This window comes from Nocardioides sp. Z30_9 (assembly GCF_058215735.1).
Window position 1 is genome coordinate 894959 of sequence record NZ_JBZAJF010000001.1, and the last position, 55771, is coordinate 950729.

At 70.1% G+C, this 55771-nt stretch carries 53 protein-coding genes and 4 pseudogenes (2 of these 57 cut by a window edge); 31 read left to right on the forward strand and 26 right to left on the reverse strand.

What is annotated here, in order from left to right:
- On the reverse strand, positions 1-1055 hold the 5' portion of the coding sequence (gene hemW, locus AC4BGB_RS04435) for a radical SAM family heme chaperone HemW (RefSeq protein WP_490545085.1). 91 nt of this gene lie to the left of the window's left edge; only the first 1055 of its 1146 coding nucleotides appear in the window; it begins with the start codon at positions 1053-1055; the stop codon falls past the left edge of the window.
- Positions 1056-1154: 99 nt separating this feature from the next.
- Here hemW and AC4BGB_RS04440 point away from each other — a divergent pair, with 99 nt between their 5' ends.
- Positions 1155-2117: an SMP-30/gluconolactonase/LRE family protein gene (locus AC4BGB_RS04440; protein WP_490545087.1), complete on the forward strand. Its 963-nt coding sequence runs from the start codon at positions 1155-1157 to the stop codon at positions 2115-2117.
- Between the two features lie 79 nt (positions 2118-2196).
- Here AC4BGB_RS04440 and AC4BGB_RS04445 read toward each other — a convergent pair whose 3' ends face one another.
- On the reverse strand, positions 2197-4026 hold the full coding sequence (locus AC4BGB_RS04445; protein WP_490545089.1) for an AMP-dependent synthetase/ligase: 1830 nt from the start codon (positions 4024-4026) through the stop codon (positions 2197-2199).
- A gap of 182 nt (positions 4027-4208) precedes the next feature.
- On the opposite strand from AC4BGB_RS04445, the gene AC4BGB_RS04450 reads away from it, so the two are divergent.
- Positions 4209-5105: a glycoside hydrolase family protein gene (locus AC4BGB_RS04450; RefSeq protein ID WP_490545091.1), complete on the forward strand. Its 897-nt coding sequence runs from the start codon at positions 4209-4211 to the stop codon at positions 5103-5105.
- Here the strand turns inward: AC4BGB_RS04450 and AC4BGB_RS04455 are convergent.
- Complete coding sequence (locus AC4BGB_RS04455; protein WP_490545093.1) at positions 5083-6057, reverse strand: sulfotransferase family protein; 975 nt, start codon at positions 6055-6057, stop codon at positions 5083-5085. The two genes, AC4BGB_RS04450 and AC4BGB_RS04455, sit on opposite strands and share 23 nt — an antisense overlap.
- Before the next feature lie 85 nt (positions 6058-6142).
- Between AC4BGB_RS04455 and AC4BGB_RS04460 the strand changes: the two genes are divergently transcribed.
- Together AC4BGB_RS04460 and AC4BGB_RS04465 are read left to right on the forward strand one after the other, a co-directional pair.
- Positions 6143-6598 carry a hypothetical protein gene (locus AC4BGB_RS04460; protein WP_490545095.1) on the forward strand — a complete coding sequence of 152 codons (456 nt, stop codon included), beginning with the start codon at positions 6143-6145 and terminating at the stop codon, positions 6596-6598.
- Positions 6595-6900 (forward strand): winged helix-turn-helix domain-containing protein, encoded by a 306-nt coding sequence (locus AC4BGB_RS04465; protein ID WP_490545097.1) that lies wholly within the window; start codon positions 6595-6597, stop codon positions 6898-6900. The genes AC4BGB_RS04460 and AC4BGB_RS04465 overlap by 4 nt, the downstream gene beginning before the upstream one ends.
- Here the strand turns inward: AC4BGB_RS04465 and AC4BGB_RS04470 are convergent.
- Both AC4BGB_RS04470 and AC4BGB_RS04475 read right to left on the reverse strand, forming a co-directional pair.
- On the reverse strand, positions 6897-7541 hold the full coding sequence (locus AC4BGB_RS04470; protein WP_490545099.1) for an MOSC domain-containing protein: 645 nt from the start codon (positions 7539-7541) through the stop codon (positions 6897-6899). The two genes, AC4BGB_RS04465 and AC4BGB_RS04470, sit on opposite strands and share 4 nt — an antisense overlap.
- 31 nt (positions 7542-7572) lie before the next feature.
- A complete protein-coding gene (locus AC4BGB_RS04475; RefSeq protein WP_490545101.1) occupies positions 7573-8502 on the reverse strand; it encodes an aminoglycoside phosphotransferase family protein in 930 nt (309 codons plus the stop codon).
- 95 nt (positions 8503-8597) lie between these two features.
- Between AC4BGB_RS04475 and AC4BGB_RS04480 the strand changes: the two genes are divergently transcribed.
- Positions 8598-10436 carry an MDR family MFS transporter gene (locus AC4BGB_RS04480; protein WP_490545102.1) on the forward strand — a complete coding sequence of 613 codons (1839 nt, stop codon included), beginning with the start codon at positions 8598-8600 and terminating at the stop codon, positions 10434-10436.
- A gap of 4 nt (positions 10437-10440) precedes the next feature.
- On the opposite strand, the gene lepA is transcribed toward AC4BGB_RS04480, so the two are convergent.
- Entirely contained in the window at positions 10441-12321 is a 1881-nt protein-coding gene (gene lepA / locus AC4BGB_RS04485; RefSeq protein ID WP_490545104.1) for a translation elongation factor 4, read from the reverse strand.
- A gap of 242 nt (positions 12322-12563) precedes the next feature.
- On the opposite strand from lepA, the gene AC4BGB_RS04490 reads away from it, so the two are divergent.
- Together AC4BGB_RS04490 and rpsT are read left to right on the forward strand one after the other, a co-directional pair.
- Positions 12564-13211, forward strand: coding sequence for a Rossmann-fold NAD(P)-binding domain-containing protein (locus tag AC4BGB_RS04490; protein ID WP_490545106.1), 648 nt, complete (start codon positions 12564-12566; stop codon positions 13209-13211).
- A gap of 136 nt (positions 13212-13347) precedes the next feature.
- Positions 13348-13608 (forward strand): 30S ribosomal protein S20, encoded by a 261-nt coding sequence (gene rpsT / locus AC4BGB_RS04495; RefSeq protein WP_490545108.1) that lies wholly within the window; start codon positions 13348-13350, stop codon positions 13606-13608.
- Between the two features lie 120 nt (positions 13609-13728).
- Here rpsT and holA read toward each other — a convergent pair whose 3' ends face one another.
- Complete coding sequence (gene holA / locus AC4BGB_RS04500; protein ID WP_490545109.1) at positions 13729-14712, reverse strand: DNA polymerase III subunit delta; 984 nt, start codon at positions 14710-14712, stop codon at positions 13729-13731.
- A 36-nt stretch (positions 14713-14748) separates the two neighbouring features.
- Entirely contained in the window at positions 14749-15600 is an 852-nt protein-coding gene (locus tag AC4BGB_RS04505; RefSeq protein ID WP_490545111.1) for a PhzF family phenazine biosynthesis protein, read from the reverse strand.
- A gap of 105 nt (positions 15601-15705) precedes the next feature.
- Between AC4BGB_RS04505 and AC4BGB_RS04510 the strand changes: the two genes are divergently transcribed.
- On the forward strand, positions 15706-17175 hold the full coding sequence (locus AC4BGB_RS04510) for a serine/threonine-protein kinase (RefSeq protein WP_490545113.1): 1470 nt from the start codon (positions 15706-15708) through the stop codon (positions 17173-17175).
- Between the two features lie 5 nt (positions 17176-17180).
- Here the strand turns inward: AC4BGB_RS04510 and AC4BGB_RS04515 are convergent, their stop codons facing one another.
- The 3 genes from AC4BGB_RS04515 to AC4BGB_RS04525 all read right to left on the reverse strand — a co-directional run bounded on the left by AC4BGB_RS04515 (position 17181) and on the right by AC4BGB_RS04525 (position 21342).
- A complete protein-coding gene (locus tag AC4BGB_RS04515) occupies positions 17181-19499 on the reverse strand; it encodes a ComEC/Rec2 family competence protein (protein WP_490545114.1) in 2319 nt (772 codons plus the stop codon).
- Entirely contained in the window at positions 19496-20392 is an 897-nt protein-coding gene (locus AC4BGB_RS04520) for a ComEA family DNA-binding protein (protein ID WP_490545116.1), read from the reverse strand. Before AC4BGB_RS04520 ends, AC4BGB_RS04515 begins: the two co-directional genes overlap by 4 nt.
- Positions 20393-20481: 89 nt before the next feature.
- Entirely contained in the window at positions 20482-21342 is an 861-nt protein-coding gene (locus AC4BGB_RS04525) for a DegV family protein (RefSeq protein WP_490545117.1), read from the reverse strand.
- Positions 21343-21495: 153 nt separating this feature from the next.
- Here AC4BGB_RS04525 and AC4BGB_RS04530 point away from each other — a divergent pair, with 153 nt between their 5' ends.
- Both AC4BGB_RS04530 and AC4BGB_RS04535 read left to right on the forward strand, forming a co-directional pair.
- A complete protein-coding gene (locus tag AC4BGB_RS04530) occupies positions 21496-22161 on the forward strand; it encodes an SDR family oxidoreductase (RefSeq protein WP_490545119.1) in 666 nt (221 codons plus the stop codon).
- An 86-nt stretch (positions 22162-22247) separates the two neighbouring features.
- The gene (locus AC4BGB_RS04535) at positions 22248-23531 is read left to right on the forward strand and encodes an ArsB/NhaD family transporter (RefSeq protein ID WP_490545121.1); all 1284 of its coding nucleotides are present in this window, start codon (positions 22248-22250) and stop codon (positions 23529-23531) included.
- 7 nt (positions 23532-23538) lie between these two features.
- Here AC4BGB_RS04535 and AC4BGB_RS04540 read toward each other — a convergent pair whose 3' ends face one another.
- Together AC4BGB_RS04540 and AC4BGB_RS04545 are read right to left on the reverse strand one after the other, a co-directional pair.
- Positions 23539-24192: a response regulator gene (locus AC4BGB_RS04540; RefSeq protein WP_490545123.1), complete on the reverse strand. Its 654-nt coding sequence runs from the start codon at positions 24190-24192 to the stop codon at positions 23539-23541.
- Positions 24189-25190, reverse strand: coding sequence for a sensor histidine kinase (locus AC4BGB_RS04545; RefSeq protein ID WP_490545124.1), 1002 nt, complete (start codon positions 25188-25190; stop codon positions 24189-24191). Before AC4BGB_RS04545 ends, AC4BGB_RS04540 begins: the two co-directional genes overlap by 4 nt.
- A gap of 235 nt (positions 25191-25425) precedes the next feature.
- Here AC4BGB_RS04545 and AC4BGB_RS04550 point away from each other — a divergent pair, with 235 nt between their 5' ends.
- Together AC4BGB_RS04550 and AC4BGB_RS04555 are read left to right on the forward strand one after the other, a co-directional pair.
- Entirely contained in the window at positions 25426-25734 is a 309-nt protein-coding gene (locus AC4BGB_RS04550; protein WP_490545126.1) for a hypothetical protein, read from the forward strand.
- Positions 25735-25736: 2 nt separating this feature from the next.
- Positions 25737-27257 (forward strand): potassium/proton antiporter, encoded by a 1521-nt coding sequence (locus AC4BGB_RS04555; protein ID WP_490545128.1) that lies wholly within the window; start codon positions 25737-25739, stop codon positions 27255-27257.
- A 7-nt stretch (positions 27258-27264) separates the two neighbouring features.
- Here AC4BGB_RS04555 and AC4BGB_RS04560 read toward each other — a convergent pair whose 3' ends face one another.
- The 5 genes from AC4BGB_RS04560 to AC4BGB_RS04580 all read right to left on the reverse strand — a co-directional run bounded on the left by AC4BGB_RS04560 (position 27265) and on the right by AC4BGB_RS04580 (position 36128).
- Complete coding sequence (locus AC4BGB_RS04560) at positions 27265-29439, reverse strand: glutamine synthetase III family protein (RefSeq protein ID WP_490545130.1); 2175 nt, start codon at positions 29437-29439, stop codon at positions 27265-27267.
- Between the two features lie 144 nt (positions 29440-29583).
- Positions 29584-30630, reverse strand: a complete 1047-nt coding sequence (locus tag AC4BGB_RS04565; RefSeq protein WP_490545132.1) for a winged helix DNA-binding domain-containing protein — start codon at positions 30628-30630, stop codon at positions 29584-29586.
- An 818-nt stretch (positions 30631-31448) separates the two neighbouring features.
- Entirely contained in the window at positions 31449-33938 is a 2490-nt protein-coding gene (gene leuS, locus AC4BGB_RS04570) for a leucine--tRNA ligase (protein WP_490545134.1), read from the reverse strand.
- Between the two features lie 187 nt (positions 33939-34125).
- The gene (locus AC4BGB_RS04575) at positions 34126-34416 is read right to left on the reverse strand and encodes a hypothetical protein (RefSeq protein WP_490545135.1); all 291 of its coding nucleotides are present in this window, start codon (positions 34414-34416) and stop codon (positions 34126-34128) included.
- 11 nt (positions 34417-34427) lie between these two features.
- Positions 34428-36128, reverse strand: coding sequence for a sodium:solute symporter family protein (locus AC4BGB_RS04580; RefSeq protein WP_490545137.1), 1701 nt, complete (start codon positions 36126-36128; stop codon positions 34428-34430).
- A 108-nt stretch (positions 36129-36236) separates the two neighbouring features.
- Between AC4BGB_RS04580 and galE the strand changes: the two genes are divergently transcribed.
- The 7 genes from galE (at position 36237) to AC4BGB_RS04615 (ending at position 41958) form a co-directional block, all read left to right on the forward strand.
- Positions 36237-37196 (forward strand): UDP-glucose 4-epimerase GalE, encoded by a 960-nt coding sequence (gene galE / locus AC4BGB_RS04585; RefSeq protein ID WP_490545139.1) that lies wholly within the window; start codon positions 36237-36239, stop codon positions 37194-37196.
- A gap of 69 nt (positions 37197-37265) precedes the next feature.
- Positions 37266-38039: an SDR family NAD(P)-dependent oxidoreductase gene (locus tag AC4BGB_RS04590; RefSeq protein WP_490545141.1), complete on the forward strand. Its 774-nt coding sequence runs from the start codon at positions 37266-37268 to the stop codon at positions 38037-38039.
- Positions 38040-38093: 54 nt separating this feature from the next.
- On the forward strand, positions 38094-38597 hold the full coding sequence (locus tag AC4BGB_RS04595; protein WP_490545143.1) for a YflT domain-containing protein: 504 nt from the start codon (positions 38094-38096) through the stop codon (positions 38595-38597).
- 45 nt (positions 38598-38642) lie between these two features.
- Positions 38643-40088, forward strand: a complete 1446-nt coding sequence (locus AC4BGB_RS04600; RefSeq protein ID WP_490545145.1) for a flavin-containing monooxygenase — start codon at positions 38643-38645, stop codon at positions 40086-40088.
- A 96-nt stretch (positions 40089-40184) separates the two neighbouring features.
- Positions 40185-41162 (forward strand): iron-containing redox enzyme family protein, encoded by a 978-nt coding sequence (locus AC4BGB_RS04605; protein WP_490545147.1) that lies wholly within the window; start codon positions 40185-40187, stop codon positions 41160-41162.
- Complete coding sequence (locus AC4BGB_RS04610; RefSeq protein WP_490545149.1) at positions 41159-41344, forward strand: CDGSH iron-sulfur domain-containing protein; 186 nt, start codon at positions 41159-41161, stop codon at positions 41342-41344. The genes AC4BGB_RS04605 and AC4BGB_RS04610 overlap by 4 nt, the downstream gene beginning before the upstream one ends.
- Complete coding sequence (locus AC4BGB_RS04615; protein WP_490545151.1) at positions 41341-41958, forward strand: methyltransferase; 618 nt, start codon at positions 41341-41343, stop codon at positions 41956-41958. Before AC4BGB_RS04610 ends, AC4BGB_RS04615 begins: the two co-directional genes overlap by 4 nt.
- Before the next feature lie 22 nt (positions 41959-41980).
- Here AC4BGB_RS04615 and AC4BGB_RS04620 read toward each other — a convergent pair whose 3' ends face one another.
- Both AC4BGB_RS04620 and AC4BGB_RS04625 read right to left on the reverse strand, forming a co-directional pair.
- Entirely contained in the window at positions 41981-42448 is a 468-nt protein-coding gene (locus AC4BGB_RS04620) for a CinA family protein (RefSeq protein WP_490545153.1), read from the reverse strand.
- Between the two features lie 119 nt (positions 42449-42567).
- Positions 42568-43512, reverse strand: a complete 945-nt coding sequence (locus AC4BGB_RS04625; protein ID WP_490545155.1) for a LysR family transcriptional regulator — start codon at positions 43510-43512, stop codon at positions 42568-42570.
- Positions 43513-43589: 77 nt separating this feature from the next.
- Here AC4BGB_RS04625 and AC4BGB_RS04630 point away from each other — a divergent pair, with 77 nt between their 5' ends.
- Positions 43590-44603: an EamA family transporter gene (locus tag AC4BGB_RS04630; RefSeq protein ID WP_490546786.1), complete on the forward strand. Its 1014-nt coding sequence runs from the start codon at positions 43590-43592 to the stop codon at positions 44601-44603.
- Here the strand turns inward: AC4BGB_RS04630 and AC4BGB_RS04635 are convergent.
- Positions 44594-44758 (reverse strand): annotated as a pseudogene (locus tag AC4BGB_RS04635) (MerR family transcriptional regulator); the annotation flags it as partial. The gene AC4BGB_RS04630 and the pseudogene AC4BGB_RS04635 sit on opposite strands and share 10 nt — an antisense overlap.
- Before the next feature lie 137 nt (positions 44759-44895).
- Here AC4BGB_RS04635 and AC4BGB_RS04640 point away from each other — a divergent pair.
- Together AC4BGB_RS04640 and AC4BGB_RS04645 are read left to right on the forward strand one after the other, a co-directional pair.
- Positions 44896-45324 carry an Hsp20/alpha crystallin family protein gene (locus AC4BGB_RS04640; RefSeq protein WP_490545156.1) on the forward strand — a complete coding sequence of 143 codons (429 nt, stop codon included), beginning with the start codon at positions 44896-44898 and terminating at the stop codon, positions 45322-45324.
- A gap of 595 nt (positions 45325-45919) precedes the next feature.
- Complete coding sequence (locus AC4BGB_RS04645; protein ID WP_490545158.1) at positions 45920-46084, forward strand: hypothetical protein; 165 nt, start codon at positions 45920-45922, stop codon at positions 46082-46084.
- Between the two features lie 491 nt (positions 46085-46575).
- Here AC4BGB_RS04645 and AC4BGB_RS04650 read toward each other — a convergent pair whose 3' ends face one another.
- On the reverse strand, positions 46576-46824 hold the full coding sequence (locus tag AC4BGB_RS04650; RefSeq protein ID WP_490545160.1) for a cupin domain-containing protein: 249 nt from the start codon (positions 46822-46824) through the stop codon (positions 46576-46578).
- A gap of 757 nt (positions 46825-47581) precedes the next feature.
- On the opposite strand from AC4BGB_RS04650, the gene AC4BGB_RS04655 reads away from it, so the two are divergent.
- Positions 47582-47779 (forward strand): hypothetical protein, encoded by a 198-nt coding sequence (locus AC4BGB_RS04655; RefSeq protein WP_490545162.1) that lies wholly within the window; start codon positions 47582-47584, stop codon positions 47777-47779.
- Between the two features lie 12 nt (positions 47780-47791).
- Here AC4BGB_RS04655 and AC4BGB_RS04660 read toward each other — a convergent pair whose 3' ends face one another.
- Both AC4BGB_RS04660 and AC4BGB_RS04665 read right to left on the reverse strand, forming a co-directional pair.
- The gene (locus AC4BGB_RS04660) at positions 47792-47944 is read right to left on the reverse strand and encodes a hypothetical protein (RefSeq protein WP_490545164.1); all 153 of its coding nucleotides are present in this window, start codon (positions 47942-47944) and stop codon (positions 47792-47794) included.
- Between the two features lie 32 nt (positions 47945-47976).
- The gene (locus AC4BGB_RS04665) at positions 47977-48285 is read right to left on the reverse strand and encodes a hypothetical protein (RefSeq protein WP_490545166.1); all 309 of its coding nucleotides are present in this window, start codon (positions 48283-48285) and stop codon (positions 47977-47979) included.
- 400 nt (positions 48286-48685) lie between these two features.
- On the opposite strand from AC4BGB_RS04665, the gene AC4BGB_RS04670 reads away from it, so the two are divergent.
- The 5 genes and pseudogenes from AC4BGB_RS04670 to AC4BGB_RS04690 all read left to right on the forward strand — a co-directional run.
- Positions 48686-49573 carry an ABC transporter ATP-binding protein gene (locus tag AC4BGB_RS04670; RefSeq protein WP_490545168.1) on the forward strand — a complete coding sequence of 296 codons (888 nt, stop codon included), beginning with the start codon at positions 48686-48688 and terminating at the stop codon, positions 49571-49573.
- A complete protein-coding gene (locus AC4BGB_RS04675) occupies positions 49573-50328 on the forward strand; it encodes an ABC transporter permease (RefSeq protein ID WP_490545169.1) in 756 nt (251 codons plus the stop codon). Before AC4BGB_RS04670 ends, AC4BGB_RS04675 begins: the two co-directional genes overlap by 1 nt.
- Positions 50329-50338: 10 nt before the next feature.
- Positions 50339-51682 carry a sensor histidine kinase gene (locus tag AC4BGB_RS04680; RefSeq protein ID WP_490545170.1) on the forward strand — a complete coding sequence of 448 codons (1344 nt, stop codon included), beginning with the start codon at positions 50339-50341 and terminating at the stop codon, positions 51680-51682.
- Complete coding sequence (locus AC4BGB_RS04685) at positions 51679-52299, forward strand: response regulator (RefSeq protein WP_490545171.1); 621 nt, start codon at positions 51679-51681, stop codon at positions 52297-52299. Before AC4BGB_RS04680 ends, AC4BGB_RS04685 begins: the two co-directional genes overlap by 4 nt.
- A 266-nt stretch (positions 52300-52565) precedes the next feature.
- Positions 52566-53382 (forward strand): annotated as a pseudogene (locus AC4BGB_RS04690) (IS481 family transposase); the annotation flags it as partial.
- Here AC4BGB_RS04690 and AC4BGB_RS04695 read toward each other — a convergent pair.
- Positions 53355-53690, reverse strand: a complete 336-nt coding sequence (locus AC4BGB_RS04695; protein ID WP_490545172.1) for an integrase core domain-containing protein — start codon at positions 53688-53690, stop codon at positions 53355-53357. The pseudogene AC4BGB_RS04690 and the gene AC4BGB_RS04695 overlap by 28 nt on opposite strands.
- Before the next feature lie 41 nt (positions 53691-53731).
- On the opposite strand from AC4BGB_RS04695, the gene AC4BGB_RS04700 reads away from it, so the two are divergent.
- From AC4BGB_RS04700 to AC4BGB_RS04710, 3 genes and pseudogenes are all read left to right on the forward strand, one after another.
- On the forward strand, positions 53732-54355 hold the full coding sequence (locus tag AC4BGB_RS04700; protein WP_490545174.1) for a LysE family translocator: 624 nt from the start codon (positions 53732-53734) through the stop codon (positions 54353-54355).
- A gap of 63 nt (positions 54356-54418) precedes the next feature.
- Positions 54419-55277: pseudogene (locus AC4BGB_RS04705) on the forward strand (IS30 family transposase); the annotation flags it as partial.
- An 18-nt stretch (positions 55278-55295) separates the two neighbouring features.
- Positions 55296-55613, forward strand: a pseudogene (locus AC4BGB_RS04710) (integrase core domain-containing protein); the annotation flags it as partial.
- A 70-nt stretch (positions 55614-55683) separates the two neighbouring features.
- Here the strand turns inward: AC4BGB_RS04710 and AC4BGB_RS04715 are convergent.
- A protein-coding gene (locus tag AC4BGB_RS04715) for a TetR family transcriptional regulator C-terminal domain-containing protein (RefSeq protein ID WP_490546787.1) crosses the window boundary here: on the reverse strand, positions 55684-55771 show its 3' portion. The gene runs 344 nt beyond the window's last position; only the last 88 of its 432 coding nucleotides appear in the window; its start codon lies off the right edge, out of view — the gene reads right to left on this strand; the stop codon is at positions 55684-55686.

Genomic DNA, 55771 nt, shown 5'->3' on the forward strand with positions numbered 1-55771 from the left:
TCCTCCACCACGGTCTCGGCGCGGGAGCGGTCGACGAGATCGAGGGGGAGGCCGTCGCGCAGGCGCACCTCGAGGAGCACCCGCTCCAGGTGACGGGTGTCCTCGTCGAGCAGCTCACCGTCGAGGGCCGGGGACTCCCCCGCGGCGATCCGGGCGGCGTAGGCGCTGGGGTGCTTGACGTTCCACCAGCGCTCGCCGCCGACGTGGGAGTGCGCGCCCGGGCCGATTCCCCACCAGCTCGCGCTGGTCCAGTAGAGCTCGTTGTGCCGGCACCGCGCGGCCTCGCTGCGGGCCCAGTTGGACACCTCGTACCACTCCAGGCCCGCGGCGCCGAACGCCTCGTCGGCCAGGACGTACTTCTGCGCCAGGTCGTCGTCGTCGGGCGAGGGGATCGCGCCGGTGCGCACCTGCCGCGCGAGGCGGGTGCCGTCCTCGACGATCAGGGAGTACGCCGAGACGTGGTCGGGCCCACAGGCCAGCGCAGCGTCCACCGAGCGCTGCCAGTCCGCGACCGACTCCCCCGGCGTGCCGTAGATCAGGTCGAGGCTGACCTGCTCGAACCCCGCCTCGCGCGCCCACGCCACCGCGCGGGCGACGTTGGCCGGGTCGTGGGTGCGCTCGAGCACCCGCAGCACGTGCGGCACCGCCGACTGCATCCCGAAGGAGATCCGGTTGAACCCGCCCGCACGCAGGGCGGCGAGGCTCTCGGGGGTGACGCTGTCGGGGTTCGCCTCGGTGGTCACCTCGGCTCCGGGCACCAGCCCGAAGGTCGCGTCGATCGCGCCCAGGACGGCGACCAGGTCGGCGGCCGGGAGCAGCGTCGGGGTGCCGCCTCCGAAGAACACCGTCTCCACGGGCGGCCGGTCCGGCCCGAGCACGCGCCCGGCGTACTCCACCTCCGCGACCGCGTGCCCGGCGTACGCCGCCTGCGACCCGCCCCCGCCGAGCTCGGTCGCGGTGTATGTGTTGAAGTCGCAGTAGCCGCACCGGACCGCGCAGAACGGCACGTGCACGTAGACACCGAACGGCACGCCGGGTGGAGCTTGGGGAGACACCGCCCCAGTGTCACACCGGCTGCCACCCGGAGAGAAAACGAGCCGTGACGGGGCCGCACCGACGGAGGTAGCGTGACGAAAAGTCGAAGGGATCCCCAGATGACTCTCGGACGCCTAGCCCGCACCCTCACCCCGGCCCTGACCAGCGGCCTGGCGACCGGCCTTGTCGCCACCGGCCTCACGGTCGGGCTCACCGCCGCCCCGGCCCAGGCCGACTCGGCGCGACCGGCACCCACGCGGATCAACCTCCCCGCCGGGTTCCAGCCCGAGGGCATCACCATCCGCGGCGGCCCCACGGCCTACCTCGGCTCCCGCGCCGACGGCAGCATCTACGCCGCGAACCTGCGCACGGGGAAGGGCCGGGTGATCAGCAGGGGCGACGGCACCCCCGCGGTCGGCCTCAAGCTCGACGGCCGCGGCAGGCTCTGGGTCGCCGGCGGCGACGACGGTGACGCCAAGGTGGTCAGCGCCCGCACGGGACGCGTGCTGGCGCAGATCGACCTGGCGAGCGGCGAGTCCTTCGTCAACGACGTCGTGCTGCGCGGGAGGTCCGCCTGGTTCACCGACTCCTCCCGGGCGGTGCTCTACCGGGTGACCCCGCGCAACGGCCAGCCCTCCCAGGCAGCGGTGCGCACCGTCGCGCTGCGCGGCGCCTGGCAGCAGCAGCCCGGGGTGATCAACGCCAACGGGATCAGCACCACCCCCGACGGCCGCGCCCTGCTGGTGGTGCAGTCGCCCACCGGCTACCTGTTCCGCGTGAACCCCCGCACCGGCGTCGCCACCCGGGTGGCCCTGGGGTCGGCCACCCTGACCAACGGCGACGGCATGCTGCGCCGCGGCCGCACCCTGTACGTCGTCCAGAACCGGCTCAACAAGGTCGCGGTGCTCGAGCTCGGCAAGCGCGGGAAGGCCGCCCGGCTGGTCCGGACCCGCACCTCCGGCGACTTCGACGTCCCCACCACCATCGCCCGGTACCGCAACCGGCTCTACCTGCCCAACGCCAGGTTCGGGACGCCGGAGACACCGACGACGCCGTACTGGATCACCCGGCTGGGGCGCTGAGCTCCCCCGGACGCGACCGTGCCCGGCCCCAGCGTCGGCTGGGACCGGGCACAGAGCGATCCGATCGGCGAGCGACTGCTCAGGTGTAGAGCTTGTCGATCTCCGCGGCGTAGTTGCTCTCGACGACGTTGCGCTTGACCTTCATCGAGGGGGTCAGCTCACCGGACTCGACCGAGAGGTCGTGGTCGAGCAGCTGGAACTTCTTGACCGTCTCCCACCGGTTGAGCTGGGAGTTGAGCGTGTCGACGTACCCCTGGACCATCTCGCGGGTCTTCGGGGCGGCGACGATCTCCGCGTAGGACTTCCCGCCGAGGCCGTTCTCCTTGGCCCAGTCGGCCGCGGCGTCGGGGTCGAGGGTGACCAGCGCGACGCAGTAGTTGCGGTCGTTGCCGAACACCATGAACTGGCTGGCGTAGGGGCACACGGCCTTGAACTTCGCCTCGATCGCCGGCGGCGCGATGTACTTGCCGCCGGAGGTCTTGAACAGCTCCTTGATCCGGCCGGTGATCGTCAAGAACCCCTCGGAGTCGAGCGATCCCTTGTCACCGGTGCGCAGCCAGCCGTCCTCGGTGAGCGTCTTCGCGGTCTCGTCGGGGAGGTTGTGGTAGCCGTCCATCACGTTGGGGCCGTTGATCTGGATCTCGTCGCCCTCGCCGAGACGGACCCGGCTGCCGGGGAAGACCGAGCCGACGGTGCCGAACTTGTAGGAGTCGGGGTGGTTGACGAACGCGCCGGCCGAGGTCTCGGTGAGGCCGTAGCCCTCCAGGATCAGGATGCCCGCGGCGTGGAACCACTCAGCGATGTCCTGGTTGAGCGCAGCGGCGCCGGAGATGAAGAACCGGACGCGTCCACCGAAGCGGTCGCGGATCTTGGAGAACACCAGCCGGTCGAAGAGTGCGTGCTGCACCTTCAGCGGCAGCGGGACCGACTTGCCGTCCCGCTTGAGCGCGTCCACCTTGCGACCGACCTCGAACGCCTTGAGGAAGATCTTCTCCTTGGCGCCGCCCTCGGCGGCCTGCATCGTGACGATGCGCGCGTGCGCCTTCTCGAAGATCCGCGGCGCCGCACCCATGAAGGTCGGCTTGACGACCGCGAGGTTCTCGATGATCTTGTCGACGCGGCCGTCCACCGCCGTGGCGAAGCCACAGGCGAGCTGGGTGGAGAGCAGCACCTTGCCGAAGGAGTGCGCCATCGGCAGCCACAGGAACTGCACGTCGCTCTCGTCGAGGATCTGCTGGGCCTGGATCGCCGCACCCTCGTAGGTCCACGAGGAGTGCCGCAGGCGAACGCCCTTGGGCTTGCCGGTCGTGCCGGAGGTGTAGATCAACGTGGCGAGGTGCTCCGGCTCGATGGCCGCCGTCGCGTTCTCCACCGCATCGGCGTTCGCCGCGAGGTGGGCGTCACCCAGCACGCTCAGCTCCTCGAGGCTGATCACCCAGTCACCGTCGCCCTCGCCGTCGATGAGGACGACCTTGGACAGGTGCGGCAGCTCGGACTTGTACTTCGTGAGCTTCTCGACCTGACTGGCGTCCTCGGCGAAGACCACGCGGCACTCGGAGTCGGCGAGGATGTAGGAGACGTCCTCGGCGTGGGTCGTGGGGTACACGGTGGTCGTCGCACCCCCCGCACACATGATCGCGAGGTCGGCGAAGATCCACTCCACCCGGGTGTTGGAGGCGATCCCGACCCGCTGCTGCGGCTCGAGACCCAGTGAGAGCAGGCCTGCGGCGATCCGGTCGACCGCGTCCTGGGTCTCCTTCCAGGTGTACGACGGCCAGGGCTCCCCCTCGGCGCCGGGGCGGCTGTAGGCCACCAGGTCGGGGGTCTTGGCAACGCGTTCACGGAACTGGGCGGCCACGTTCGGCGACCGGTTCTCGATGAACGACGTGTCAGTTGCGACGGGCGACATGGGGTGCTCCTGGGGTGGCTGAACAGGCCCGCCGAGCGGACCACGGGTGGGTGACTTGTGAGTAACCTAGATCACAGGTCAAGTCCGCACCCCCCACAGGCACTCGGTCGCGCCAAAAAACTCCGCCCCGAACCGCGTCCCGGCGACCCCCTTAAATTCGACTCTTTTAGTAGACTAAACCGATGGAACTCGTCGCGGTCCCCCTTCCCACGCTGGACGATCCCCGCGTCGTCGTACCCGCACCGGGATCGGGCCCCGGCAACTGGGCCGGCGCCGCCTCGGCAGTACTGGTTGACGGGGTCACCTATCTCACCTACCGATTGCGGCGCCCCCTGCCCCAGGGCCGCGGGGTCGCCACGGTGGTGGCGCGGTCCACCGACGGGCTCACCTTCGAGCCGGTCTGCGAGGTCTACCGCGACGACTTCGGCGCGGAGTCCTTCGAGCGCCCGGTGGTGCTGCGGCGCCCCGACGGCGGCTGGCGGCTCTACCTCTCCTGCGCGGCCCCGGGCAGCAAGCACTGGTGGATCGAGGCCCTGGACGCGGACCGGCCCGAGGACCTGCCTTCCGGCCGTCGCACGGTGGTGCTGCCCGGGAGTGCGCAGGTGGCGGTCAAGGACCCCGTGATCACCCTGCACGAGGGGAAGTGGGAGATGTGGCTGTGCGAGCACCCGCTCACCGACCCCGGGCACGAGGACCGCATGTCCACGTCGTACCTCACCAGCACCGACGGGCTGGAGTGGACTCGTCACGGCACCGTGCTCGCCCCGCGCCCTGGCGCGTGGGACTCCCGCGGCGCCCGGGTGACCACCGTGCTCAGCCACGACCCGCTCGTGGTGCTGTACGACGGCCGCCCCACCGCCGAGGACAACTGGCACGAGACGACGTCGGTCGCCCGCGCCGACGCCACCGGCCTGCTCCAGGCCGACCCGGAGGCGCCGGTGCTGCGCTCACCGGACTCCGACGGCGCCCTGCGCTACGCCTGCGCCGTGCCCCAGCCCGACGGGAGCACGCGGTTCTACTTCGAGCTCGCCCGCCCCGACGGCGCGCACGACCTGGTCACGACGCTGAGTCCTGCGTGACCGTGCGCCTGGTGTGGAACGAGCCGCCGTCGCGGTAGGTCCGCCACTGCTCGAACGACTCCCCGGTGATCTGCTCGAGGACCGCGATGTCCTCGAGGTGCGGGGCGAGCAGCCGCTCGCGCTGCTCGGGCGTGAGCCGCGGCCGGGACGGGTCGCCGCCCTTGTGCAGCTGGCTGATCAGCGGCTTGCTCACCGTGCGCCAGACCTGCGGCGGCAGGAACTGCCCCACGGCCGCCCCCGCACGGATCACCGGCCCCACGGTGCGGGCCCGGACGCCGTCGCGAACGAAGACCCGCGAGTTGTCCGAGGGGATCGAGTCGACCTCCGCCCCGTCGACGCCGAGGAAGCCGAAGACCCGGTTCAGCGTCTGGTCGGGCTCGTCGACGAGCTCGCGGTAGCGCAGCAGCAGCACCTGTCGCCGTGGGAAGTGGTCGTAGAGGTCCGCCAGCTGACGGCCGTACATCCCCAGCCGGGAGTAGTGCCAGAACGGCGCCCACCCGGCCTCCACACGCTGCGGCTCGCGCGCGACGGCCTCCACCACGTCGGACTCCGGCTCCAGTCCGTCCATCCACAGGTGCATCCAGTTGGAGTACGCGCGGTCCACCGGGTCGCGCAGCACGGCGATCAGCTTCGCGTCCGGACGGTCCGCCGCGATCCGTCGGCGGGCGTCGCGGTTGTAGAGGTAGAACGGCGTGCTCTCCCCGCGCAGCATGCCGGGGGGTGCCGCGTCGAAGAGGTCGAGGTAGCGCTGCCGCTGCCAGATCCACTCCTGGTTGCTGTGCGCGTCGCCCGGACCCTTGTACGCCGGCGGCGGGGAGTCGCCGCACATGTAGTACTTCGGCTCCTTGACCGGACTCATGAACAGGCCCGGGTGCGCCGCCAGGGCCGAGTGCAGCGCGCTCGTCCCTGCCTTGGGGGCACCGATCAGGAAGAAGTCAGGCGGACAACTCATCGCATAAGTCTATCGACATTGTGGCGATTGGGCGATGCCCCAGAAGTACTTGCCACCCTGGAAAGTTCACTGCATACTTTCCATCATGGAAACTCCCCTCGACCCCGCCACCCAGCTGCACGAGCAGGAGCGGGCGGCCGCCCTACCGTGGCTCGAGTACCCACGGACCCCCTGGTTCCCGCTCGCTGGGGGACTGTGGTGGACCGCGATGCTCGCCACCTACCTGTACCTGTGGCGCAACCCGTGGTTCGTCGCGGCGGTGATCGTGCTCGTGGGCCTCGAGGGGGCCTTCTTCGGCTGGTACCGACGCAAGCGGGGCACGTGGCCTTCGCTGCGTCGTGCCCCACGCGAGTTCCGATCCGCCACCACGGCGTACTTCGTGGGTCTCGCCGTGGTCGTCACCGCGGTGGCCCTGTCCGTGGCCACACTCCCGGCAGCGGCAGCCGTGGCGATCTGCTTCGTGCTGGCCACCGGTGGGCTTCAGGCCTACGAGGTCGCCTACCAGCGCGCGGCCACGGCCACGCGGGCCCGGCTGGGATGAGCTTCGCCGACCTGGACCCGGTCATCCACGCGCCCAAGCGGCTGGCGATCATGTCGGTGCTCGCCACCACGACCTCCACCGACTTCGGGTTCCTGCGCGAGCACCTCTCGGTGAGCGACTCCGACCTGTCCAAGCAGATGTCCGCGCTCGAGGCCGCCGGCTACGTCACGGTGACCAAGTCGCGCGGACGCGGTGGCGTGACGTCCTACCGGATCACCCGGCAGGGCAGCGCCGCGTTCCGCAAGCACGTGTCGGCGCTGCGGGCGATCGTCGGCGAGACCGTTCCGGACGAGCGCGGTTAGAACGATTCCACGAAGGCCTCGAGCCTGGACCGGGCCTCTCGGGCGAGGTTGTCGACCTTGCGCAGCTCAGGGAGCAGGAACCGCTCGCTGGTCAGCGCCCGGAACATCATCGAGACGGTCACCCCGTGACCGGGCTGGTGCACGACCTCGAGGTCGTCCCCAGCCTGGATCTCGCCCTCCTGGACCACGCGCAGGTAGGGGCCGGGACGCGCCCGCTGGGCGAACCGCTTCACCCAGGCCCGGCTGTCGTAGCCGCTGAGGTCCTGCCAGCTCTTGAAGTCGTTGCACGGGATCCTCACCATCGCCACCTCGAACGTGGCGGTGCCGATGCGCCAGCGCTCCCCCACCTCGGACTCGTTGACGTCGAGTCCGCGGGTGGTGAGGTTCTCGGCGAACTGGCCGTCGCGGATCTCCTGGCCGAGCTCCTGCTGCCACCAGTCGAGGTCCTCGCGGGCGAAGGCGTAGACCGCCTGGTCCACGCCACCGTGGTACTTGGTGTCACCGACCTGGTCACCCTCCAGCCCGAGCCGGTGCACCGCCACCGGTCCGTGCACCGGCTGCTTGTCCATCGCGGTGCGGCCGATGCCGGCCCAAGCGGCCTCGCGCACCCTGCCGACGTTGACGGAGATCACCTGTGCCATGCGGGCAAGTGTGTCAGTCCGGCGCAGGGGCTCAGTCCTGAACGGCCTTCGCCACCGCGATGCACATCGTCAGGTAGTCCTCGGTGCCGATCTGCCGTTGCGCCTCGGGAGGGTCCTGGAGCCGGTCGCAGGCGTTGGCGAGCATGCGTACGACGACCCAGTCCCGGGCGCGCTGCTCGTCGAGCTCGGCGTGGTCGACCAGGGCGTGGAACCGCATCCTGATCCCGTCCCGCACGGTCCCCACGGCGGTGGGCGCGGAGAGCTCCTCGAACCTGTTCCACAGCATCGGCGCCGGCTCGTAGTGCGGGTCCCCGTTCACCGGCTTGGGGTCGATCGCCAGCCAGGGCTCCCGGTCCGAGGCCATCACGTTCTCGTAGTGCAGGTCCCCGTGCACCATCGTCCCGGTGGTGGCGGGGTCGGAGGCGAAGTCGCGCGACAAGGAAATGGCCTGCTCGACGAGCCGTCGCGGCAGCGGGGCGTTGCGCGGCAGCTGCCCCAGCGAGTCGGCCACCCGGGCGGCGTACGACGTGAGCGTGCGCAGCTGCGGCAGCGCAGGCACGTGCAGCAGGCGGTAGAGACCTGCGACGACCTCGCACGCCTCGAGGTCCCACAGCTGGTCGAGCCGCTCCTGGTGCAGGCGCTCGAGCAGCATCGCGCGCCGGTGCGGGTCAGCGCGCAGCAGCTTCACCGCACCCCGGCCGCCCCAGTGCTGTAGCGCCAGGTGCTCGTGCCGGGTCTCCTCGTCGGCGAAGCTGATCTTGAGGACGGCGGCCCGTCCGCCCGCCGTGCGCACCGGTACGACGAGCGCGACGAAGCCGTGCATCATCAGGCCGTCGGGGGTCAGCTGCCACTCCTCCACCACCGTGGTGAGCAGGCCGGGCAGCCGGTCCACCCAGGCGGCCCACTCCGGTCCCCGCCGGGCCATGCCGAGCACCCCGTCGGGCAGCTGTGACGCCTTCACGGACCGATGATCCCACCACCCGGATCCCACCGCCCGCCCAGACGCTTGTGCGCCACAACCATCTCCGGCAACCGGTTGAGGGAGAGGATGGTCAGGTGACCTCCACCACACCCAACGGGGACGGCTCGGTCGACCCCAGAAGCCAGGCACAGGCCGACGGGCGGGCCCCGGAGTCGGCCCCGGAGCAGGCACGGCAGCAGCCACCGGCAGGACCGCCGGAGGAACCCGGGGCCCGGAAGCCGGGCCAGGGCGGGGAGGCGACCGGGGACGCACCCGGTGAGTTCACCCACGCCCAGATCCTCACCATCCTCTCCGGGCTGCTGCTCGGGATGTTCCTCGCAGCGCTGGACCAGTCGATCGTCGCCACCTCGATCCGCACCATCGCCGACGACCTGAACGACTACTCGGCCCAGGCCTGGGTGACCACGGCCTACCTGATCACCTCGACGATCACCACCCCGATCTACGGAAAGCTCGGCGACATCTACGGGCGCAAGAAGCTGTTCCTGTTCGCGATCAGCGTGTTCGTGCTGGGCTCGGCGGCATGCTCGTTCGCTGATTCGATGTACCAGCTGGCTGCACTGCGTGCCCTGCAGGGCCTCGGTGCCGGCGGCCTGTTCACCCTGGTGCTGGCGATCATTGGCGACATCGTCTCGCCGCGGGAGCGCGCGAAGTACACCGGCTACTTCATGGCCGTCTTCGCCACCTCGAGCGTGCTCGGCCCGGTCCTCGGCGGCCAGTTCGCCGGGCAGGCCTCGATCCTCGGGATCACCGGGTGGCGCTGGGTCTTCCTGGTGAACGTCCCGATCGGCATCGCGGCGCTCTTCGTGGTGACGCGCAACCTGCACCTGAACCAGGTGCGGCGCAAGGCCCGCATCGACTGGTGGGGCGCCGTGTGCCTCGTGGTCGCGCTGGTCCCGCTGCTCACCGTCGCCGAGCAGGGCCGGACCTGGGGATGGGGCTCCCCGCGCTCGATCGGGTGCTACGTCGTGGGCCTGATCGGCGCAGCCGCCTTCGTGGGCGCGGAGCGGCTGATGCACAACGACGCACTGATCCCCCTGCGGATCTTCCGGCTGCGGGCCGCGGCCGTGGTGATCGGCTCCAGCGTGATCGTGGGCGCCGGGATGTTCGGGGCGATCACGGTGCTGCCGCAGTACATGCAGATCGTGCACGGAGCCTCCCCCGAGGAAGCCGGGCTGATGATGCTCCCGATGGTCATCGGGATGATGACCGCCGGCGTGGCCGTCGGCCAGGTGACGTCGCGCACCGGCCGGATCCGGATCTTCCCGATCTTCGGTTCCGCCATCGCCGCCGCGTCGATGATCGCCCTGTCCTTCGTGGGAGCCGACACCAGCCTGGTGTGGGTGATGGCCGGGATGCTCGTGCTCGGGCTCGGGCTCGGCCAGTGCATGCAGCCGCTGACGATCATCGTGCAGAACGCCGTGCCCCCCCGCGAGATCGGGGTCGCGACGAGCTCCGCGACCTTCTTCCGTCAGCTCGGCGGCACCCTGGGCGTCGCGGTCTTCCTCTCCCTGCTGTTCAGCACCCTGGGCACCAACGTGCAGGATGCGTTCAAGTCGGCGGCGCCGGAGATCCAGCGGGCCGCGGCCGCGGGCCAGGTCCCGCACACGCCCCTGAACGACGAGGTGCTGGCCGGCCTGAGCGGCAAGTCCCAGGGCGGCGGCGGCGTGTTCGCCCGGATCCAGAACGACACCTCGATCATCAACGACATGAGCCCGGTGATCGCGCACCCGTTCAAGGTCGGCTTCGCCGACTCGATGGGCACGGTGCTCCTCGGTGGCGGCCTGATGATGGCCGTCGGGTTCCTGATCCTGCTGCTGCTGCCCCCGATCACGCTGCGCAAGACCTCGGCCAGGACCGCGGCAGCCGAGGAGGAAGCGGCGGCAGAAGCCGCTGCCGAGCCCCCGATCTGAGGCGCTACTTCTTGGGCTTGTCCCCGGGCGCACCGCTGGTGGAGAGGGCTGCGATGAAGGCTTCCTGAGGGACCTCGACGCGGCCCACCATCTTCATCCGCTTCTTGCCCTCCTTCTGCTTCTCCAGGAGCTTGCGCTTGCGGGTGATGTCACCGCCGTAGCACTTGGCGAGCACGTCCTTGCGGATCGCGCGGATGGTCTCGCGCGCGATCACCCGAGCCCCGATCGCAGCCTGGATCGGCACCTCGAACTGCTGGCGCGGGATCAGCTCGCGGAGCTTGCCCGCGAGCATCACGCCGTAGCTGTACGCCGCGTCGCGGTGCACGATCGCGCTGAACGCGTCGACGGTCTCGCCCTGGAGCAGGATGTCGACCTTGACCAGGTCGGCGGCCTGCTGCCCGGTGGGTTCGTAGTCCAGGGAGGCGTAGCCCTTGGTCTTCGACTTCAGCTGGTCGAAGAAGTCGAACACGATCTCGCCCATCGGCAGCGTGTAGCGCATCTCGACCCGGTCCTCGGAGAGGTAGTCCATCCCCTCGAGCTGCCCGCGCTTGGACTGGCACAGCTCCATGATCACGCCGATGTAGTCGCTCGGGCTCAGGATCGTGGCCTTGACCACCGGCTCGAGGACCTTCTCGATCTTGCCGGCGTTGGGGTACTCGCTCGGGTTGGTCACCAGCTGCTCGCTGCCGTCCTCCATCACCACGGTGTAGACGACGTTCGGCGCGGTGGAGATCAGGTCGAGGTTGAACTCACGCTCGAGCCGCTCGCGCACGATCTCCATGTGCAGCAGCCCCAGGAACCCGCAGCGGAAGCCGAAGCCCAGCGCACCGGAGGTCTCCGGCTCGTAGGCGAGCGCGGCGTCGTTGAGCTGCAGCCGCTCCAGCGCGTCACGCAGCGTCGGGTAGTCGTCGCCGTCGATCGGGTAGAGCCCGGAGTACACCATCGGGTTCGGGTGGCTGTAGCCGCCGAGGGGCGTCTCGGCGCCGTGGTGCTGGCTGGTGACGGTGTCACCGACCCGGGACTGGCGCACGTCCTTCACGCCGGTGATCAGGTAGCCGACCTCGCCCACACCGAGGTCGCCGGCCTTCACCGGCTCGGGGCTGATCACCCCGACCTCGAGCATCTCGTGGACCACGCCGTTGGACATCATCTTGATCCGGTCGCGGTGGGTCAGCTTGCCGTCGACCACGCGCACGTAGGTGACCACGCCGCGGTAGGTGTCGTAGACGGAGTCGAAGATCAGCGCGCGCGGCGGGGCGTCGGGGTCCCCCACCGGGGCGGGGGTCTGGGCGACGATCTCGTTGAGCAGGTGCTCCACACCCATCCCGGTCTTCGCCGAGACGTGCAGCACGTCGGAGGGCTCGCAGCCGATGATGCCGGCCAGCTCCGTGGCGTACTTCTCCGGCTGGGCGTTGGGCAGGTCGATCTTGTTGAGCACCGGGATCACGTGCAGGTCCGCAGCCAGGGCGAGGTAGAGGTTGGCCAGCGTCTGCGCCTCGATGCCCTGGGCGGCGTCGACGAGCAGCACGGCCGCCTCGCACGCCTCCAGGGACCGCGAGACCTCGTAGGTGAAGTCGACGTGGCCGGGGGTGTCGATCATGTTCAGCACGTAGGTGCCCGGCTCGGCCAGCGCGTCGTTGTCCGGGGCCACGGTCCAGGGCATCCGGACCGCCTGGCTCTTGATCGTGATGCCGCGCTCGCGCTCGATGTCCATCCGGTCGAGGTACTGCGCGCGCGCAGCCCGCTCACTGACCACGCCGGTCAGCTGCAGCATCCGGTCGGCCAGCGTGGACTTGCCGTGGTCGATGTGCGCGATGATGCAGAAGTTGCGGATGATCGCGGGGTCGGTCTTGCCCGGGACGGGCGCAGCGCTGTTCGGGGGCACTAGGGCACAGACGACTCTCGTTGGTGAGCAGGGGACGCCCTCATTCTCCCATATCGGCGGAGCCCGACCGCGCCCCGCCGACCCCGGTCCGGTTTCCCAGGTGATGAACCCGAACTGCCTCTTCACACACCCCACGCCGTGTGTGAAGAGGCAGTCTGCTGTGTGGAGTCCGGGGCGTGGAGTACGACGGCCAGCGGCCGCCTCCGCGAGCCCGCCGCCTCGCCCGCCCCTAGGCTGACCGCGTGGACGCACAGGGACGAGTCGCGGTACTGGCAGGCGGGACCGGACTGGTCGGAGGCCACCTGCTGCGACAGCTCCTCGAGCACCCGCGCTGGGATCGCGTCGTCAGCATCGGCCGGCGCGAGATCGACCTGCGCCACGACAAGCTCGAGCAGCGCATCACCGCCCTGCCCGACGTCGGGGAGCTGCCGGTGTGCGACGACGTCTTCTGTGCACTGGGCACCACCATCAAGAAGGCAGGCAGCCAGGCGGCGTTCCGGTCCATCGACCACGACGCTGTGGTCGCGCTCGCTCGCGCAGCCGCAAAGGGTGAGGCATCCAGCTTCCTGCACGTGACCTCGATGGGCGCCGACGCCGGCTCACGCGTGTTCTACAGCCGGGTCAAGGGCGAGACCGAGCGCGACGTCGCCGCGGCCGGGATCACCACGACCGTGGCATTCCGGCCCTCGATCATCGACGGCGAGCGAGGCGAGTCGCGTCCCGCCGAGCAGGTCGGACTGGTCGTGATGCGGGCGCTCGCCCCCGTCCTCGGCCGGTTCCGGCCCACACGCGCCGAGGACATCGCCACGGCGATGATCCGTGAGGCGGAGCGACTGGATCCCGGCGTACGCACCGTGTCCGCCGCCCAGATCCCCCGCCTGGCACACTGAGAGTCGATCCGGCACGAATCAGGTGGGCCCGCCGATTTGGGCACGCCCGCTGCGCGCTGATATCGTTTCTCTTCGTGTGTGGACACTTGGCCAGACACCCCCCGAACCTATTCTCAGCAAACGAGGCGAGCCTGTAGTGGCGAACATCAAGTCCCAGATCAAGCGCAACAAGCAGACCGAGAAGGCGCACGAGCGCAACAAGGCTGTGAAGTCCGCACTGAAGACCTCCGTGCGCAAGTTCCGCGAGGCGGCTGCCGCTGGCAACGCCGACGAGGCCAAGACGGCTGCCCTCGAGGCCGCCAAGCGCCTCGACAAGGCCGCCTCCAAGGGCGTCATCCACAAGAACCAGGCCGCGAACCGCAAGTCGGCCATCCACAAGCAGGTCTCCTCGCTCTGAGGTCCACCACCTCCAGCGAGTCCAGGGGCTGACCAGCCCCTCGCAACAGGCGTCGCCTCCCCTCGGGGGGTCGGCGCCTCTTGCTGTCCCCCTGCGGCCCCCAGAGCAGACCGGGCCTGGCTACCTGCTGGGGCGCGCGCGGACGATGTCGAGCACCATCTTCTCCAGCGCGTACGCCGGGTCGCTGGCGCGTCCCTTGATGTCGGCATCGGCACGGGCCACCACGCGGATCGCTCGGCCGACCCCGTCCTCGTCCCAGCCGTGCGACTGACGCCGCAGGGCGTCGAGCTTCCACGCGGGGACGCCGACCTCGCGCATCAGGTCGTTGTTCCGCATCCCCCTGGGCGCCGCCATGAACTTCGCCAGGCTGCGCAGCCCGCCGGCCATCGCGCTGGTGACCAGCACCGCAGCGGTGCCGCGGTCCAGGGCCCAGCGCAGCTCCTCCAGCGCCCGTGCGGTCTGTCCGTAGAGGGTGTGGTCGGCGACGGCGAACGACTTCGCCTCCGCCCGGCCACCGAAGTACTGCTTGACCATCTCCACGGTGATCGGCTTGCCCTCGAAGTCGTCGGCGAGCTGACCGGCCGCGCCGGCCAGTGACCGCAGGTCCTGCCCGACCGCCTGGATCAGGAAGTCGGCGGCGTCGGGGTCGATCCGCACCTTGCGCGCCCGCAGCTGGTTGACCACGAAGCCGGGGAACTCCCGGTTGGTCAGGGGCGCGGACTTGACCTCCGTGACCGCCGGCAGCTTGCGCAGCTTGGTGAGCAGGCCGCTCCCCTTCTGGCCGCCGCTGTGGGCGAGCACGAGGGCCACGTCCTCGGCCGGGGCCGCCGCGTAGTCGAGGAGACCGGCCGCGGACTCCTCGGGCAGGTCCTCGAGGCGGCGTACGACGACGCAGCGGGTCGTCGAGAACAGCGAGGGCGCGGCCAGCTCGCCGAGGGTGGCCATGGTCAGCGAGCCCGCGGAGGTCTCGGAGAACTCGGCCTCGACGTCGTGGCGGCGTACGGCGGAGCGGACGTCGGCCACCGCTCGCTCGCCGAGGAACTCCTCGGGCCCGGTCACCAGGGTGACCTTGCCGAGCACGTCCTGCGGCTGCGGGTTGACCATGAGCGCAGCCTCTCACGCGGCGGTGACACCGCTGGGTCAGAGGGTCAGCGTCCCGCTCACCACGGTCCGGCACGACCCGCCGACCCACACCTGGCCGGCGTCGTCGGTGCTCACCTGCACCCGCCCGTCGCGGTCGATGGCCGTGCCCTGCCGGACGACGTACGCCGGCGGCAGGTGCCCCTCCCCGGTCAGCCACAGGGCCAGCCCGGCGTTCAGGCTCCCGGTGACCGGGTCCTCGGGCACCGAGTACCCGGGGCAGAACGCACGCACCTCGTGGTCGGCCCCGACCGCCTCGCGCTGCTGCTCGTCCAGGGCCCCGATCACCCCGAGCTTCAGCTCTCCCATGACAGCGAAGTCGGGCCTCAGGCCGAGGACGTCGTCGGCGCTGCGCAGCTGCAGGCCGATCCAGCCGGGCCCGTTGTCCACCCAGGCGGCACTCAGCACCCGCTCCCGGGCGATTCCGAGGGACGCGACGGCCTGGGCCAGGTCCCCCTCCCCGACGCTCCCGCTGCGCAGCAGCCCGGGCGCGCGGAAGGCCATCGCCTGGTCCTCGGCGCGCAGCTCGACGAGACCGACACCGCACTCCTGGACGAGGCGTCCGGGGGCTGTCGGCACTCCCCCGGCGGCCAGCCAGGCGTGCGCGCTGCCGAGCGTCGGGTGGCCGGCGAAGGGCAGCTCCCCGCCGGGAGTGAAGATCCTCAGCCGGTAGTCAGCGGCAGGATCGGTCGCGGGCAGCAGGAACGTGGTCTCGGAGAGGTTGGTCCAGCGTGCGAACGCCGCCATGGTCGCGTCGTCGAGCCCGGTCGCGTCGTGCACCACCGCCACCGGGTTGCCTGCCAGCGGGCGGGGCGCGAACACGTCGACCTGGGTGAAGGCATACGAAGGCACCGGCCCACCCTGCCACCACCTGTGGCCCGCGACACGCGTAGGGGCGCGTGCGGCGGGTATGCCTAGAGGGTGGGAAGCAACCGAGACCACCCGTGAGAGGAACCCATGCAGCCGGAGCTGATCGGCGGCCGCTACCGCGTGCAGCACGCCATCGGCCAGGGAGGCATGGGGACCGTCTGGCTGTGTCGCGACGAGACCCTGCACCGCGAGGTTGCGGTCAAGCAGGTCGGGCTGCTGCCGGGTGAGTCGGTCACCGACTCGACCCGCGCGTTCCGGGAGGCCAGGTCGTCGGCGGGCCTGAACCACCGCAACGTGGTGACGATCTTCGACGTCGTCGAGGAGTCCGGCCACATCTGGCTGGTGATGGAGCACGTGCCCGGACGCTCGCTCTCCCAGATCATCAAGCAGGACGGCCCGCTGCCTCCGGAGGTCGTGGCCGACATCGGCGCGCAGGTCGCCGACGGACTGGCGGCACTGCACGCAGCCGGCACCGTCCACCGCGACGTGAAGCCCGGCAACGTGCTCGTCCGCGAGGACGGCGTCGCCAAGATCAGCGACTTCGGCATCTCGCGGACGGCAGGCGACCCATCCCTGACCCAGTCGGGCTTCCTGACCGGCACTCCCAGCTACTTCTCCCCCGCGCTGGCACGCGGCGCCGAGCCGGGCACCGCCGACGACGTCTGGGCGCTCGGCGCGACGCTGTACGCCGCGGTCGAGGGCCGGGCGCCGTACGAGAAGCAGAGCAACCCGGTCGCGGTGCTGCACGACATCGCCTCGAACCAGCCCTCGGCACCGGAGCGGGCGGAGTTCCTCAGCCCGGCGCTGCTGCGGATGATGGACCGCGACCCCGCTTCCCGGTGGTCGATGCTCGACGCAGGCCACGTCCTGCGCCAGCTCTCCGACTCCCACCGGTCCGACTCGACCCTGGAGGCCACGCTGCGCCAGGTGGAGCCGGCCCCCTCCCCGGCGCCCGCCCACGTGCCCGACCCGGACCCGGAGCCGACCTCGGTCGGCACCCCGACACCTGCTCCGCCGAGGCCCCCCAGGCGCGGCCGAACCGCCGCTCGCAAGCCCGCTCGCAGCTCGGGTGGCAGGGCCGGCCGCGTCCTGCTCGCCCTGGTGGTGCTGCTCCTGGTCGTCGGCGGCGCGGTACTCCTGGTCAACCGTCCCGACGGCGGCAACGAGGCGGGCAGCTCGGAGAGCTCGAAGCCGGCGAACCCGGACAAGGGCAGCACCGACGACGCCAGCGGCTCCGGCAACGAGAGCTCCGCCGAGGAGGCCAAGGAGCAGTTCGTCCGCGACTACTACGAAGCGGCGCCCGGTGGCAGCGACGAGGCGTGGGAGATGCTCGGGCCCGGGCTCAAGGAGCAGGGCCGCGCTCCCTACGACGGCTTCTGGAGCACGATCGAGTCGGTCGAGGTCCGGGAGGCCGAGGCCCTTCCCGAGGAGGACACGGTCGAGGTCACCCTCGTCTACCGCAACACCAAGGGCGCGACCAGCACCGAGCGCAAGATCGAGACCCTGACCCCGACCGACGACGGCTACCTGCTGGAGTCCGACGAGCCGGCGAGCTGACCCGGTCAGGGAGCTCGGCCCCGTCCGCGTACTCCCAGCCGTCCCTCGGTCGAGGTGACCGCGACGTCGCCCTCCTGGTCGGTGCGCACGACCCGCATCCGCGCGTCGCGCAGCAGCGCCAGCAGTGACGGCGCCGGGTGGCCGTAGTCGTTCTCGGCGCCCACGCTGATCACCGCCAACCGCGCCCCCAGTCCCCGGAGCAGGGCAGGGTCCTGACGGGCACTGCCGTGGTGGGCCACCTTCACGACGTCGACGCGCAGCGCCTGGCCCGTGTCCCGGCGCAGCTGCGCCTGGGAGGCGTCCTCCTGGTCGCCCATCAGCAGCACCCTCGTCCCGGCCACCTCCACGAGCAGGACCAGGCTGGCGTCGTTGGCCGGGGACTCCGACCCGGCCGGGGGCGGGCGCAAGGGGGCCAGCACCTGCCAGCGCAGCGGGCCCACCCGCCTGCTCACGCCGTACGCCGCCCGCTGCACCGGCACCCCGGCACGTGCCGCCACCGCCTCCACCAGGCGCACGCCGGAGAGCGGATCGGCCAGCGTGGTCACCTCGACCGCACCCACCTGCCGCCCGGTGAGCACACCGGCCAGGCCGTCCACGTGGTCGGCGTGGAAGTGCGTGAGCACCACCAGCGGGACACGGTCGATGCCGAGCCGGTCCAGGCACCGGTCCATCGCGGTGGGGTCCGGGCCGGCGTCCACCACCACCGCGCTGCCCGCACCCGCGTTCAGCACGAGCCCGTCACCCTGCTCGACGTCGCACGCGACCAGCACCCACCCCCGTGGCGGCCAGCCCGGGGTCGGCAGCGGCACCAGCAGGGCACCCACCATCACCACGCCGAGGCACAGGGTCGCGCCCCGCCTGGCCAGCAGGGAGCCCAGCAGCAGCGCGAGCCCGCCGCACACCAGGGTCAGGGTGGCGATGCCGAGCAGACCGGCGGACCACCCGACCGCGGCCACGGGCAGCTCGGCGCTGCGCTCGGCCACGGCGATGATCCACCGCGCGCACCAGGCCGCGGGCGTTGCGGTCACCCGCCCGAGCGGCTCGGAGAGCAGGCCCAGCACCCCGCCGGCGAGCCCGAGTACGGTAGCCGGCCCGACCGCCGGGGCCGCCAGGAGGTTGGCCACCACCGCGACCAGGCTGACCTGCCCGGAGAGGGCCGCGACGAGCGGGGTGCACGCGAGCTGCGCGGCCAGCGGGACCGAGATCACCTCGGCGAGCCAGCGCGGCATCCACCTCATCAGCCGGTCCCGCCACCCCGGGGCCAGCCACAGGATCCCCGCGGTGGCCAGGGCGGAGAGTGCGAACCCCAGCGACAGCGCCAGCCACGGGTCGAGCAGGAGCAGCAGGAGCACCGCGGCCCCGAGGGCACGCGTGCCGCGGCGGCGGCCGTGCTGGCCCATGCCGAGGAGCCCGACGGTGCCCATCGCGGCTGCCCGGACGACGCTGGGCTCGGTGCGGGCCAGCAGCACGAAGCCGACCACGCCGAGGGCACCGACCACCATCAGCCCACGTGCGCGTACGCCCGCCCACCGGGCCAGGAGCAGCAGGCAGCCCACGACCAGGGTGAGATTGGTGCCGGAGACGGCCAGCAGGTGGGTGAGCCCCGCGGTCCGGAAGTCCTCGGTGAGCTCCTCGGGCATGCCGCCGTCGTCGCCGTCGACCAAGGCGGGCACGAGCACCCGTGGCCCGGTCGGCTGGTGCGAGACCGCTTCCCGGATGGAGGAGCGCAACCCGTCGGCGGCACGCATCCACGGCGCCGGCCGCGAGACGAGGACCGGTGGCCCGCGGGTGCTCAGCACCCCGGCGAGCTCGCGGGTGCTCGCCACCTGCAGTCCCCCGGACGCCTCCACCCGCGAGCCGGGTGTCAGCCCGGACCAGCGCCGGTCGGCGAGGACCAGCACCGGCGCCCGAACCCGGTGCCGGATTCCTCGCCCGGTCACGGACTCGGTCCGGGCCCGCAGCACGACGTAGTCGCCGAAGCGCCCCTCGCGGACCACCGGGTCGGAGGTCACCACCAGCCGGGTCAGCACCGACGCGTGCTCCCGGGCCAGCCCCTGCACAGCGTTGTCCTGGACGGCGTCGGCGCGCAGCAGCGCGGACACGGCGACACCGCAGGCGGCGACCACCCAGGCCACGTGGCTGAGCACCTCGCGGCCGCGGCGGCGTCGCTGCGCCAGGTGCAGGAGCGCCAGCGAGAGCGCCGTACCGACCACCCAGGCAGGGGCCAGCAGCGCGGTCAGCGCGGACGCCCAGGCGACCGCGGCCAGCACCGGTGCGCGCAGGTCGATCCGGGCGCGATCCGCGGATGGAGCGGGTGCGGTCACAGGGTGACGTGTGGCGCCAGCTCGGCCAGCGTCTTCTCCCCGATCCCGTCCACCTCGAGCAGCTCGTCGACCGAGGAGAAAGCCCCGTGGGCACCGCGCCAGTCCAGGATCTTCTGGGCCGTGACCGGGCCGACGCCGGGGAGGGTGTCGAGCTGCTCGGAGGTGGCGGTGTTCAGGTTGACCAGGGCTCCGGTCGCGTCCGGCGCGGCCGTGCTGGCGCTCGCGGCGATCCCCCCGGGCTGGACGGCGCGCCCGACCAGGATCTGCTCACCGTCGACCAGGACGCGCGCGAGGTTGAGCGCACTGAGGTCGACCCGTCCCCGGGGCCCTCCGGCCCGTCGCAGCGCGTCGACGACCCGGGAACCGGCCGGCAGCGTGGTCACCCCGGGCCGGCGCACCTTGCCCGCGACGTCGACCGTCACGCTGCCGGTGCCTGCCGTGCCACCCGCGCCAGCAGCCGCCGAGGTCGCCCCGCCGGGCGTGGGCACCGGCACCAGCGGCGACGCCGACCCCGAGGGAGCACCGAGGGCCGTGGGCCGCGTGACCGGCTCCGCGTCTCCGCCGGTGCGCCACACCACCACGGCCGCAGCGACCACCGCGACAGCGGCCAGCGCTGCGACCAGGAGCACCGACCCCGACTCCAGCCCGACGCGCCCGCGCAGCGTGTCCGGCACCTGCTCGCCGAGCCATCCCCGCAGCCGGCGGACCACCCCGGGCCGGCCAGGTCTCAGGTGCCGTCCGGCGGGCGCCACCGCGGATGCGGGCGGAAGCTCCGGCTGCTCCTCGGGGTCCTCCTCGAGCCGTCGCAGCCCCGCGCGGTCGAGCTCCTGGCCCAGCAGGTCGAGGCGGCGACGCGCCGCGGCCGAGACCTCCTCCTGTGACTGCCTGTGCATGCCCCGACGCTAGGAACCGCAGCCACCCCGGCGGAAGGCCGTTCGGGCGACCTGTGGACAACTGCCGTCCGGCAGCAGGCTGTGCGGGCTCAGGTACGCCGGGACATCGCGACCGCGACCATCCCGGGGCCCACGTGGGCGCCGAGGACCGCCCCGATCTCACCCAGCGACACCTCACGGTCCCCCAGGCCGTCGGCCAGCCGGTTGCCGAGCCGCTCGGCCAGGGCCGCGGCCCGGTCGGGGCTGGCGAGGTGGGCCACCGCGACGTCGACCTCCGCGTCGCCGGCCGCCTCCACGATCAGCTCCTCCAGGCGCGAGAGGGCCTTGCCTGCGGTGCGGACCCTCTCGAAGGGACCGATCCGGCCGTCGTCGACCTTGAGGATCGGCTTGACCGCCAGGGCGGAGCCGAGCAGCGCCGCAGCAGCGCCCATCCGGCCGCCGCGACGCAGGTACTCCAGGGTGTCGACGTAGAACAGCGAGGTGGTCTCGGCTGCCCGGTGCCGCGCTGCGGCGCCAGCGGTCTCGGCGTCGACTCCGGCGGCGATCGCCTCCGCGGCGGCCAGCACGGCGTACCCGGTGCCCATGCCCACCTGCCGGGAGTCGACCAGCGTCACCGGCACCGGTGACCGCTTCGCAGCGAGCTGCGCGGACTCGAACGTCCCGCTCAGCTCGGCCGAGATGTGCACCGAGACGATCGAGTCGAACCCGTCGGCCGCCAGCTTCTCGTAGGTCTCCAGGATCACCTCGGGGTTGGGTCGCGAGGTGCTCACCGGGGTCCACGCCTTGAGTGCCTCGGCGAGCATCTGCGGGGTGACGGAGCCGTCCTCCCCGGACTCGTCGTAGGACGTGGCACCGATGATGACCTGCAGCGGGACCACGGTGACGCCGTGCGCAGCGGCCGTCTCGGCCGAGAGCGAGGCGGTCGAGTCGGTGACCAGGGCGACAGGCATGGGCAGAGGCTATCGCCGCGACCTCGCGAGGCCCCACCCCAGCGTGCCGGGCCGCCCCTGGCGGCGTGGAGTTCGGCTGGGGTGGGTACACATGACGCAGGAGCCGTGGCCTGGTCCACGGCACAGACTGAGCAGAACCAGGACAGGAGACCCATGCGCATCGTGATCGCAGGCGGCCACGGGCAGATCGCCCGGCAGTTCGGGAAGCTGGTCGCCGCCGCCGGCCATCACCCGGTCGGGATGATCCGCAAGGCCGAACAGGTCGGTGACCTGGAGAAGTACGGGATCGAGCCGGCGATGATCGACCTGGAGGACACCGACGTCGTCGCGATGTCCGACATCGTGCGCGGCGCCGACGCCGTCGTCTTCGCCGCGGGTGGCGGCCCCGACGGCAACGCCCAGCGCAAGGAGACCGTGGACAAGGGCGCCGCGATCATGCTCGCCGACGCCGCCGAGCTGACCGGCGTACGCCGCTACCTGATGGTGTCCGCGATGGGGACCGAGCAGGCCGCTCCCCCGCCCGCCGACGGCTCGGAGGAGGACGTGATGCAGGTCTACCTGCGGGCCAAGCAGGAGGCGGACGACTACGTGCGGGGCCGGAGCCTGGACTGGACGATCGTGCGTCCGGGGGCCCTGACCAACGACGTCCCGACCGGGCGGGTCGAGGTCGGCCGGCTCGACTACGGCTCGGTCACCCGGGGGGACGTGGCGCACGTGCTGGCCGTGACCCTCGAGCGCGAGCACACCATCGGGATGACCTTCGACGTGATCAACGGCGACAAGTCGGTGGACGACGCGATCGCCTCGCTGCGCCCCTGACGCTTCCCTGAGGGCCTCACTGGCGCCTCCAGGATGGGGAGCAGACCCAATGGCGGGGTCTGCCCCCGACCGCCAACCTCTCCCGGGTGGATGTCTTCCTGGCCTGCGCCATCTTCCTCGTCACCTATGCACTGATCGCCACGGAACGCATCCACCGGGTGACCGCCGCGATCGGCGGCGTGGCGCTGATGATGTTCGTCGGGGTGACCGACACGGAGACGGCCTTCGGCTCCCCCGAGAGCGGTGTCGACTGGAACGTCATCTTCCTGCTGTTCGCGATGATGCTCATCGTCGGCGTGCTGGAGATGACCGGCCTCTTCGAGTTCCTCGCCATCTGGGCCGCGCAGAAGTCGCGGGGCCGACCGTTCCGCCTGATGGTGCTGCTCATCGTGCTGACCGCGGCGGCGAGCGCGCTGCTCGACAACGTCACCACGGTGCTGCTGATGGCACCGGTCACCCTGACCACCTGCCGGCGCCTGGGGCTGCGGAGCGCGCCGTACCTGATGACGCTGGCGTTCGCCTCCAACATCGGCGGCACGGCGACCCTGATCGGTGACCCGCCCAACATCATCATCGCGAGCCGGGCCGGGCTCAGCTTCAACGACTTCCTGATCCACCTGGCACCGCTCGTGGTCGTGCTCGTGGGGGTCCTGGTCCTGCTGTGCCGGGTGATGTTCCGCAAGCACCTCGTCGGCGATCCTGCGCGGGCTGCGGAGGTGATGGGGCTGCGGCCACGCGACGCGATCACCGACCCGGTGCTGCTGCGGCGCAGCCTCGCCGTCGTCGCCCTGGTCACGGTCGGCTTCGGCCTGCACAGTGCCCTGCACATCGAGCCCTCCCAGGTCGCGCTGCTGGGGGCGTGGGTGCTGATCCTGATCTCCAGGGCCACCCCGCAGAAGTTCCTGGCCTCGGTGGAGTGGCCGACGCTGGTGTTCTTCATGGCGCTGTTCGTCCTCGTCGGCGGACTGGTCGAGGTCGGCGTGATCGGCTGGCTCGGCGAGCGCGCCATCGAGGCCACCGGTGAGAACTGGCTCGGCGCCGCCACCGCGCTGCTCTTCGGCTCGGCCGTGCTCGGCGCGTTCGTCGACAACATCCCCTACACCGCCGCGATGGTGCCGATCGTCCAGGACCTGGTGGCCGCCGCCCCGGGGAGCCAGGGACAGGGGTTGTGGTGGGCCTTCGCCCTCGGTGCCGACCTCGGCGGCAACACCACTGCCGTCGCGGCGGGCGCGAACGTGGTCATCCTCGGGATCGCCGCGACGAAGGGCGAGCCGATCAGCTTCTGGACCTTCACCAAGTACGGCCTGATCGTCACCAGCACCACGCTCGTCGTCGCGTGGCCCTACGTCTGGCTGCGCTACTACGCCTAGGACCGGCTCACGGCTCGATCAGGCCGACGCGGATCGCGTAGCGGGTCAGCTCGGTGCGGTCGCGCATCCCGAGCTTCTGCAGGATGTTCTCCCGGTGCCGTTCCACGGTCTTGACGCTGATGGTCAGCTCCTTGGCGATCTCGCGCGAGGACCAGCCCTCCGCGATCAGCTTGACCACCTCGTCCTCGCGTGGGGTGAGCACCGCCCGTGGGAGCCGTTCCCCGCGCCGCATCCGCTCGAGGTAGTCCTTCACCAGCGCGCTCTCCGCCCCCGGGTAGAGGAACGACGCCCCGCGCAGCGCGGCCCTGCAGGCGTTCACGAGGTCGCGGTCGGCCACCGACTTCAGCACGTAGCCGGAGGCCCCGACGCGCAGCGACTCGAAGAAGTACTGCTCGTTGTCGTGCATGGAGAGCATCAGGATCTTGGGCGGGTTCGGCAGCCGTGAGATCTCCCGGGCCGCCTGGAGCCCGGTGAGCCGCGGCATGGCGACGTCCAGGATCGCGAGGTCCACCTCGGTCTCCCGGACCAGCTGGACGGCCTCCATGCCGTCCTCGGCCTCGGCGACGACCTCGAGGTCCGGCTGCGTCTCCAGGATCATCCGTACGCCGCGGCGTACCAGCCCGTGGTCGTCGGCCAGCAGGATCCGGGCGGGCGCGCTCACCGGCTTGCCTCGGGCAGCGGCACGCGCAACCGCACCACGGTGCCACCGCCGTCGCGGCGCCGGACCTCCAGCGTGCCGCCGACGAGCAGCGCCCGCTCGCGCATGCCGCGCAGGCCGGTGCCGTCGGCCCGGTGACCGATGCCCACGCCGTCGTCGCTGACCACAAGCTCCACCTCGTTGCCCACCACGCCCAGGGTCAGCTCCACGGTACGGGCCTGCGCATGGCGAGCGACGTTGGTCATCGCCTCCTGGGCGACCCGGAACACGACCAGCTCGACGGCGTCGTCCAGCGGCGGGAGGCCGGGGTTGATGCCGCGGCGTACGTGGGTGTCGACGTGGGTGAACAGGTCGGTGGTGAGTGCGGCGAGCGCGCTGCGCAGCCCGAGGTCCTCGAGCACGTGCGGCCGTAGTCGCCGGGCGACCTCGCGGACCTCGTCGAGGCTGGACCGGGTGCCCTCGCGCAGCCGCTCCAGCGCCTCCCTGGTCGGCTGGGTCTCCACGAGCATCCCGGTCTCGAGCAGGAGCGCGGTCAGTGACTGGCCGACGCCGTCGTGCAGCTCCTGGGCGATGCGCGAGCGCTCGGCCTCCTGGGCGGCGAGCGCGGCGATGTTGCTCTGCCGCCGGCCTGCCTCGATCCGGTCGAGCAGGTCGTTGACCGACGTGGCCAGCCGGGCCGCGATCCCCGAGGACGGCACCGGGAGGCGCTCGATGGGCTCGGTGCTGCGGGCCAGGTCGAGCTGCCTGACCAGCCGGTCGAGCGGGCGCAGGGCGGCCGCGACCAGGAGGGCGTTCGCCGCGATCATCACGCCCAGCCCCACCACCAGCACCGCGACCTCGGACAGCAGCGGCTCGGAGGAGACGGTCGCCGGCGAGAACGCCAGCAGCGCCGTCCCGAGGGCGAACAGCAGCCCGTTGGTCAGCACCACTCGCGTGGTCAGCGAGAGATCGGGCATGGACATCATCTGGTCACCCTTGCCGACGGCGTACGCCGTGTCCACGCGGCCCACCTCACGCCCGCGGAAGTGGGGACAAGGCCCCATGTGATCCGGTGTCCCCCTCGACAACACTGACGGTGCGGGGCCCGAACCACATACCTGGGGGGCGGGTCACCGCACCAGCCTTGAGGAGGTCGAGATGTCGTTCCTGCGACGTGCACTCCACCGGCTCCTCGCGCCGGGACAACGTTCCCGTCGTTCGCGCGCACCACTGCACCTGTGGGCGACGGTGACGGCAATGACCGCGGACGGAGTCACCGCCCACCTCCAGACGGAGTTCACGATGCGGCCGCTCGGGGGGACGGCCGGGGACTCTGCAGTCTCCGTGGACCTCGCGGACCTCGCCATGGACGCAGTCGAGCGCGTGCTCCGGCGAGAGATCGGGAGCCGGACCGCCACCGAGCTGCCGTCCGTGGGGTCCGCGGTGGACTGGGTCCCGGTGGACCTGGTGCCCGGAGCAGTGATCGAGGCAGTGCACGTCCTGGGGTCCGACATCGAGGTCACCCCTGAGCTGCAGCGACTCCTCGCAGGTTCCCTGACCACCTGAGGATGGACCTCAACCTCGCGATCCTGCTCGGTGCGCTGGTGCTCCTGGTCGGTGTCGCTGCCGTCCGCGTCTCGGCGCGCGCCGGCCTGCCCAGCCTGCTGCTGTACCTCACGATCGGGCTGGCGCTGGGAGAGTCCGGTCTCGGCCTCGGCTTCGAGGACGTCGACCTGACGATGGTCCTCGGCACCCTCGCGCTCGCGGTCATCCTCGCCGAGGGCGGGCTGAGCACCAAGGCCGAGGTGATCCGGCCCGTGGCGTCGCTGGCCGGGCTGCTCGCGACGCTCGGGGTGGCGGTCAGCGTGGCGATCACGGCGGGCATCACCTACGCGGTGCTCGACGTGGACCTGCGGACCGCGTTGCTGCTCGGCGCGGTGGTGGGCTCCACGGACGCCGCGGCCACCTTCTCCATCATGCGCCGGCTGCCGATCAACGCCCGGGTGCGCGCCACCCTGGAGGCCGAGTCGGGGTTCAACGACCCCCCGGTGATCATCCTGGTGACCCTGGTCGCCAGCGACGCGTGGTCGTCGGCCGACCCGCTGCAGATCGGCGGCCTGCTCGTCTACCAGCTGCTCGGCGGCCTGCTGATCGGGTTGGCGGTCGCGCGCGCCGGACAGTGGCTGCTGCAGCGCAGCGCGTTGCCGGCGGCGGGGCTCTACCCCCTGGCCACGATGGCGATCCTGTTCCTGGCCTTCGCCCTGGCGGGCACGGCGCAGGCCAGCGGCCTGATGGCGATCTACGTGGCCGGGATGTGGCTGGGCAACGCCCGGCTCCCCCACCGGCAGGCGACCGCGGGCTTCGCCGACGGGTTGGCCTGGCTCGCCCAGATCGGGCTGTTCGTGATGCTGGGGCTGCTCGCCTCGCCGAGCCGGCTGCCCGAGGCGCTGGTGCCCGCCCTGATCGTGGGGGTGGCCCTCACCTTCGTCGCCCGGCCGGCCTCGGTGGCCCTGTGCGCCCGGTGGTTCCGGGTGCCGTGGCGGCACCAGCTCTTCATGTCGTGGGCCGGTCTGCGGGGCGCCGTACCGATCGTGCTGGCGACCATCCCGATCGGGCGCGGCCTGCCCTCGGCCGACCGGATCTTCGACGTGGTGTTCCTGCTGGTGGTCGGCTTCACGCTGGTGCAGGCACCGACGCTGCCCTGGCTCGCGCGACGTACCGGGGTCGCCCTCGAGGGCACCCCGAACGAGCTGACCGTCGAGTCGGCGCCGTTGGAGGAGATCCACGCCAGCCTGCTGCAGCTGCAGATCCCACCGGGCTCCCGGCTGGCCGGCCTCTACGTCATCGACCTGCGGCTGCCCCGCAACGCAGCGCTCGCCCTGGTGCACCGCGAGGGCCAGATCTTCGTGCCCGACGAGCACACGTCCCTGCGGGTGGGCGACCATCTCCTGCTCGCCGTCTCCGACTCCGCACGGGCCGAGACCGAGCACCGGTTGCGGGCGATCGGTGCCTCCGGGCGGCTCGGCGTCTGGTACGGCGAAGCGGGCTCACCGGACGCCGAGCCCGTCAGGCTGCGCAGCAGCACCTGACCCGGTCTCAGAGGATGTAGAGCATCTCCTGGTAGGTGGGCAGCGGCCAGAGGTCGTCGGCCACGACGCCCTCGATCAGGTCACCGGCGGCTCGCACCGCCGCCATCGCGGGCAGCAGCGCGTCCCTCGCGTGCTCCGCCTCCGCGACGGGAGTGCTCGCCGACTCGTCCGCGAGCGCCTCGCCCAGGGTGGCGAGGGCCGCGCGCAGGTCGGCCAGCGGCGCGGAGATCGCGTCCAGGGCCGAGGTGTCCGGCTCCACGCCGGCAGCCTTGAGCGCACCGAGGTTGAGCGCCACCTCGGTCTGGTAACGCATCGCCGCCGGGAGGACGGCGGTCGTGCCGATCTCGAGGGTGGACCGCGCCTCCACACCGACGCTCAGGGTGTAGTGCTCCAGCCCGATCTCGTAGCGGCTGTGCATCTCGCGGTGGTTGAAGACCTTGTAGTGCTCGAAGAGCTCCATCGCCTCCTCGGTGATCAGCTCGGGCAACGCGTCGAGCGTCGTACGCAGGTTCGGCAACCCACGCGCCTCGGCTTCGGCCTCCCACTCCTCGGAGTACCCGTCGCCGTTGAACACGGCCGCGCCGTGGTTGGCGATGATCTCGGCGAGGACGTTCTGCACCGAGGTGTTGAAGTCGGTGCCCTCGGCCTGGGCCGCCTCCAGGTTGGTGGCGATGTGGTCCAGGGCCTCGGCCATGATCGTGTTCAGCGTGACCATCGGGCCGGCGACCGTCTGCATTGATCCCGGTGCGCGGAACTCGAAGCGGTTGCCGGTGAAGGCGAACGGGCTGGTCCGGTTGCGGTCACCCGGGTCGGTCGGGAGGACGGGGATCGTGTCCACCCCCACCATCAGGGTGCCGTTGTCCTTCGAGGAGGTGGCGCCCCCCTTCGCGATCTGGTCGAAGACGTCGGCGAGCTGAGCACCGAGGAAGATCGAGATGATGGCGGGAGGCGCCTCGTTCGCCCCGAGCCGGTGGTCGTTGGAGGCCGAGGCCACCGACGCGCGCAGCAACCCACCGAACTTGTGCACCGCTCGGATCACCGCGGCGCAGAACACGAGGAACTGCGCGTTGTCGTGCGGGTTGTCACCCGGCAGCAGCAGGTTGCCCTCGGTGGCGTTGCCCAGCGAGAAGTTGACGTGCTTGCCGGAGCCGTTGACGCCCTCGAAGGGCTTCTCGTGGAACAGGCACTCCATCCCGTGCTTCTTCGCGACGGTCTTGAACGTCGTCATCAGCAGCTGCTGGTGGTCGGCCGCGACGTTCGCACGCTCGAACATCGGGGCGATCTCGAACTGCCCGGGAGCGACCTCGTTGTGCCTGGTCTTGGCCGGGATACCGAGCTTGAACAGCTCCCGCTCGGTGTCCATCATGAAGCCCAGCACGCGCTCGGGGATGGCGCCGAAGTAGTGGTCGTCGAACTCCTGGCCCTTGGGCGGCTTGGTGCCGAACAGGGTGCGCCCGGAGTTCAGCAGGTCCGGGCGGGCCAGGAAGAAGTGCCGGTCGACGAGGAAGTACTCCTGCTCGGCGCCGCAGTAGGAGACCACGCGGTCCGGCTCGTGCCCGAAAAGCCGCAGGATGCGCTTGGCGTGGTCGGCCATCGCCTGCTGCGAGCGCAGCAGCGGCGTCTTGTGGTCGAGGGCCTCACCGGTCATCGACACGAACACCGTCGGGATGCACAGGGTGTTGCCGTGCGGGTTCTCCAGGACGTACGCCGGGCTGGTGGCGTCCCAGCCGGTGTACCCACGGGCCTCGAAGGTGTTGCGCAGCCCGCCGTGCGGGAAGCTGGAGGCGTCGGGCTCGCCCTGGACCAGGGTCTTGCCGGAGAACTCCGCGAGGGCGGAGCCGTCACCGGCCGGCTCGAGGAAGCTGTCGTGCTTCTCCGCGGTGAACCCGGTCAACGGGTAGAACACGTGGGCGTAGTGGGTCGCCCCCTTCTCCATCGCCCAGTCCTTCATCGCCGACGCGACGGCGTCGGCCATGGTCGGGTCGAGAGGAGCGGCGTGCTCGATCGTGGCGAGGACGGACTTGAAGACCGACTTGGGCAGCCGCTTCTGCATCACGGTCTTGCTGAAGACGTTCTCACCGAAGATCTCGCCGGGAGTCTCGGTGAGCGCGAACGTGGTTGCGGGAGGAACATGGGCCTCGACGGCCTTGATCCCTTCGAGGCGAACGTTGTTTCCACTCACTGATGACATCCCTTGACGAGTCCGCTGGGCGGCGACGGAGAAGCTGACTCATCCAACCTATGAGCGCTTCTGCACTGCACGAGTCGGCGGTGTTTCGGTCTCGTGAACCAATGCCACGTCTCGCCCATGCAGGCTCCAGAGGGCTCAGCGGGACAGGAGCTCGGTGACCCGCTGGACCTCGTCGTCGAGCTCGGCCGCCTGGCTCCGGGTCGGCTTCACGAACAGGTCCGTGACCACGCGGCCGTCGCGGAACCACCACAGCCCGGCCATGAAGCCGTCCACGAAGATCGTGTGCCCGACTCCCCCGTTCGTCCCCGCCCAGCGCGGGCGAACCTCCGCCGGGACGATGTGGTCACGGCTCGCCGTGGAGAGCCAGACGTTGTCGTAGGTGCCCAGCAGCCTGACCGGGGCCGGGGTGTCCCCGTCGGCGTACGGCGCGTCCGGGACGTCGTAGCGCCGTCGCCCGTCCTCGCACTCGACGGCGACCAGCTCGTCCTGCATGGACGCGAACACCGGCCCGAGCCTGGTCACCCGTGACCACGCCGTCATGTCGGCGGCGGTGCCGGGACCGAACGCCCGCAGGTAGCGGCGCACCAGCTCCTCGAGGTCGACCTGCTTCGTGGGGCTGCCCAGGTAGTTCTCCACGGTGTCGTAGACGACCCCGCCGGAGCGCTTCCAGAGTCCCCGCGGGGGCAGCTGCACCAGGGGCACCCGCTCCCGCGCCACGTGGGCGAGCGCGCCGGACGGCACCCCGGTGAAGGTCTCGGCCAGGCGCTCCCCCAGCTGCTTGACCGGGAGCGGGCCCGCGGTGGCGAGCACCCGTCGTACCTCGGCGACGACGTCCTCGACCGGTACGCCGCGGGCAGCCCGGTTCATCTGGTTCGAGGAGCTCTGCTGGTCCAGCATCCGCTGCACCCACGGCCGCAGCGCCAGCGCGTCGTCGGGCAGCAGCACGTGGATGGTCCCGCGCATGGTCAGCAGCCGCACGGCCTCCCGGCTCTCCAGCGCTGCGGAGAGCTCCAGCGGATCGAACCCCTCGATCCGCGCCGCCAGCGACAGGTACGGCGGCAGGTTGTCCTGCGCCTGCAGCCCGATCAGGTGCTCCACCATCCCCAGCACCGGCATCTCCACCCGCTCCAGCAGGTGCTGCCGCAGTAGCAGCGTGCGGTTCAGGTCACGAAGGCTCAGCACCCCGGCAGCCTAGATCGCCGAGCCCCAACGGCCCTCCCAAGGTGGTCGAGCAGCGAGCGCCAGCGAACGCCGGCGCGGCTCCGACCCAAGGGTGCGTAGCCGGGCGCGCGCGACCACAAGGTGGTCGAGCAGCGAGCGAAGCGAGCGGATAGTCGAGACCACGCAGGTGAGCCGGGAGCCAGACGTACGACGGCACGAGGGCCCCACTCGGACGTACGACGGGACAGCCCACCCAAGGTGGTCGAGCAGCGAACGCAGTGAGCGGACAGTCGAGACCACTCAGGTGAGCCCGCAGTCAGACCCATCCCACGCAGAGAGGGCTGATCAACACAAGTGCGGCGGCGCGTCCGGCCGCGGCGGCGGCCGATCCGCGGTGACATCAACCGTCCCGTGGTGATCCCGCAGGAACTGGAGCCCGTGCGGGCTGGTCCAGTTTCCGGCGAGAATCCCCTTGTTTCACTGGGGATCGGGATAATAGTTGGAGAGATTTTCGAGCCTCCTGCCCCTGGGCCGGCCGGGTCCTTTGCGTGCCTCGGGTCTGCTTTTCGCCTCACCCAGCGTGGTCTCGACTATCCGCTCGTCTCGGCTGTCCGCTCGCTGGCGCTCGCTGCTCGACGCAAGGCTCCGCTCGCTGCTCGACCACCTTGTGGTCGCGCGCCCCGTCGTACGTCTGCGGGCACGGAGCCTCTGCCGTCGTACGTCTGGCTCTCGCCTCACCCAGCGTGGTCTCGACTGACCGCTCGCGGCTCGACCACCTTGTGGGCGGCTTGCCGCGCCGTACGTCTCACACCCACCTCGCCCGGCGTGGGGCGCGGCCGTCAGCTGACTACGAGGTTGACCAGCTTGGGGGCGCGGACGATGACCTTGCGGACCGTCTTGCCCTCGATGGCTCGCTGGACCGACGGGTCGGCCAGGGCTGCGGCCTCGAGGTCGGCCTCGGTTATGTCGGGCGAGACCTCCAGGCGGGCGCGGAGCTTGCCCTGGACCTGGACCACGGCCGTGACCGACTCCTCGACCAGCAGGGCCTCGTCGACCACCGGCCAGCCGGCCTTCGCGACCGTGGGCTGGTGGCCGAGGCGCTCCCACATCTCCTCCGCGGTGTACGGCGCCACGAGGGACAGCAGGATCGCCACCGCCTCCGTGGCCTCGCGCACGGCGGGGTCCTCGGGGCCGCAGCCGGAGTCGATCGCCTTGCGGGTGGCGTTCACCAGCTCCATCATCCGGGCGACCATCACGTTGAACCGGTGCGACTCGATCAGCTCGGCGGCGTCGTGCAGCGTCCGGTGGGTCACCCGGCGCAGGGCGACGTCGCCTGCGTCCGGCGAGGTCCCCGCAGGGCTGGTCACGTCACCGGACAGTCGCCAGGCGCGCTGCAGGAACCGCAGCGACCCGGCAGGCGACATGTCGGCCCAGTCGATGTTGTCCTCCGGCGGACCTGCGAAGACCAGCGTCAGCCGGACGGCGTCGACGCCGAACTCCTCGAGCTGGGCACCGAGGTCGACGCCGTTGCCCAGCGACTTGCTCATCTTCTTGCCCTGGTTGATCACCACGCCCTGGTTGAGCAGCGCGGTGAACGGCTCCTCGAAGTCCACCAGGTCCATGTCGAAGAGCACCTTGGTGAAGAACCGGCTGTAGAGCAGGTGCAGCACCGCGTGCTCGACACCGCCGACGTACTGGTTGACCGGCAGCCACTGCTTGACCAGGTCGGGGTCGAAGGCCTGGGTGTCGTCGTTGGGCGAGGCGTAGCGCAGGAAGTACCAGCTCGAGTCGACGAAGGTGTCCATCGTGTCGGAGTCGCGCTTGGCGGGTCCCCCGCACTTCGGGCAGTCGACGTTGACCCAGTCCTCGGCCGCGGCCAGCGGCGAGACGCCCTTGGGCTTGAGGTCGGCGCCCTTCAGCTCCGGCAGCCTCACCGGCAGCTGGTCCTCGGGTACGTCGACCTCACCGCAGTCCGGGCAGTGCACCACCGGGATCGGGCAGCCCCAGAAGCGCTGGCGCGAGAGCAGCCAGTCGCGCAGCCGGAAGTTCACCGCGCCGCGCCCGGTGCCGCGCTCCTCCAGGTAGCCGATGATGGTGCGCTTGGCCTCGTCGACGTCCATGCCGTCCAGCGACACGGACTCGTTCGAGGAGTTGATCGCGGGACCGTTGCCGGTGAACGCCTCCCCCTCCCAACCCTCCGGGGGCTGGACCGTGCGCACGATCGGCAGGCCGAACTTCGTCGCGAACGCCCAGTCACGCTGGTCCTGCGCGGGCACGGCCATGATCGCGCCGGTGCCGTAGTCGGCCAGCACGTAGTCCGAGGCCCACACCGGCACCCGCTCGCCGTTGACCGGGTTGAGCGCGTAGGCGCCCAGGAACACCCCGGTCTTGGGGCGGTCGGTGGCCATCCGGTCGATGTCGGAGGCCTTGCGGGTCTCCGCGAGATAGTCGTCGTACGCCGCCCGCTGCTCCGGCGCGACGATCTCCTCGGCCAGCTTCGCGTCGGCGGCGACCACCATGAACGTGGCACCGAAGAGCGTGTCCGGACGGGTGGTGTAGACGCTGACCGTTCGGGTCGCACCGGTGCCCTCGGTGGTGACCTCGAAGTCGACGTGCGCGCCCTCGGAGCGACCGATCCAGTTGCGCTGCAGCGTCAGGACGCGGTCGGGCCAGTCCAGGGTCTCCATGTCGTCGAGCAGCCGCTGGGCGTAGTCGGTGACCTTGAAGTACCACTGGGTCAGCTCACGCTTGGTGACCTCGGCACCGCAGCGCTCGCAGGCGCCGTCCACGACCTGCTCGTTGGCCAGCACGGTCTGGTCGTTGGGGCACCAGTTCACCGGGCTGGACTTGCGGTAGGCCAGCCCGCGCTTGCGCAGCTGCAGGAACAGCCACTGGGTCCAGCGGTAGTACTCCGGGTCGGAGGTGTGCAGCCGCCGCGACCAGTCGAAGCTGATGCCGTAGCGGCGGAACGACGCCGCCTGGGTCTCGATGTTGGCGTAGGTGTACGTCGCAGGGTGCTCGTTGCGCTTGATCGCGGCGTTCTCGGCCGGCAGGCCGAAGGAGTCCCAGCCGATCGGGTTCATCACCTCGTAGCCGCGCTGCCACCAGTAGCGGGCGATCACGTCGTGCAGGGCGGTGACCTCGGCGTGCCCCATGTGCAGGTCGCCGCTCGGGTAGGGGAACATCGTCAGCGCGTAGCGCTTCTCACGCGGGCTGTCGTCGTCGGCCCGGAACGGGTCCAGCTCGTCCCACACCGGAAGCCACTTGGCCTCGGTGGCGTGGACGTCGTAGCCCTCGATCGGGGCTCGGGTCTGGTCCTGCTCGCTCATCGTTTCTGACAACTTCCTGGTTCGTCGTGCTTGGGAAGGGCGCCTGCAGCGGGCACAAAAATGCCCCTCGGGAAGAGGGGCAGCCGCCTCGGAGGTACGACGCGGCTAGTCGAGGAGCGGGGCGCGCTTCATGGGACCATCCTAGCCCCGCCGTTCACGGGCGCCCACGGCCCTCGGTCCCGGCTCCTCAGTGCGCCGGCCCATCGGCCTGAGGGGCCTCCTGGGACGCCTCCCCCTCGGGCTCGGGAGGCACCACGATCGGCCGCAGCCTCGCCCAGGTGCCGAAGACGATCCCGGCGACGAGCATGCCGATACCGGCCCACAGGTTGATGTTCAGGTCGTCGGCCTTGGCCATCTGGGAGTCGCTGGTGAACAGGCCGGCCACGATGAGGATCAGGCCGTAGATCCCGATCAGCGACCCGATGATGACGCGGATGTCGAACAGTCCGGCGCGGTGCGGTGCTTCGTTCTCAGCCATGTGGGCGCTCCTTACCAGAACACGATGTTGAGGATGATGACCATGACGAGGCCGACGCCCGCGAGCTTGGTCGGCTGCTGGTACCACGCGAGCACACCTTCGTTCTCGTCGTGGAAGTCCGACCTCGGCGTGAGCGAGTAGACCAGCCCTCTAAGCTCGGACTCCGGCTTCGGCCGGGTCATCAAGGTGACCACGACGCTGACCACGATGTCGGTCACGAACGCCGCACCGGCCGCCACGAAGCTTGCGCCCTGGCCGCTGAGCGAGATCAGGTTCAGCGACATCGGCCCGAGCACGTCGGTGCCGATCACGCCGACCACGATGGCGGCGAGCGTGCCGCTGACCAGCCCCACCCAGGCAGCGGTCGGCGACATCCGCTTCCAGAACATGCCGAGGATGAAGGTGGCGAACAGCGGGGCGTTGAAGAACCCGAACAGCGTCTGCAGGTAGTCCATGATGTTCTGGTAGTTCCTGGCGATCAGCGCGGTCCCGATCGCGACCACCGTGGCTCCGACCGTGGCCACCCGCCCGATGCGCAGGTAGTAGTCGTCGTCGCGGTCCTTGACCACGTAGGTCTGCCACAGGTCGTAGGAGAAGACCGTGTTGAACGCCGAGATGTTGGCCGCCATACCGGCCATGAACGAGGCCAGCAGACCCGCGATCGCGATGCCCAGCATCCCGTTGGGCAGCAGGTCGCGGATCAGGTAGAGCAGCGAGTTGTTGTAGTCAAAGTTCGGGTCCCCCGACGCCTTGGCGTTGGCCACCTCGGAGGCGACGACCGCGGCGATCATGCCCGGGAAGATCACGATGAACGGGATGAACATCTTCGGGAAGGCGCCGATGATCGGCGCGCGCTGGGCCGCGGAGATCGAGCTCGAGGCCATCGCGCGCTGGACCTCGACGAAGTTGGTCGTCCAGTAGCCGAACGAGAGCACGAACCCGAGACCGAAGACGAGACCGATCACCGACAGCAGCGGGCTGTCGATGCCGGTGAGGTTCGTCCCCGGCCAGGAGGACAGCTGCGCGGTCCCGTCGCCGGCGGCGATGATCTTCTCCTTCAGCCCGCCGTACCAGCCCACCTTGTGCAGCCCCACCAGGGTGAGCGGCAGCAGCGCCGCGACGATCACGAAGAACTGCAGCACCTCGTTGTAGATCGCCGCGGAGAGGCCACCGAGGGTGATGTAGGACAGGACGACGATCGCTGCGACGACCAGTGAGAGGTAGAGGTTCCAGCCGAGCAGGATGTTCACGATCTTCGCCAGCAGGAACAGGTTGATGCCCGCGATGAGCAGCTGCGCGGTCGCGAAGCTCAGCGCGTTCACCAGGTGCGCCCCGGTGCCGAACCGCTTGCGCATGTACTCCGGGACCGAGCGCACCTTCGAGCCGTAGTAGAACGGCATCATCACGACGCCGAGGAACAGCATCGCCGGGACGGCACCGATCCAGAAGTAGTGCACCGTCGGGATGCCGAACTGGGCCCCGTTCGCGGACATGCCCATGATCTCGACCGCGCCGAGGTTGGCGGAGATGAACGCCAGCCCTGTGACCCAGGCGGGCAGCGAGCGGCCCGAGAGGAAGAAGTCGATGCTCGAGGAGACCGAGCGCTTCGCCATGACGCCGATGCCGATCACGAACGCGAAGTAGAGCGCGACGATCAGGTAGTCGATCCAGTTCGCGTCCAGCCGGAGCTGTGCGTCTGCTGCCAGTACCATCGAGCCTCCCGGAGATCGGACGTCGGATCCAACCCGACTACAGCACGTTACCTTCCCGATCGCCGTGGGCTCGCCCGCCATGAAGCACTTCTCGTCCTGGAGGAAAACATGTCCTGGTTGGTGACCGGAGGTGCCGGCTACATCGGCGCGCACGTGGTGCGGTCGTTCCAGGAAGTCGGCATCGACGTCGTCGTCGTCGACGACCTCTCCAGCGGCCACCGTGAGTTCGTCGCCCCCGACGTGCCCTTCGTCGACGGCAGCATCGTGGACACCGCGCTGATGGAGCAGACCATGCGCGAGCACGCCGTCGAGGGCGTGGTCCACCTCGCCGGGTTCAAGTACGCCGGCGTCTCGGTCGATCGGCCGCTGCACACCTACACCCAGAACGTGACCGGCACCGTGAACCTGCTCGAGGCCATGGAGCGCACCGGGGTGCAGTCGATGGTGTTCTCCTCCAGCGCCGCCACCTTCGGGACCCCCGACACCGACCTGGTCACCGAGCAGACGCCCACGCACCCGGAGTCGCCGTACGGCGAGACCAAGCTCATCGGCGAGTGGGTGATCCGCGACCAGGCCCGCGCCACCGGCCTGCGGCACACCTCCCTGCGCTACTTCAACGTGGTCGGCTCGGGCAGCGACGACCTCTACGACACCAGCCCGCACAACCTGTTCCCGATCGTCTTCGACATGCTGCTCGCGGGGAAGACGCCGCGGATCAACGGCGACGACTACGACACCCCCGACGGGACCTGCGTGCGTGACTACGTCCACGTCAGCGACCTCGCCGCAGCCCACGTGGTGGCCGCGCGGCGACTGGCGGCCGGGGACGACCTCGACCCGGTCTACAACCTCGGCAGCGGGACGGGCTCCTCGGTGCGCGAGATCATGGACGCGATCGCCGCGGTGACCGGGATCGACTTCACGCCCGAGATCGGCCCCCGCCGACCCGGGGACCCCGACCGGATCGTGGCCACCGGCGAGGCGGCGGCACGCGACCTGGACTGGGCCAACCGGCACCCGCTGGAGGAGATGGTCCGCAGCGCCTGGAGGGCCCGCAGCTCGCACTGAGCGGCGACCTCCGGCACGACGGGCGCGCGACCAGCGCATGAGCGGGTCCGGAACGGGCATGATCTGCCCATGACTTCCCACAGCCCGATCACCGACCTGTTCTCACTCGACGGCAAGGTCGCCGTCGTCACCGGGGCCTCCTCCGGCCTCGGAGTGGCCTTCGCCCAGGCCTTCGCGGAGGCCGGCGCCAACGTCGCGCTCGGCGCCCGGCGGGTGGACCGGCTCGGAGCGACCGCCGACCTCGTCGAGGCGGCCGGCCGTAGCGCCGTCAGCGTCGCGACCGACGTCTCCTCCCCCGAGTCGTGTGCCGCGCTGGTCGAGGCGGCGATGCAGGAGTTCGGCCGCGTCGACGTACTGATCAACAACGCCGGCATCGGCACCGCGGTCCCGGCCACCCGGGAGACGCCCGAGGAGTTCCGGCAGGTGATCGACGTCAACCTCAACGGCTGCTACTGGATGGCGCAGTCGTGCGGACGGGTGATGGAGCCCGGCTCCTCGATCATCAACATCTCCTCGGTCCTCGGCATCACCACCGCCGGGCTCCCCCAGGCGGCGTACGCCGCGTCCAAGGCCGGCCTGATCGGGCTGACCCGCGACCTCGCCCAGCAGTGGACCGGCCGCAAGGGGATCCGGGTCAACGCCATCGCACCGGGCTTCTTCACCTCGGAGATGACCGACTCCTACCCCGAGGGCTACCTCGAGAGCCAGCAGTCCCGCATCCCGGTGGGGCGCAAGGGCGACCCGCGCGAGCTCGCGGCCACCGCGGTGTTCCTCGCCTCGGACGCGGCGGGCTACATCACCGGCCAGACGCTGGCGGTCGACGGGGGCATGACGATCACCTGACCTGCGCCTTTGCGTCCCAGTGGCGCTCACCACTGCGGTGGAAGACTCTGAAACATGAGCCAGCAGCGAAGCGCCAGGTTTCCCACGTCGGCACTCAGCCTGGAGTTCCCGATGTCCCTCGGGGTCTACGAGCACTACGCGAAGGCCCAGGAGGCGGTCGACTTCCTCGCCGACCACGAGTTCCCCGTGGAGAACTGCATGATCGTCGGCACCGACCTCAAGCAGGTCGAACGCGTCACCGGGCGGCTCACCACCGGCAAGGTGGCCCTGGGTGGCCTCGCCTCGGGCATCTGGATGGGCCTGTTCGTGGGCCTGGTGGTCTCGCTGTTCAGCACGGCCAGCACCGCGCTGGCGATCATCTTGTCCACGGTGCTCTTCGGTGCGCTGTTCGGGCTCGTCTTCGCCCTGGTGGGGTACGCCGTGAGCCGCGGTGCCCGCGACTTCACCTCCGTGTCCCAGGTCGTCGCGACCCGCTACGAGGTCCTCGTCGAGCACAAGTTCGCCGACCAGGGACGCCAGCTGCTCGCCACCATGCCGGGCGCGACGCAGCAGGCCTGAACGACTCCTGACAGGGCTTCCTGTCAGATCCCCTAGGGTGCTGCCATGCAGCAGCCCTCAATCACGATCATCGGCGCCGGTTTCGGCGGTCTCGGCGCGGCCGTCGAGCTCACCCGAGCCGGCTACACCGACGTCACCATCCTCGAGAAGGCCGCCGGTGTGGGCGGCGTGTGGCGGGAGAACAGCTACCCCAACGCCGCGTGCGACGTCCCGTCCTCGCTCTACTCCTGGTCGTTCGCCCCGAACCCGCGCTGGCCGCACCGGTACTCCCGGCAGGACGAGATCCTCGCCTACATCGAGCGCACCGCCGCCGAGCTGGGAGTCCTCGAGCTCGTGCGCACCGGCGTGGAGGTCACCGCCGCGGCGTACGACGAGTCCACCACCTCCTGGCACCTCACCACCGCCGCCGGCGAGCACCTGGAGACCGACGTGCTGGTCACCGCGACCGGGCAGCTGTCCCGGCCCGCGATCCCGCCGCTGCCCGGCATCGACACCTTCACCGGTCCCTCGTTCCACTCCGCCGAGTGGCGCCACGAAGTCGACCTGCGCGACCAGCGCATCGCGGTGCTCGGCACCGGCGCCAGCGCGATCCAGTTCGTCCCCGGCATCCAGCCCGACGCCGGGCACGTCACCGTCTTCCAGCGGTCGGCCCCCTACGTGGTGCCGAAGCTGGACCGGGAGTACACCTCGCTGCATCGCTGGCTGTTCAAGAGGTTCCCGCGCACGCAGGCGTTCGGCCGCCAGCTGACCTGGGTGATCACGGAGCGGTTCAACAAGGCGCTCCTCGAGGACGACTGGCTGAAGAAGGCCGTGAAGCTGTACTGGCGGGCACAACTACACCTCCAGGTCCGCGACCCCGAGCTGCGCGCCAAGCTGGTGCCCGACTACGAGTTCGGCTGCAAGCGGGTGCTGTTCTCCAACGCGTGGTACCCCGCGCTCGCGGCCCCCAACGTCGACGTCGTCAACGAGCCTGTCCTCGAGGTCCTCCCCGAGGGCGTGCGCAGCGCCGACGGCCAGGTGCACGAGGTCGACGTGATCATCTACGGCACCGGCTTCGCGGCCACCGACTTCCTCGCCCCGATCACGGTCACCGGCCTCGACGGCGCGGACCTGCACGAACGGTGGGCGAAGGGCGCGCACGCCTACCTCGGGATGTGCGTGCCGGACTTCCCGAACCTGTTCGTGGTCTACGGCCCGAACACGAACCTCGGCGGCAGCTCGATCATCAACATGCTCGAGGCCGCCTCGGGGGCCATCGTCAGGCTGCTGCAGCACACGGAGGCGAAGGGGGCCAGCTCGATCGTCGTACGCCGCGAGGCCGAGGACCGGTTCGACGAGGAGATCCAGCAGCGCCTGGGCGACAGCGTCTGGGCCAGCTGCGACAACTGGTACCGGGACGGCGGCCGGATCAGCACGAACTGGCCGGGCCTCGTGGTGGAGTACCAGCGTCGCTGCGCGGAGATCGATGTGGATGACTTTGTGACGACCTGAGATGGTGGGTGGTCCGGGAGATCTGCATCACCTAGGTGTGACGCAAGCGGTCCACGGGGTAATGGACCAGCACTCACCATCATGGAGGTACGACGCATGCGCCTTCCCCAGGAACGGGGACCCATCAGCCGGCACGTCATCGAGACGCTGACGATCGCGCGCGAGCAGACCACGCTTGCGCTCGGCCCCGGCCCGATCATGACCGACGAGGACGCCCAGCTCGCGCTGTGGATCATCTACGAGCTCCACTACCGGGGCTTCGAGGGTGTCGCCGACGACCGCGAGTGGGACCTCGGGCTGCTCTCGCTGCGCCTCGACCTCGAGCGGCGCTTCGAGCGCGAGCTGCGCGAGGCGACCCGCGAGACGGTGCAGGCCGTGCCCACCGACGGTGACCTCGGGGCGCTGCTGCTGGCCCTCGTGGCCGCCGACGACGGTCCCGCCGCCGCCGCGTACATGCAGCGCAAGGCCACCCGCGAGCAGCTGGTGGACTACCTGCGCGAGCGCAGCGTGCAGCAGCTCAAGGAGTCCGACGCCCAGTCCTTCGTCCTCCCCCGGCTGGCCGGCGCCGCCAAGGCCGCGCTGGCCGAGCTCCAGTACGACGAGTACGGCGGTGGCCGCGCCGAGCGGCTGCACGCGACGCTGTACGCCGACGCGCTCGAGGCAGCCGGTCTCGACCGGACCTACGGCGCCTACATCAACGACATCTCGGCGCTGAGCCTCGCCTGCACGAACCTGATGACGATGTTCGGGCTCAACCGTCGCCTGCGGGGCGCGGCGATGGGGCACCTGGCCGCGTTCGAGGCGTCGAGCTCGGTGCCGTGCCGCAAGATCGCCGGCGGGCTCGAACGCGTCGAGCTGCCGGACGCCGTGGCGGTGTACTTCCACGAGCACGTCGAGGCGGACGCGGTGCACGAGCACGTGGCCGCGCACGACATCTGCGGCTCGATGGTGGCCGAGGACCCCACGCTGCGCGAGGACATCCTGTTCGGCGCCGCAGCGTGCCTCTACGTCGACGGTGCGGCCGCCGGCGAGCTGCTCGACCGCTGGACCGCCGAAGTAGGGGTGCCGGCATGAACGGCGACGTCTCCGTGCGGCTGTGCCCGGGCGGGCCGCTGCTGGTCCGCGGCGCCGACACGGTGAGCGACGACGACGGTGTCGAGCACGAGGTCACCCGTCCTGTCGTGGCCGTGTGCGCCTGCGGCAAGTCGAACCGCAAGCCGTGGTGCGACAGCACGCACAAGTCCATCCCGGCATGACCGAGACGATGGACTTCGGCGGTCTCACGATCGCGTTCGACGACCGCGTCCTGCGTCCCCGGACCTGGACCGCTCAGCAGTCGCTGTGGGCCGCAGAGCTGCTGCCGGACCTGCCGGCAGGCGATGTCCTCGAGCTGTGCTCGGGGGCCGGGCAGATCGGGCTCCTGGCCGTGGCGGAGTCACGCCGGCGACTGGTGTGCGTGGACGTGAACCCGGTCGCGGCCGAGCTCACCGTGGCCAACGCGAAGGCCGCAGGGATCAGCGAGCGCCTGGAGATGCGTCATGGACCCATCGAGGAGGTGCTCTCCCCCGGCGAGAGCTTCCCGCTGATCATCGCCGACCCACCGTGGGTGCCCCGGGCCGAGACGCAGCGCTTCCCCGAGGACCCACTGCTGGCCATCGACGGCGGGGACGACGGGCTCAGCGTGGTCCGGGTGTGCCTCGCGGCGATCGTGGAGCACCTCGCCCCCGGAGGCGTCGCGCTGCTCCAGCTCGGACCGCGCGAGCAGGCCGCCGCGGTCGCCCAGCACCTCGAGGGCACCCGTCTGGTGGCGGGCGAGGTGCGCGAGTTCGGCGAGCGCGGCGTACTGCTGCGCCTCGACCCCCGGGACTGAGCGGCGCTCGGCACCGGACAGCTCAGTCGGCGCCGAGCACCTCCTCGAGGAGGCTCAGGCACTGCGAGGTGGTCTGCTCGAGCACCTCGTCGGGCTTCCCCTCGAGGGAGAGCTCACGCACGTCCACCCCGTCGACGGTGGCCACCGCGACGATCACGGTGCCGGCCGGCTTGCCCTCGCTCGGGTCGGGACCGCCGACGCCGGTGCAGGAGACCGCGACATCGGCCATGAGCAGCTCTCGCGCACCACGGGCCATCTGCTCGGCGCACTCGCGAGTGACCACCGGACCCTCCGGGACACCGAGGACATCGAACTTGATCGGCTCCTGGTAGGCCACGATGCCGCCCCCGAACCACTCGGCCGCGTTCGGGCCCGCCCCCAGCGTCGCCGCGACATTGCCGCTCGTCAGCGACTCCGAGGTCACCACGCGCACCTTCCTCGCTGCTGCGAGATCGGCGATGCGCTCGATGCGGTCAGGGTCGATGCTCATGGGGCACGCTCCACTCGGTTGGGGGTCAGGGAAGAGAGGGGTCGGGACTCCGACGCCGTCAGACCTTCTACCCATTGCGGCGACGACCCTCACACCCCGAGCTCCGTGCGTGGTGTGACTCACTGTGCCGATTCACCCGTTGGGGCTGGTTCTCCGGGCCACCGACCCGCCCGCCCAGTCCTGGCGCCTTCCGCTACGGCGTCGGCGACGTCGCGGAAGGCCGCCAGGACGCGGCGGACTGCGAGGCGTTCGGCGCGGTCGGGGCGCATCAGGGCGTAGATGTGGCGGGCGGCGAGGACGCCGACAAGGGGGCGGAGGACGACGGGACCGGAGGGAGTCGTGAACCGCGGGAGTACGGCGACCCGGCGGCTGTCCGCGACCAGCGCCTCGATCAACCGGTTGTCGCGCAGCCGCAGGCCCACCGCGACGGGGCGGCCGACCGACTCCTCGACCGCGAGCCGGACCGCGTCGAAGGGGAACCCGATCGGCACCCCGATCCACTCCTCGTCGGCGAGGTCCGCGGCGGTGAGCACGTCCCGGGCGGCCAGCGGATGGCCCGCGGCGAGCGCGACGTCCAGCGGCTCGCGGACCAGCAGCGATGCGCCGGTCGGCAGGGCCCGCGAGGTGCTGTGCCCCACGACGAGGTCGTGGTCGGCTGCGAGGGCCGGGTAGGCGTCCTCGGAGAGGTCCACGTCGCGGCAGTCCAGCTCGATCGGCAGCCCCGCGAGAGCTCGGTAGACCCCCGGCAGGAGGAAGGTTGCCGCGCTCGGCAGGGCGGCCACGCTCACCGTCCCCGCGGGCTGGCCGTGGAACTCGTCCCAGCGGGCCTGCACGCGTTCCAGGGCCGCGGAGACCTCGCCGCCACCCGCGGCCAGGAGCCGCCCGGCATCGGTCAGCCGGATCCCCCGACCTGCCGGCTCGACCAGCGGCGTGCCCAGCTGCCGCTCGGCGGTCTTCAGCTGCTGCGAGACCGCCGAGGGGGTGCGGTGCGTGGCTCGTGCCACGGCGGTGATCGACCCGCGCTCCGCCAACTCTCGCAGCAGCGTGAGGTGACGAACGTCCATGTAGGCAACCTACAAGATCTTGGTAGCAGTATTCGCTGGTGCTTAATGCTCAGACGCACCACGATGGGACTGTGCCCGTGACCCATCGCCTGCTCGCAGCCTCGGTCGCCGTGATGTGGGGACTCAACTTCCTGGCCATCGACGCGTCGCTGCAGCAGTTCCCACCGATCTTCCTGGTCGCCCTCAGGTTCGGGCTGATCGCCATCCCCACCCTCCTCCTGGTCCCGCGGCCCGACGTGCCGCTGCGCTGGCTGGTCGGGTACGGCGTCGGCTTCGGGATCCTGCAGTTCCTCTTCCTCTACCTCGGCATGGATGCCGGGATGCCGCCCGGCCTGGCGTCACTGGTCCTGCAGTCCTCGGCCCCGTTCACGGTGCTGCTGGGGGCCACCGTGTTCCGCGACCGGGTCACCGGACGGCAGCTCGCCGGGCTGCTGCTCGCGTGCGGGGGCATGACGGTCGTGGGGTGGGCCCAGACCGGGACCGCCACCCTGGTGCCGTTCCTGCTCGTGGTGGCCGGCGGGTTCGGGTGGGCGATCGGCAACGTCTGCGCCGCCCGAGCCAAGGCCGCCAAGCCGCTGCACCTGGTGCTGTGGATGTCGGTGGTGCCGCCCGCCCCGATGCTCGCGGTCGCCCTGGCGATCGAAGGGCCAGAGCGGGTGGGCCGGTCCCTGACCGGCTGGAACGACTCGACCGCCCTGCTGGCCCTGGTGGGACTCGCCTACACGATCCTGGTCGGCACCCTGCTGGGCTCCGGGATCTGGAGCTGGCTGATGGCGCGCCACCCGGCCGGGATGGTCGCACCGTTCTCGATGCTGGTGCCGGTCGTGGGGATGAGCACCGCGTGGCTGCTGCTCGGCGAAGCCAGAAGCCTCCCGGAGATCGCCGGCGCCGTCGCCGTGGTGGGCGGGGTCGCGCTGGGCAGCACCCGGTTCGGCTCCCGGGGCGGGTCGCCTCAGCCCCTGGCCGCACCTCGCCGCAGCCTCGCGTTGGCCCGCTCGAGGCGGCGCACCTCCTCCTCCAGCGCCAGCACGCGCGAGATGCCGGCCAGGTTGAGCCCCTCGGCCAGGAGGTCCCGGATCCGGGCCAGCTGATCGAGGTCCTCGTTGCTGTAGAGCCGGGTCCCTCCCGGCGTACGTTCCGGTTCAACCAGGCCGTGGCGTTCGTAGACCCGCAGGTTCTGCACCTGCATGGAGAGCATCTGTGCCGCGACCGAGATGGCATAGACGCCCGTCGTGCGATCCGCCATCGGCTCCTCCAAAAAAGTTCGTAGGTGGGGCTTGACCGTAGCCGTGCTGCTGAGTATATAAAACCTATAACTCTCAATACAGATTCCGGGTTCCGGCCACCAGCCGTCGAGCCCGACGAGATGACCAGGAGGACACCATGCTGCTGCGCAACACCGACCCGTTCCGTGACTTCGACCGGCTCACCCAGCAGCTGCTGGGGACCACGAACCGGCCCATGGTGATGCCGATGGACGCCTGGCGCGAGGGCGATCGCTTCGTGATCGAGTTCGACCTCCCCGGCGTCCGCCCCGAGAGCATCGACCTCGACGTCGAGCGCAACGTGCTCACGGTGAGCGCCGAGCGCGTGGCCCGCAACGGGGACTGGGAGATGCTCGCCTCGGAGCGTCCGCGAGGCCGGTTCAGCCGCCAGCTCGTGCTCGGGGACAACCTCGACCTCGACCACATCGAGGCCGGCTACAAGGACGGCGTCGTACGCCTCGTGGTGCCGGTCGCGGAGAAGGCCAAGCCCCGCAAGATCCACATCCAGCAGGCACCCGAGCAGGAGACGACCGCGATCAACTCCTGACCGGATCCTCACAGGGCCACCGCGCCGGTGGTGGCCCCGGTGGAAGGTGATCCCACCGATCGGTGACCAACCTGGCCACGGAAAGCAGCAAGGCTCCTCTCGCGTTCGGCGAGAGGAGCCTTGTTTCTTGATACAGGGTGGAGCTGAGGGGATTCGAACCCCTGACCCCTTGAACCAGTTGGGCCAGGGTCCGTGACTTCGAAATCCCTCGACTCTTCGCCGAGAAAACACGCTGACCTGGGCAGATGCCGTGAGTCGCTTGCTGTACTTGCTCCACCGTACCCCTGGAATTGGATCCGTCTGGGGCTGTCTCGGCGTTCTTCGCGACCGCAAAGTGTCCAATTGATGTCCAGTGCCAAACGCGAGCACCCCCCGCTGCCACTCGGCAGAACCCTGTCCACCTCCACCGCTTGCATGTGCCCCAGCAGCCTGCCCGGGAAACCAGACCAACGCCCTTCAGGCCACATCACGTAACCCGTACCGCACCTCCATTTGCGATGCCCTGTCCCCACCAGCCGTTAGGTTGCAGCAAAGGACGACCGATTGCTCTCGCGGGGCAAGAAAGAACGCTCCGAAGCACGAGGGAGGAGGCCGCATGAACGGGACCGGCACAGATCCGGATGAAGGTGTCGATGCACTGCCCGACGGAGGCCCACGACGTGACCTGTTCCGCTACGTCACTTCGGAGAACGCCGCGGAGTACCTCGCGCTCAGGCGCCTGTTCACCGGCACCCTGCTCGCCGACCTGTCCGATCTTTGACGCGACCATCGGCCACCCAGCCTTGTACGAGGCTCTCGACAGCTACTCGATGGATCTCACCCGAGTCGCGGACGCGCTGGTGGTGGCCCAGCAGCGGTGAGCTGGAGGAGCCCGTCGAGGAGCGCCTTGAACTAGTCGGCGGACATCTTCTGGTGATGAACGAGGTCCGACTCGATGAGGAGTGGAGGGGATTTGGTCTCGGCGCTCTGCTCGCCGGCGAAGCGCTGGTCGCCTTGAGCCGTGGCCCCAGCTCGCAGCCACGGTGCCCGGGGCACTACCGGATCCCCCGGGCCATGACGGTCCTCCGAAGACGGCGCTCGAGGTGCGCCAGGCCTTTTCCGCTCAAGGCGCCGAGTGGTCCCGACGAACCGCATACTCTGCGGCTGTCTCCGCGCTCCAAGGCGGCACCGACGACGACGCCTCCATCCTGAATGCTGACGGCTCTGAGGTTCGAGTCGTCGCAGCCGAACCGGGCGCCAACTAGAGCCACTTCAGTTGGGCGTCACCGGCAGGAGCGATGATCGCCCGGTGTGCTGTTGAGCCGCTGCGAAAGGTGCGTTCATGCCTACCTCTGGTCTGGAGCTCCTCGGAACGTCATGTTCGCCAGGTCGCCCGAAGATGCTGAGGATCTCAGCAGGCTCAGCGCCGGTGCTGCCGAACAAGTGCGGGACCGTGGTCTCGAAGGCAGCGACCTCACCGGGGCCGAGCACCACGTCTTGGTCGCCGAGGATGAACCGCATGTGACCAGACAGGACGAAGATCCACTCCGTGGCCGTCGTGCGCGCGGGGCTCAGGGGTGGCCTTGCCGGTCGGAATGACTATCTTCCACGCCTGCATGCCGTCGGGCTGCCGGGTCAGCGGGATGACCGTCCGACCCTTCACGAGCCCGGGTTTCAGCCGCAGCCGAGGGTCGCCTTCCTCTGGCTATGCGGCTCGCTGCCTCGCCGACGCTCAGGCGGGAGGACTTCGCCATCTCCACCAGAGTCCTGTAGGCAGCTGTGGCAGCACATCGGCGCTCCTTGCAGATCATCTCGACCGCCACGCTGATCTCGCTCCTCGGAGAAGCGCGCGTGGGGCGCTGTGCGGTGGTGTTGGTGGGCTGCATTGGCTTCTCGGCCATGGCGATCTCCCTCGGGACTGTCGCCTCGTCACTAGGACCGCGATCTGTAGCCAGGCCCGGTCCCTGGTGCTCCCCAGGGATCGACTGCTTGGTCCAGTCGGGGAGGTTCTCCTGAACGTAACCCCGACCCCCGGTACTGGCGAGGGACGCCAGGTGACAATCGAATAACTGCCCGGTCCGGTCTGCCGGGGCATGTCGCCAGTACGACCATATGTCGGACTGGGTACTGGTGCCCAACACATGTGGGGGACAGGATCGCGATCGTCTCCCGGGCGGACCCGAGACTGCACGGGGACGGGTTGCCCGCCGTCGAGCCATGGCGGCGGGCAGTCACCCTACCTGGCAATTGGCCCATGACCGCCGGGGACACTGGACGTGTGCCCGAGCCCCGCATCTACTCCCCCGCCGAGCGCCCCGACGTCGAGGTCCTCGTTGACGACCACTGGTACGCCGGCGAGCTCCACGCCTGGTGGCCCACCGTGACCGGCGACTGGGAAGCCACCTGCAGCTGGAACACCGGCCCTGGCCAGCAGTACCGCGGCCGACTCCCCGCCGACCGTGTTCGGGCTGCCTAGCGTTTTAGGAGCTCAGCCGCTTGGCTGCATTGCTGCGAGCTTGCGGTCGCTGTTCTCCAGTGCCCGGCCTGCCTTGGCCCAGCCGGCCTGGGCCTCGTCGTTGGATGCACCCTCACTGAAGTCGCAGTTGTAGTCGTCGATGCAGTCCCCCCACGCGTTCAGCACCTTGTTGTAGGAGTTGAGCGCGTTCTCCAGCGCTACGGCAACGTTGATGCACCCCGCGCCGGCGCCGTCGAGCTTCGGGACCCAGCGTCATAGGCGACCTGGACATCGCCCAGCCGGTCTCCGTAGTCGGCGTAGCTCAAGCCGACGTCGAGGCGGGAATCGATCTGTGCCAGGGAGTCACGGAGGGGCTTGGTCACGGCGACGCACTTGTTGTAGACCGCGAGCTTGGCCGCCTTGTCGGCCGCGGCCTTCTTGGCGTCAGCAGCCTTCTGGGCTGCGGCCGCTTGGCGGTCCTTCTCCGCCTGCCGCTCGGCCTCGCTGGGGCCCCCGGCAGCCCGCAAGCAGTGTTACCGCGAGGGCAGCGGCGGGGATGCAGGCGAGTCTCATGCTTCGGGAGCGTAGGGACTGCCTTGGCTCGCGGCCAGAGGGCTGCTCATCCCCTGGGCAAGCCGGCCCTTCGGTCCGAGCGCCCTGCCCAACGCAACCGGTCGTCGGCGTGCTGTACACCGCCCCAGGTCGGACACATGGATGCTCCGAGACTCACGCGCTCACCTGCCGCCAGGGTACGACCGACGTGCGCGTACGGCCCGGTTGTGCAGTGGCCCATCCACCGATCGGTGGAGGGGCGAATCAACCTCGATCCAGCCGCCGCGGTCGATGTGACTGGCTGCCGCGCGCCCCTAACGTCGCTGCATGCTCGCATTGGATGTACGGAACCTGCACAAACGCTATGGGTCGCACGTGGCTGTCGATGACGTTTCCTTCACCGTTGAGGAGGGGGAGATCTTCGGGATCATCGGCCCTAACGGAGCCGGCAAGACGACGACGGTCGAGAGCATCGCGGGCCTGCGAACGCCGGACTCGGGCTCGATCTCCGTGCTGGGACTCGATCCGATCAAGGACCGGGCACAGGTGCGTGAGCTGCTCGGCGTGCAGCTGCAGGAGAGCAGCTTCCCCGACGCGATCAAGGTCGCCGAGGCGCTCGAGCTCTACAGCTCCTTCTACCGGGACCCCGCCGATTGGCGCGAGCTCATGGAGCTGCTGGGTCTCACCACGAAGCGCAGCACGCAGTACAAGGCTCTCTCCGGCGGACAGAAGCAGCGGCTCTCGATCGCTCTCGCCCTGGTCGGCAACCCGAGGGTCGCGATTCTCGACGAGCTCACAACGGGACTGGACCCGCAGGCGAGACGCGAGACCTGGAGCCTCATCGAGCGCGTACGTGACACGGGCGTCACGATCCTCCTGGTCACGCACTTCATGGATGAAGCCGAGCGACTCAGCGACCGGATCGCCGTCATCGACGGGGGCCGGGTCGCTGCCGTGAACACGCCGGCCGAGCTGATCGCGCAGGCGAGCACAGCGCAGCAGGTCCGCTTCCGCCTAAGTCAGCCGCTGGACAGACGAGTCCTGACCGCGCTGTCCGACGTGACCGACGTCGAGATCACCGACGGGCGCTGGCTGGTCACCGGGACGGGACAGGTTCTTAGCAGCGTCGTCGGGGCACTGGCCCGGAAGCACGTCGTGGCGCAGGATCTCCGCGTCGACCAGCGCAGCCTCGATGACGCCTTCGTGGCCCTGACGGGACGCACCCCGGAATCTCCGGCACCGCACGAGGGGAGCGTAGGCTGATGCGTGCTCTTCTGAAGATCGAGTCGAAGCTCTTCCTCCGTGACTCCGCCACCGTCGTCTTCGGGGTGCTGTTCCCCTCCGCGCTCCTGCTCGGACTGGGTGCCGTCCCGGCGCTCAGGGAGACGTCCCCGGATACCGGCGGGCTCCGGTCCATCGACATTTGGGCACCGACTGCCCTGGTCTTCGGGATGGTGATGGTCGCCGTGCAGCACGTCCCGGCAGTGGTCGCGACCTATCGTGAGCGCGGCATCCTGCGCAGGCTGTCGACCACGCCCACACATCCGCGCAGCGTGCTGCTCGCGCAGATGATCGTCGCGTTCGCCTCCGTGGTCGTCTCCGCGGCACTGATGATCTTCCTCGCGTGGGCCGTGCTCGACATCGCGCCGCCCGAGCGGCCCCTGAGGTTCGTCGTCGCCTTCGTCGTGGGCTATGCGGCCCTGCTCGCACTCGGCCTGATCGCCGCGGCCGTGGTCCGCACGGCCAGCGCCGCGAACCAGGTCGGCACTCTGCTGTTCGTGGCACTGATGTTCTTCGGAGGCGCCTTCCTTCCCCGGGCCGTGATGCCTGACGTGCTTCGGCAGGTCGGCGAGTTCATCCCGCCGGGACTCCAGGCCCTCACCGCGGCGTGGTCCGCCGAAGCGGGTCAGATCACGGCGACCTCCGACGGGCAGCCCTTCTGGCTGCAGATCGCCATAATGGCCGCTATCGCGGCGACCGCGAGCGCGATCGCTGCGAAGCTGTTCCGCTGGGAGTAGGGGGTCGATGATGCGAGAAGTTGGGGCCGGAGAGCGCGACAGCGCTCGGCCGCACGACTCCTCGCTCGTGGAGGAGGTGGCGAACGCCCATCGCTCCCGGCTGGCCTGGAAGAAGGACCAGCTGCGGATCTGGGACCATCTGCAGCTCGTCACCCCGTGGCTGCTGCTGACGATCTCGACGGCGATCTACTTCTCCTGGATGCTGCCGGCCTCCGGGGAGCGGTTCTGGACCGCGGGCGCGTCCGTGCTCGGGCTGGTGGGGGTCTCGGTGCTGTGGATCCTGTTCGGGCACACCCTGCCCCTCCGCAGGAGGACGCTGCGGCCGGTGCCAGCGGGGGTCTACTTCGTGGGACTCCTGGCACTGTGCGCCATCCTCATGACGTACTCGGAGATCTTCCTCGTCTTCGCCGTCGCGGGCTTCTTCCACGCCTACCTGCTCACTCCGTGGCCGTTGGGGGTGCTCGGAGTCCTGGCGACATCTGTTGCTCTGAACGGCTCAGCGATGCGCGTGTGGGACCACCCGACGCCGGCGCTGTTCGCGGAGTTCATCCTGATCGTCACCGTGCAGACCGCGGCGATCGGGGTGGGTATTCTGCTGACGGCGCGCAGCGAGCCGGAGGAGCGCAAGCGGGAGGAGCTCGTCGAGCGACTCGAGGCGGCACTTCACGAGAACGCCGGGCTCCATGCCCACCTGGTCTCCCAAGCCCGTGAGTCCGGGGTGCAGGACGAGCGGCAACGACTGGCCCGCGAGATCCACGACACGCTTGCCCAGGGTCTCGCCGGCATCATCACGCAGCTCCAGGCAGCCGAACGCTCCGCGCGCCTGGATGGCGTGACGGAGGAGCACGTGGCGCGTGCCCTTCGGCTCGCGCGGAGCAGTCTCGCCGAGGCCAGGCGGTCCGTACAGGCACTCGCTCCCCAGGAGCTCGGGCGAGCGCACCTCCCCGATGCCTTGCGCACGCTGACCCAGCGCTGGGCGGATGAACACGCGATCGATGCTCAGGTGGAGGTGACTGGCACCAGAGAGCCCATGAGCCCGGCTATCGAGGTATCCCTCTTCCGGGTCGTGCAGGAGTCGCTGACCAACGTGGCGAAGCATGCTGAGGCCTCACGCGTCGTTGTCACGCTGTCGTACACGGGCGCCGAGGTGCTGCTGGACGTACGCGATGATGGACGCGGGTTCGTGGAGGCGGTCGGCCCCGGGTTCGGCCTGACTAGCATGCGCCAGCGCATCAGAGGGGTCGGCGGCCACGTGGAGGTGCAGAGCGCACCCGGTGAAGGGACGTCCGTGAGTGCGCGCGTCCCGCTGCTCTCCCCCGGGGGCACCAGAACGAAGGAGGAAGCGGAGCGATGATTCGACTGGTCATTGTCGACGACCATCCGATCGTGAGGGGCGGTCTCCGCGACACGTTCACCGACGCCGAGGACATCGTCGTGGTCGGTGAGGCCGGGGACGGCGCCGACGGCGTCACACGTGCATTGTCACTGGCCGCCGATGTGGTGCTCATGGATCTACGGATGCCCGGGATGGACGGCGTCGCCGCGACCGCGGCGCTGCGCGAGAGGGCCCCGAATGTCAACGTGCTGATCCTGACCACCTTCGACAGCGAGAGCGACGTGCTGCCGGCGATCGAGGCGGGCGCGACCGGATATCTCCTCAAGGATGCCCTGCCCGACGAGCTGATGCGGGCCGTCCGTGCAGCCGCCCGCGGCGAATCGGTGCTTGCGCCGTCGGTGACGCAGCACCTGATGGGGCAGGTTCGCAGGCCCGGCGCAGGCACCCTGACCGACCGGGAGAAGCAGGTGCTGCAACTGGTCGCGAACGGCAACTCGAATCGAGAGGCCGCGGCAGCGCTGTTCATCGGCGAAGCGAGCATCAAGACCCACCTGCAGCACATCTACGACAAGCTCGGCGTCCGCGATCGCGCCTCCGCGGTCGCTGAGGGCTACCGCCGACGCCTGCTCACGTGACATCCGCGCCGACCCTCACCGCATTGCAGCACCCGTGGCGAACGGCAGCGGGACCAGAGCGGACAGTCGAGACCCACCAGGCCTTGCCTGGGACTCCTGGTCAAGGGCCAGTGGCCGCGTTCAGGAGCGCGGTGCTGGCCTAGATGTGATGACCAGTCACGTTGGTCGAGAAAGTGCGATGAGTCGAACTGACTCGTAGACGGGTGAAGACCTCCCGATGTGGAGTGGAGCTGTCTAAGGAACCGCTTCACGACCAGGAGGTCTTCATGTCCCACGCTACTCATGCCAATGCTGCTCTGACGCCTCGTGCCCGGTTGAAGATCGCCCGGCTGATCGTGGAGGAGGTCTGGCCGGTCCCTCGGGCGGCTGAGCGCTACGCCGTCTCGAGGCGGACTGCGAAGAAGTGGGCAGAGCGATACCGGGCCGAGGGGCCGGCGGGGATGAACGACCGCTCCTCGCGGCCGCACCGTACACCGCAACCGATGGTCCGCAAGATCGTGCACCTGCGCTGGAAGCAAACGGCTCGGGCCGGTGGAGATGGGCGACCGGCTCAAGATGCCGTCCTCGACGGTCCACGCGGTCTTGGTGCGGTGCCGGATCAACCGGCTGACCCATGTCGACCGGGCCACCGGTGAACCGATCCGCCGTTACGAGCACGAACATCCGGGCGACCTGATCCACGTGGACGTGAAGAAGCTGGGCAAGGTCCCCGATGGCGGCGGGTGGCGCTACGTCGGCCGCCTGCAGGGCGAGCGGAACAAGTCCGCCACCGTTGAGCGCACCGGCGCGCCCCGCAACAAGTGGGGCAACCCGCTGATCGGGACCTGCTACCTCCACACCGTCATCGATGACCACTCCCGGGTCGCCTACGTCGAAGCCCATGACGACGAGACCAAGGAGACCGCGACCGAGGTGCTGCGCAACGCCGTTGCCTGGTTCGCCGAGCGCGGCGTGAGCGTCCAGCGGGTCCTGTCCGACAACGACAGCTGCTACAAATCGCAACTCTGGGCCGAGACCTGTGCCGACCTGGGAGTCACACCGAAGAAGACCAGGCCCTACCGGCCCCAGACCAACGGGAAGATCTGATCGGCGGCCTTGCTCATGATGAGTTCGAACTCGATGGGGGTCAATCGTCCGAGCCGTTCTTGGCGTCGGCGGCGGTGGTAGGTGTGATGCCCAGCCAGGTTGTTCAATCTGGTGATGGGTGCAGCTTTGCCGATTGCGGTGTGGGGCCGGTGGTGGTTGTAGTCGTGGACCCATGCTGGCAGAGCGGCCAGGCGGGCTGACTCGGAGTTGTAGAACTTCTTGAACGCCCATCCCTCGGCCAGGGTGCGGTGGAAGCGCTCGGCAGCGTAGTCAGAAGTCCCCTGATCGTTCAGCAGTCCCGACAACCCGATTGCCTGTGTCCGCGGCTCGGACCCACACTGTCATCATGCCGTCGTCGAGCCAGTGGGTCGCGTTCCTCGTCGCCTCAATTATCTTCATCCAGGTGCCGGGTCCGAGCCTGCTCTTCACCATCGGGCGTGCACTCACCGTCGGTCGCCGCGAGGCCCTGCTCTCGGTAGTCGGGAACGCCCTCGGCGTGACCGCCCAGGTCGCCCTCGTCGCCGTCGGGCTCGGTGCGGTGGTAGCGGCAAGCGCGACGGCGTACACCGTCCTCAAGGTCACGGGCGCGGCGTACGTAATGTGGCTAGGGGCGCAAGCCGTCCGCCACCGTGCCGACGCCCGGCTGTCGCTGGCCGACGGGGCACCGGTGCGCCGGGGGCACCCCGTGCGGATCGGTTTCACCGTCGGTGCAACCAACCCCAAGACCATCGTGTTCTTTTTGGCATTTCTGCCGCAGTTCACCGACCCGGGCGGCCCGGTCGCACTGCAGACAATGTTGCTCGGCATGGTGTACGGGGTGTTTGCCGCCGCCTCCGACAGCATCTGGGCGCTCGCTGCCGGGACAGCGCGCAGCTGGTTCGCGCGACGGCCCGCGCGGCTCGACGCACTGAGCGCGGGCGGCGGCACGATGATGATCGGCCTCGGGGCCACCATGCTGACCGTCGACTGACCATCAGCTGAACCGACGACCGAGTGCCAGGCGTGGACCAGCATGGGTCACGAAAGTTCGCCGGGTGGGAGTAGGCCTGAGATCTGGCACATGCCATCCGGGTTTCTCCTTCGTATGCGCCCGGAGGAGATCGCGCTGCTCCGGGCGCAGGACGAGGGCGTGCGCGAGATCGCCCGAGCCATCGGCCGCGACCCGGAACGGTGTCACGGGATTTGCGCCGCAACGCCGCGACTCAAGGAGGCAACGGAAACCACGCTGTTGGCGCGGCGGGCTTCTACCTGACTCTGCGACTGCTGGAGAGGGCGACCGTCGAGGGCGCACAACTCCGGGTGCTGCCCCTCGACGCCTGTGACGAGTTCCTCCGAGGCCTGGCCAACGAATCGGCCACCACCAATCAACTGCGGCGCGCGGACCTCTTGCTCGTCGCCGTTACGGCGTATGGCGTCACTCTGGTGCCGGTAGACGCTTCAGTCTTACGGAGGGCGACCTGATCATCGGGACGGGCCGGTCGGCGATCGGCACGCTCGTCAAGCGCAGCAGTGGCTCAACGCTCTTGGTCCACCTGCCGCGGATGGAGGACTGGGGCGACAAGCCGTACGTGAAGAACGGGCCGTCGCTCGGCGGCTATGGGGCCGTCGCGATGAACGCAGCGCTGACGGCGTCGATGACCAAGCTGCCGAGCGGTTGTGCAAGACCCTGACGCGGGACCGCGGCAAGGAACTGTTGGGGCACGCGCTGTTTGCGTGGGAAACCGGGACGCGGGTGTTCCTAGCCGATCCACACTCGCCGTGGCAAGCGGCCGAGCAACGAGAACATCAACGGCCTACTGCGCCAGTACTTTCCCAAGGGCACCGACCTCTCACGATGGTCGGCCGAGGTCTTCGAGGAACAACTACGCTCCCTTCAACAACCCGGTATTGCATTGCATCGACCGGTTGAACCTGCCCAGTACACCTCGCTGCGCTACACCGAACACCTCGCCCTTGAAGGCATCGCACCCTCGATCGGACCCGTCGGGGACGCCTACGACAACGGCCTCATGGAGTCGATCATCGGCTTGTACAAGACCGAAGCGATCGCCACCGACGTCTTCCACGACGGCCCGCTGAAGACCCTCGTCGACGTCGAGTACGCCACCGCGGGCTGGGTCGACTGGAGGAACCACCGCCGCCTGCACTCCAGCATTGGCCAGATCCCACCCGCTGACCACGAGAACGACTACTACGCTGCCCTCAACCGAGAGCCGCGCCCCGTATAGAAGCGGCAGAGAACCCGTGACGGTTCACTCGATCATCGGAGGTGGTCCCGACGTCGGCGAGACCTGAGGTCTAACGCGAGTCCGCGAGCAGGGCGGACAGAAACCGGTCGAGTCGCGTCGAGGCGTCCTGCGGGTCGAGTTGATCTGAGAACGTGATG

Bases quoted from the DNA above. Each gene is read 5' to 3' on its own strand.
- AC4BGB_RS04440 (WP_490545087.1), top strand. From the start codon at position 1,155: ATGACTCTCGGACGCCTAGCCCGCACCCTCACCCCGGCCCTGACCAGC.
- AC4BGB_RS04445 (WP_490545089.1), bottom strand. From the start codon at position 4,026: ATGTCGCCCGTCGCAACTGACACGTCGTTCATCGAGAACCGGTCGCCG.
- AC4BGB_RS04450 (WP_490545091.1), top strand. From the start codon at position 4,209: ATGGAACTCGTCGCGGTCCCCCTTCCCACGCTGGACGATCCCCGCGTC.
- AC4BGB_RS04455 (WP_490545093.1), bottom strand. From the start codon at position 6,057: ATGAGTTGTCCGCCTGACTTCTTCCTGATCGGTGCCCCCAAGGCAGGG.
- AC4BGB_RS04460 (WP_490545095.1), top strand. From the start codon at position 6,143: ATGGAAACTCCCCTCGACCCCGCCACCCAGCTGCACGAGCAGGAGCGG.
- AC4BGB_RS04465 (WP_490545097.1), top strand. From the start codon at position 6,595: ATGAGCTTCGCCGACCTGGACCCGGTCATCCACGCGCCCAAGCGGCTG.
- AC4BGB_RS04470 (WP_490545099.1), bottom strand. From the start codon at position 7,541: ATGGCACAGGTGATCTCCGTCAACGTCGGCAGGGTGCGCGAGGCCGCT.
- holA (WP_490545109.1), bottom strand. From the start codon at position 14,712: ATGGTCAACCCGCAGCCGCAGGACGTGCTCGGCAAGGTCACCCTGGTG.
- AC4BGB_RS04510 (WP_490545113.1), top strand. From the start codon at position 15,706: ATGCAGCCGGAGCTGATCGGCGGCCGCTACCGCGTGCAGCACGCCATC.
- AC4BGB_RS04520 (WP_490545116.1), bottom strand. From the start codon at position 20,392: ATGCACAGGCAGTCACAGGAGGAGGTCTCGGCCGCGGCGCGTCGCCGC.
- AC4BGB_RS04525 (WP_490545117.1), bottom strand. From the start codon at position 21,342: ATGCCTGTCGCCCTGGTCACCGACTCGACCGCCTCGCTCTCGGCCGAG.
- AC4BGB_RS04530 (WP_490545119.1), top strand. From the start codon at position 21,496: ATGCGCATCGTGATCGCAGGCGGCCACGGGCAGATCGCCCGGCAGTTC.
- AC4BGB_RS04550 (WP_490545126.1), top strand. From the start codon at position 25,426: ATGACCGCGGACGGAGTCACCGCCCACCTCCAGACGGAGTTCACGATG.
- AC4BGB_RS04555 (WP_490545128.1), top strand. From the start codon at position 25,737: ATGGACCTCAACCTCGCGATCCTGCTCGGTGCGCTGGTGCTCCTGGTC.
- leuS (WP_490545134.1), bottom strand. From the start codon at position 33,938: ATGAGCGAGCAGGACCAGACCCGAGCCCCGATCGAGGGCTACGACGTC.
- AC4BGB_RS04575 (WP_490545135.1), bottom strand. From the start codon at position 34,416: ATGGCTGAGAACGAAGCACCGCACCGCGCCGGACTGTTCGACATCCGC.
- AC4BGB_RS04580 (WP_490545137.1), bottom strand. From the start codon at position 36,128: ATGGTACTGGCAGCAGACGCACAGCTCCGGCTGGACGCGAACTGGATC.
- galE (WP_490545139.1), top strand. From the start codon at position 36,237: ATGTCCTGGTTGGTGACCGGAGGTGCCGGCTACATCGGCGCGCACGTG.
- AC4BGB_RS04590 (WP_490545141.1), top strand. From the start codon at position 37,266: ATGACTTCCCACAGCCCGATCACCGACCTGTTCTCACTCGACGGCAAG.
- AC4BGB_RS04595 (WP_490545143.1), top strand. From the start codon at position 38,094: ATGAGCCAGCAGCGAAGCGCCAGGTTTCCCACGTCGGCACTCAGCCTG.
- AC4BGB_RS04600 (WP_490545145.1), top strand. From the start codon at position 38,643: ATGCAGCAGCCCTCAATCACGATCATCGGCGCCGGTTTCGGCGGTCTC.
- AC4BGB_RS04605 (WP_490545147.1), top strand. From the start codon at position 40,185: ATGCGCCTTCCCCAGGAACGGGGACCCATCAGCCGGCACGTCATCGAG.
- AC4BGB_RS04610 (WP_490545149.1), top strand. From the start codon at position 41,159: ATGAACGGCGACGTCTCCGTGCGGCTGTGCCCGGGCGGGCCGCTGCTG.
- AC4BGB_RS04615 (WP_490545151.1), top strand. From the start codon at position 41,341: ATGACCGAGACGATGGACTTCGGCGGTCTCACGATCGCGTTCGACGAC.
- AC4BGB_RS04620 (WP_490545153.1), bottom strand. From the start codon at position 42,448: ATGAGCATCGACCCTGACCGCATCGAGCGCATCGCCGATCTCGCAGCA.
- AC4BGB_RS04625 (WP_490545155.1), bottom strand. From the start codon at position 43,512: ATGGACGTTCGTCACCTCACGCTGCTGCGAGAGTTGGCGGAGCGCGGG.
- AC4BGB_RS04640 (WP_490545156.1), top strand. From the start codon at position 44,896: ATGCTGCTGCGCAACACCGACCCGTTCCGTGACTTCGACCGGCTCACC.
- AC4BGB_RS04645 (WP_490545158.1), top strand. From the start codon at position 45,920: ATGAACGGGACCGGCACAGATCCGGATGAAGGTGTCGATGCACTGCCC.
- AC4BGB_RS04650 (WP_490545160.1), bottom strand. From the start codon at position 46,824: ATGCGGTTCATCCTCGGCGACCAAGACGTGGTGCTCGGCCCCGGTGAG.
- AC4BGB_RS04675 (WP_490545169.1), top strand. From the start codon at position 49,573: ATGCGTGCTCTTCTGAAGATCGAGTCGAAGCTCTTCCTCCGTGACTCC.
- AC4BGB_RS04680 (WP_490545170.1), top strand. From the start codon at position 50,339: ATGCGAGAAGTTGGGGCCGGAGAGCGCGACAGCGCTCGGCCGCACGAC.
- AC4BGB_RS04685 (WP_490545171.1), top strand. From the start codon at position 51,679: ATGATTCGACTGGTCATTGTCGACGACCATCCGATCGTGAGGGGCGGT.
- AC4BGB_RS04700 (WP_490545174.1), top strand. From the start codon at position 53,732: ATGCCGTCGTCGAGCCAGTGGGTCGCGTTCCTCGTCGCCTCAATTATC.